The organism is Streptococcus sp. HMSC073A12 (assembly GCF_001812815.1).
GTDB lineage: Bacteria > Bacillota > Bacilli > Lactobacillales > Streptococcaceae > Streptococcus > Streptococcus vaginalis.
Genome location: NZ_KV810569.1, coordinates 57,672 through 115,342, shown reverse-complemented (window position 1 = coordinate 115,342; position 57,671 = coordinate 57,672). Strand labels below are relative to the sequence as shown.

59 protein-coding genes and 1 pseudogene (2 of these 60 cut by a window edge) are annotated in these 57,671 nt (G+C 37.6%); 7 read left to right on the top strand and 53 right to left on the bottom strand.

Features of this window, described 5'->3' with window-relative positions:
* The 29 genes from HMPREF2876_RS09760 to HMPREF2876_RS11025 all read right to left on the bottom strand — a co-directional run.
* A protein-coding gene (locus tag HMPREF2876_RS09760) for a phage portal protein (protein ID WP_070584843.1) crosses the window boundary here: on the bottom strand, nucleotides 1-345 show its start. 984 nt of this gene lie to the left of the window's left edge; 345 of the gene's 1,329 nt are visible here — the first part of the coding sequence; the start codon lies at nucleotides 343-345; its stop codon lies off the left edge, out of view.
* Nucleotides 346-411: 66 nt separating this feature from the next.
* On the bottom strand, nucleotides 412-621 hold the full coding sequence (locus HMPREF2876_RS09755; RefSeq protein ID WP_032461578.1) for a hypothetical protein: 210 nt from the start codon (nucleotides 619-621) through the stop codon (nucleotides 412-414).
* 125 nt (nucleotides 622-746) lie between these two features.
* Nucleotides 747-2,339 (bottom strand): terminase large subunit, encoded by a 1,593-nt coding sequence (locus HMPREF2876_RS09750; protein WP_070584841.1) that lies wholly within the window; start codon nucleotides 2,337-2,339, stop codon nucleotides 747-749.
* A gap of 87 nt (nucleotides 2,340-2,426) precedes the next feature.
* Complete coding sequence (locus tag HMPREF2876_RS09745; RefSeq protein WP_070584839.1) at nucleotides 2,427-2,705, bottom strand: Nmad4 family putative nucleotide modification protein; 279 nt, start codon at nucleotides 2,703-2,705, stop codon at nucleotides 2,427-2,429.
* A 1-nt stretch (nucleotide 2,706) separates the two neighbouring features.
* Complete coding sequence (locus tag HMPREF2876_RS09740) at nucleotides 2,707-2,952, bottom strand: hypothetical protein (protein ID WP_070584837.1); 246 nt, start codon at nucleotides 2,950-2,952, stop codon at nucleotides 2,707-2,709.
* 106 nt (nucleotides 2,953-3,058) lie between these two features.
* Entirely contained in the window at nucleotides 3,059-3,232 is a 174-nt protein-coding gene (locus HMPREF2876_RS09735) for a DUF5049 domain-containing protein (RefSeq protein WP_019116082.1), read from the bottom strand.
* Nucleotides 3,222-3,452, bottom strand: coding sequence for a DUF4314 domain-containing protein (locus tag HMPREF2876_RS09730; protein WP_019116083.1), 231 nt, complete (start codon nucleotides 3,450-3,452; stop codon nucleotides 3,222-3,224). Before HMPREF2876_RS09730 ends, HMPREF2876_RS09735 begins: the two co-directional genes overlap by 11 nt.
* Nucleotides 3,436-4,092, bottom strand: a complete 657-nt coding sequence (locus HMPREF2876_RS09725) for a virulence protein (RefSeq protein ID WP_070584835.1) — start codon at nucleotides 4,090-4,092, stop codon at nucleotides 3,436-3,438. Before HMPREF2876_RS09725 ends, HMPREF2876_RS09730 begins: the two co-directional genes overlap by 17 nt.
* Before the next feature lie 73 nt (nucleotides 4,093-4,165).
* Nucleotides 4,166-5,758 carry a DNA cytosine methyltransferase gene (locus HMPREF2876_RS09720; protein ID WP_070584833.1) on the bottom strand — a complete coding sequence of 531 codons (1,593 nt, stop codon included), beginning with the start codon at nucleotides 5,756-5,758 and terminating at the stop codon, nucleotides 4,166-4,168.
* On the bottom strand, nucleotides 5,739-7,001 hold the full coding sequence (locus HMPREF2876_RS09715) for a site-specific DNA-methyltransferase (RefSeq protein WP_070584831.1): 1,263 nt from the start codon (nucleotides 6,999-7,001) through the stop codon (nucleotides 5,739-5,741). Before HMPREF2876_RS09715 ends, HMPREF2876_RS09720 begins: the two co-directional genes overlap by 20 nt.
* A 12-nt stretch (nucleotides 7,002-7,013) precedes the next feature.
* Entirely contained in the window at nucleotides 7,014-7,796 is a 783-nt protein-coding gene (locus tag HMPREF2876_RS09710) for an S-adenosylmethionine synthetase N-terminal domain-containing protein (protein ID WP_070584830.1), read from the bottom strand.
* 5 nt (nucleotides 7,797-7,801) lie between these two features.
* On the bottom strand, nucleotides 7,802-8,374 hold the full coding sequence (locus HMPREF2876_RS09705) for a P27 family phage terminase small subunit (RefSeq protein ID WP_186822506.1): 573 nt from the start codon (nucleotides 8,372-8,374) through the stop codon (nucleotides 7,802-7,804).
* Between the two features lie 134 nt (nucleotides 8,375-8,508).
* On the bottom strand, nucleotides 8,509-8,868 hold the full coding sequence (locus HMPREF2876_RS09700) for an HNH endonuclease (protein WP_070584827.1): 360 nt from the start codon (nucleotides 8,866-8,868) through the stop codon (nucleotides 8,509-8,511).
* 168 nt (nucleotides 8,869-9,036) lie between these two features.
* The gene (locus HMPREF2876_RS09695) at nucleotides 9,037-9,471 is read right to left on the bottom strand and encodes a DUF1492 domain-containing protein (RefSeq protein WP_063633212.1); all 435 of its coding nucleotides are present in this window, start codon (nucleotides 9,469-9,471) and stop codon (nucleotides 9,037-9,039) included.
* A 48-nt stretch (nucleotides 9,472-9,519) separates the two neighbouring features.
* Nucleotides 9,520-10,851 carry a DEAD/DEAH box helicase gene (locus tag HMPREF2876_RS09690; protein ID WP_070584920.1) on the bottom strand — a complete coding sequence of 444 codons (1,332 nt, stop codon included), beginning with the start codon at nucleotides 10,849-10,851 and terminating at the stop codon, nucleotides 9,520-9,522.
* A complete protein-coding gene (locus HMPREF2876_RS09685; RefSeq protein ID WP_070584825.1) occupies nucleotides 10,844-11,320 on the bottom strand; it encodes an HNH endonuclease in 477 nt (158 codons plus the stop codon). The genes HMPREF2876_RS09690 and HMPREF2876_RS09685 overlap by 8 nt, the downstream gene beginning before the upstream one ends.
* Nucleotides 11,298-11,591 carry a VRR-NUC domain-containing protein gene (locus HMPREF2876_RS09680; protein WP_070584823.1) on the bottom strand — a complete coding sequence of 98 codons (294 nt, stop codon included), beginning with the start codon at nucleotides 11,589-11,591 and terminating at the stop codon, nucleotides 11,298-11,300. Before HMPREF2876_RS09680 ends, HMPREF2876_RS09685 begins: the two co-directional genes overlap by 23 nt.
* Nucleotides 11,569-11,898, bottom strand: a complete 330-nt coding sequence (locus tag HMPREF2876_RS09675) for a hypothetical protein (RefSeq protein WP_070584820.1) — start codon at nucleotides 11,896-11,898, stop codon at nucleotides 11,569-11,571. The genes HMPREF2876_RS09680 and HMPREF2876_RS09675 overlap by 23 nt, the downstream gene beginning before the upstream one ends.
* Nucleotides 11,899-12,082: 184 nt before the next feature.
* On the bottom strand, nucleotides 12,083-14,356 hold the full coding sequence (locus tag HMPREF2876_RS09670) for a DUF3987 domain-containing protein (protein ID WP_070584819.1): 2,274 nt from the start codon (nucleotides 14,354-14,356) through the stop codon (nucleotides 12,083-12,085).
* Nucleotides 14,343-14,720 carry a DUF7768 domain-containing protein gene (locus tag HMPREF2876_RS09665; RefSeq protein WP_070584817.1) on the bottom strand — a complete coding sequence of 126 codons (378 nt, stop codon included), beginning with the start codon at nucleotides 14,718-14,720 and terminating at the stop codon, nucleotides 14,343-14,345. The genes HMPREF2876_RS09670 and HMPREF2876_RS09665 overlap by 14 nt, the downstream gene beginning before the upstream one ends.
* On the bottom strand, nucleotides 14,713-15,387 hold the full coding sequence (locus tag HMPREF2876_RS09660; protein ID WP_063633218.1) for a Rha family transcriptional regulator: 675 nt from the start codon (nucleotides 15,385-15,387) through the stop codon (nucleotides 14,713-14,715). Before HMPREF2876_RS09660 ends, HMPREF2876_RS09665 begins: the two co-directional genes overlap by 8 nt.
* Nucleotides 15,362-15,508 carry a hypothetical protein gene (locus HMPREF2876_RS10700; RefSeq protein ID WP_172450326.1) on the bottom strand — a complete coding sequence of 49 codons (147 nt, stop codon included), beginning with the start codon at nucleotides 15,506-15,508 and terminating at the stop codon, nucleotides 15,362-15,364. The genes HMPREF2876_RS09660 and HMPREF2876_RS10700 overlap by 26 nt, the downstream gene beginning before the upstream one ends.
* 95 nt (nucleotides 15,509-15,603) lie before the next feature.
* A complete protein-coding gene (locus tag HMPREF2876_RS09655; protein WP_070584815.1) occupies nucleotides 15,604-17,592 on the bottom strand; it encodes a DNA polymerase in 1,989 nt (662 codons plus the stop codon).
* A gap of 178 nt (nucleotides 17,593-17,770) precedes the next feature.
* On the bottom strand, nucleotides 17,771-18,319 hold the full coding sequence (locus tag HMPREF2876_RS09650) for a DUF2815 family protein (protein ID WP_070584813.1): 549 nt from the start codon (nucleotides 18,317-18,319) through the stop codon (nucleotides 17,771-17,773).
* A 1-nt stretch (nucleotide 18,320) separates the two neighbouring features.
* The gene (locus HMPREF2876_RS09645; RefSeq protein WP_261674205.1) at nucleotides 18,321-19,505 is read right to left on the bottom strand and encodes a DUF2800 domain-containing protein; all 1,185 of its coding nucleotides are present in this window, start codon (nucleotides 19,503-19,505) and stop codon (nucleotides 18,321-18,323) included.
* Nucleotides 19,498-19,776, bottom strand: coding sequence for a hypothetical protein (locus tag HMPREF2876_RS09640; protein ID WP_070584811.1), 279 nt, complete (start codon nucleotides 19,774-19,776; stop codon nucleotides 19,498-19,500). The genes HMPREF2876_RS09645 and HMPREF2876_RS09640 overlap by 8 nt, the downstream gene beginning before the upstream one ends.
* A gap of 2 nt (nucleotides 19,777-19,778) precedes the next feature.
* Nucleotides 19,779-19,973, bottom strand: a complete 195-nt coding sequence (locus tag HMPREF2876_RS09635) for a hypothetical protein (RefSeq protein ID WP_063633222.1) — start codon at nucleotides 19,971-19,973, stop codon at nucleotides 19,779-19,781.
* Nucleotides 19,974-20,065: 92 nt separating this feature from the next.
* Nucleotides 20,066-20,683, bottom strand: a complete 618-nt coding sequence (locus tag HMPREF2876_RS09630; protein ID WP_070584915.1) for an RNA polymerase sigma factor — start codon at nucleotides 20,681-20,683, stop codon at nucleotides 20,066-20,068.
* Between the two features lie 313 nt (nucleotides 20,684-20,996).
* Nucleotides 20,997-21,131, bottom strand: coding sequence for a hypothetical protein (locus tag HMPREF2876_RS11025; protein ID WP_261674204.1), 135 nt, complete (start codon nucleotides 21,129-21,131; stop codon nucleotides 20,997-20,999).
* 182 nt (nucleotides 21,132-21,313) lie between these two features.
* Between HMPREF2876_RS11025 and HMPREF2876_RS09625 the strand changes: the two genes are divergently transcribed.
* From HMPREF2876_RS09625 to HMPREF2876_RS09605, 5 genes are all read left to right on the top strand, one after another.
* On the top strand, nucleotides 21,314-22,231 hold the full coding sequence (locus HMPREF2876_RS09625; RefSeq protein WP_070584809.1) for an ABC-three component system protein: 918 nt from the start codon (nucleotides 21,314-21,316) through the stop codon (nucleotides 22,229-22,231).
* Between the two features lies 1 nt (nucleotide 22,232).
* Nucleotides 22,233-22,685, top strand: a complete 453-nt coding sequence (locus HMPREF2876_RS09620) for an ABC-three component system middle component 2 (RefSeq protein ID WP_070584807.1) — start codon at nucleotides 22,233-22,235, stop codon at nucleotides 22,683-22,685.
* A gap of 1 nt (nucleotide 22,686) precedes the next feature.
* Nucleotides 22,687-24,525, top strand: a complete 1,839-nt coding sequence (locus HMPREF2876_RS09615; RefSeq protein WP_070584804.1) for an AAA family ATPase — start codon at nucleotides 22,687-22,689, stop codon at nucleotides 24,523-24,525.
* A 13-nt stretch (nucleotides 24,526-24,538) separates the two neighbouring features.
* Nucleotides 24,539-24,760 carry a helix-turn-helix domain-containing protein gene (locus tag HMPREF2876_RS09610; protein WP_070584801.1) on the top strand — a complete coding sequence of 74 codons (222 nt, stop codon included), beginning with the start codon at nucleotides 24,539-24,541 and terminating at the stop codon, nucleotides 24,758-24,760.
* Nucleotides 24,761-24,867: 107 nt separating this feature from the next.
* A complete protein-coding gene (locus tag HMPREF2876_RS09605) occupies nucleotides 24,868-25,959 on the top strand; it encodes a hypothetical protein (RefSeq protein WP_070584799.1) in 1,092 nt (363 codons plus the stop codon).
* 57 nt (nucleotides 25,960-26,016) lie between these two features.
* On the opposite strand, the gene HMPREF2876_RS09600 is transcribed toward HMPREF2876_RS09605, so the two are convergent.
* From HMPREF2876_RS09600 to HMPREF2876_RS09560, 9 genes are all read right to left on the bottom strand, one after another.
* Entirely contained in the window at nucleotides 26,017-27,081 is a 1,065-nt protein-coding gene (locus tag HMPREF2876_RS09600; RefSeq protein WP_083307009.1) for a DNA cytosine methyltransferase, read from the bottom strand.
* On the bottom strand, nucleotides 27,081-27,263 hold the full coding sequence (locus tag HMPREF2876_RS09595; protein ID WP_070584797.1) for a sucrose-6-phosphate hydrolase: 183 nt from the start codon (nucleotides 27,261-27,263) through the stop codon (nucleotides 27,081-27,083). Before HMPREF2876_RS09595 ends, HMPREF2876_RS09600 begins: the two co-directional genes overlap by 1 nt.
* Before the next feature lie 285 nt (nucleotides 27,264-27,548).
* Nucleotides 27,549-29,315, bottom strand: coding sequence for a recombinase family protein (locus tag HMPREF2876_RS09590; protein ID WP_019213945.1), 1,767 nt, complete (start codon nucleotides 29,313-29,315; stop codon nucleotides 27,549-27,551).
* Between the two features lie 660 nt (nucleotides 29,316-29,975).
* A complete protein-coding gene (locus HMPREF2876_RS09585) occupies nucleotides 29,976-30,392 on the bottom strand; it encodes a sigma factor-like helix-turn-helix DNA-binding protein (protein WP_070584795.1) in 417 nt (138 codons plus the stop codon).
* A 319-nt stretch (nucleotides 30,393-30,711) separates the two neighbouring features.
* Nucleotides 30,712-32,058: an MATE family efflux transporter gene (locus tag HMPREF2876_RS09580; RefSeq protein WP_070584794.1), complete on the bottom strand. Its 1,347-nt coding sequence runs from the start codon at nucleotides 32,056-32,058 to the stop codon at nucleotides 30,712-30,714.
* 24 nt (nucleotides 32,059-32,082) lie between these two features.
* Entirely contained in the window at nucleotides 32,083-33,477 is a 1,395-nt protein-coding gene (locus HMPREF2876_RS09575; RefSeq protein WP_070584793.1) for an ATP-binding cassette domain-containing protein, read from the bottom strand.
* Entirely contained in the window at nucleotides 33,470-34,171 is a 702-nt protein-coding gene (locus tag HMPREF2876_RS09570; RefSeq protein ID WP_009529547.1) for an energy-coupling factor transporter transmembrane component T, read from the bottom strand. The genes HMPREF2876_RS09575 and HMPREF2876_RS09570 overlap by 8 nt, the downstream gene beginning before the upstream one ends.
* Before the next feature lie 19 nt (nucleotides 34,172-34,190).
* Entirely contained in the window at nucleotides 34,191-34,778 is a 588-nt protein-coding gene (locus tag HMPREF2876_RS09565; protein ID WP_070584791.1) for an MptD family putative ECF transporter S component, read from the bottom strand.
* A 19-nt stretch (nucleotides 34,779-34,797) separates the two neighbouring features.
* Complete coding sequence (locus tag HMPREF2876_RS09560) at nucleotides 34,798-35,391, bottom strand: TetR/AcrR family transcriptional regulator (RefSeq protein WP_070584789.1); 594 nt, start codon at nucleotides 35,389-35,391, stop codon at nucleotides 34,798-34,800.
* A 332-nt stretch (nucleotides 35,392-35,723) separates the two neighbouring features.
* Between HMPREF2876_RS09560 and HMPREF2876_RS09555 the strand changes: the two genes are divergently transcribed.
* Entirely contained in the window at nucleotides 35,724-36,080 is a 357-nt protein-coding gene (locus HMPREF2876_RS09555; protein WP_070584786.1) for a plasmid mobilization protein, read from the top strand.
* Nucleotides 36,081-36,082: 2 nt separating this feature from the next.
* Nucleotides 36,083-37,414 (top strand): relaxase/mobilization nuclease domain-containing protein, encoded by a 1,332-nt coding sequence (locus HMPREF2876_RS09550; RefSeq protein WP_070584784.1) that lies wholly within the window; start codon nucleotides 36,083-36,085, stop codon nucleotides 37,412-37,414.
* Nucleotides 37,415-37,483: 69 nt separating this feature from the next.
* Here the strand turns inward: HMPREF2876_RS09550 and HMPREF2876_RS09545 are convergent, their stop codons facing one another.
* The 15 genes and pseudogenes from HMPREF2876_RS09545 to HMPREF2876_RS09480 all read right to left on the bottom strand — a co-directional run.
* A complete protein-coding gene (locus HMPREF2876_RS09545) occupies nucleotides 37,484-38,143 on the bottom strand; it encodes a single-stranded DNA-binding protein (protein WP_070584783.1) in 660 nt (219 codons plus the stop codon).
* Between the two features lie 42 nt (nucleotides 38,144-38,185).
* Nucleotides 38,186-39,685 (bottom strand): annotated as a pseudogene (locus HMPREF2876_RS09540) (helicase); the annotation flags it as partial.
* The gene (locus HMPREF2876_RS09535) at nucleotides 39,649-41,535 is read right to left on the bottom strand and encodes a recombinase family protein (protein ID WP_070584778.1); all 1,887 of its coding nucleotides are present in this window, start codon (nucleotides 41,533-41,535) and stop codon (nucleotides 39,649-39,651) included. The pseudogene HMPREF2876_RS09540 and the gene HMPREF2876_RS09535, both read right to left, overlap by 37 nt.
* A gap of 53 nt (nucleotides 41,536-41,588) precedes the next feature.
* Entirely contained in the window at nucleotides 41,589-41,780 is a 192-nt protein-coding gene (locus HMPREF2876_RS09530; RefSeq protein WP_000503424.1) for a hypothetical protein, read from the bottom strand.
* A gap of 70 nt (nucleotides 41,781-41,850) precedes the next feature.
* Nucleotides 41,851-42,081 (bottom strand): YdbC family protein, encoded by a 231-nt coding sequence (locus HMPREF2876_RS09525; RefSeq protein WP_000659121.1) that lies wholly within the window; start codon nucleotides 42,079-42,081, stop codon nucleotides 41,851-41,853.
* A gap of 76 nt (nucleotides 42,082-42,157) precedes the next feature.
* Nucleotides 42,158-43,012 carry a ParB/RepB/Spo0J family partition protein gene (locus HMPREF2876_RS09520; protein ID WP_000743701.1) on the bottom strand — a complete coding sequence of 285 codons (855 nt, stop codon included), beginning with the start codon at nucleotides 43,010-43,012 and terminating at the stop codon, nucleotides 42,158-42,160.
* Between the two features lie 7 nt (nucleotides 43,013-43,019).
* A complete protein-coding gene (mobV, locus tag HMPREF2876_RS09515; protein WP_001145977.1) occupies nucleotides 43,020-43,985 on the bottom strand; it encodes a MobV family relaxase in 966 nt (321 codons plus the stop codon).
* 518 nt (nucleotides 43,986-44,503) lie between these two features.
* Nucleotides 44,504-45,535 carry an AAA family ATPase gene (locus tag HMPREF2876_RS09510; RefSeq protein WP_001170965.1) on the bottom strand — a complete coding sequence of 344 codons (1,032 nt, stop codon included), beginning with the start codon at nucleotides 45,533-45,535 and terminating at the stop codon, nucleotides 44,504-44,506.
* Nucleotides 45,536-45,688: 153 nt separating this feature from the next.
* Complete coding sequence (locus HMPREF2876_RS09505; RefSeq protein ID WP_000323521.1) at nucleotides 45,689-46,162, bottom strand: sigma factor-like helix-turn-helix DNA-binding protein; 474 nt, start codon at nucleotides 46,160-46,162, stop codon at nucleotides 45,689-45,691.
* Nucleotides 46,163-46,245: 83 nt separating this feature from the next.
* Nucleotides 46,246-46,671 carry an RNA polymerase sigma factor gene (locus HMPREF2876_RS09500; RefSeq protein WP_000323896.1) on the bottom strand — a complete coding sequence of 142 codons (426 nt, stop codon included), beginning with the start codon at nucleotides 46,669-46,671 and terminating at the stop codon, nucleotides 46,246-46,248.
* A 94-nt stretch (nucleotides 46,672-46,765) separates the two neighbouring features.
* The gene (locus tag HMPREF2876_RS09495; protein ID WP_000872511.1) at nucleotides 46,766-47,275 is read right to left on the bottom strand and encodes a sigma-70 family RNA polymerase sigma factor; all 510 of its coding nucleotides are present in this window, start codon (nucleotides 47,273-47,275) and stop codon (nucleotides 46,766-46,768) included.
* Between the two features lie 489 nt (nucleotides 47,276-47,764).
* Nucleotides 47,765-47,938 (bottom strand): cysteine-rich KTR domain-containing protein, encoded by a 174-nt coding sequence (locus HMPREF2876_RS10380; protein ID WP_011528024.1) that lies wholly within the window; start codon nucleotides 47,936-47,938, stop codon nucleotides 47,765-47,767.
* Between the two features lie 51 nt (nucleotides 47,939-47,989).
* Complete coding sequence (gene tet(O), locus HMPREF2876_RS09490; protein ID WP_000691759.1) at nucleotides 47,990-49,909, bottom strand: tetracycline resistance ribosomal protection protein Tet(O); 1,920 nt, start codon at nucleotides 49,907-49,909, stop codon at nucleotides 47,990-47,992.
* Between the two features lie 366 nt (nucleotides 49,910-50,275).
* The gene (locus tag HMPREF2876_RS09485) at nucleotides 50,276-50,650 is read right to left on the bottom strand and encodes a TnpV protein (protein ID WP_001140406.1); all 375 of its coding nucleotides are present in this window, start codon (nucleotides 50,648-50,650) and stop codon (nucleotides 50,276-50,278) included.
* Nucleotides 50,631-57,671, bottom strand: the 3' portion of a protein-coding gene (locus tag HMPREF2876_RS09480; RefSeq protein WP_070584775.1) for an Eco57I restriction-modification methylase domain-containing protein. 261 nt of this gene lie beyond the right edge of the window; 7,041 of the gene's 7,302 nt are visible here — the last part of the coding sequence; its start codon lies off the right edge, out of view; its stop codon occupies nucleotides 50,631-50,633. The genes HMPREF2876_RS09485 and HMPREF2876_RS09480 overlap by 20 nt, the downstream gene beginning before the upstream one ends.

The following is a 57,671-nucleotide window of genomic DNA, read 5'->3' as shown; positions in this document are numbered from 1 at the left end:
CTGAGCATAGGCATTACCCCAAAGAAGTAAATGCGTCATCATGCTTTCCCTAAAGACAAAGCTTGTCATCTCTGGATTTGGTTCATCATGTAGCACCTTGTATAAAGGATGTTCTATAGCCTTAGCTGTGCCAATCTCTGTTCTTTCATAAACATGAAGTGGTAAGCTTGCCACTGCCTCAGATAGAATTCTTACGCAGCTATATACCGCTGTCATCTGCATAGCAGACCTTTCATTTACTCTTCTTCCTGATGATGAACCACCCATCAAAAAGCTATATGAAGATCCATTTGTTCTATTTATAGGCTTATCTCTACTTTTGAATAAACCACTTATTATTCCCATACATTTTCCTCCTAAATTTCTGTACTAAAAAAGCATCTCCTTAGAGATGCTCCTAATAACAAATTATTAACTAAATACTGGTTCTACTTTTTCTTCCAAAAGACAAATATCTAGTCCAATCTTCATGGCCTCGTAAACATCTGTCATTGTGCCTCCAAGGTTAAGGATCTCATTTTGAATATCTTCTTTTGTCCATCCTTTTAAACCATCATTTTCTCTTGCAAACTTATCCATGACTTTTTTAACTACAAGTTCTAATACCTCTTTTTCCAACATTATATTTCCCTCCTTTAATCCGTTTTACTTGGTTTGTATAGGTTAAACGAAGTTGAATATGAGTACAACCCACTTGTAAGAAATAGGGATTTAAATGTAAGAATTAAGTATTTTATTGTCGTTTTTTAAATGAATAGAATTCCCCTGCCATCATAAACACTTTCTGTATTTTGATTGCCACATCGGATTGCTCTATCAAGTCCCATGATGGTAGCAATTGCGCCATCAATCTTTTCTGTTGACTTTTCTTTATCTGCTTTTATGTTTCCAGCAGGATCTGTTCTTATAAATATATTATCCATCATCCATCTTAGCACTGGATTTCCACCATGAGCAAGTTTTTGCTCTAGTGTTAGTTTCATTAGTTCCTTAGTAGGTGGACTCATATCCTTAAATCCTTGTCCAAATGGAACTACTGTAAATCCCATGTTCTCAAGGTTTTGTACCATCTGAACAGCACCCCATCTATCAAAGGCAATTTCTCTAATGTTATATTTTTCTCCAAGTTCCTCTATGAATTTTTCTATAAAACCATAGTGAACTACATTACCTTCTGTTGTATGAATATAGCCTTGTCTTTGCCAAACATCATAGGGTACATGGTCACGTTTTACTCTTAAATCCAGCGTATCTTCCGGTATCCAAAAGTAAGGCATTACCACATACTTGTCATCTTCATCCGTTGGTGGAAAGACTAAAACAAAGGCTGTAATATCCGTTGTAGATGAAAGGTCAAGTCCTCCATAGCAAACTCTACCTTCAAGGTCATTTTCATTCACAGCAAATGAGCAAGCATCCCACTTTTCCATAGGCATCCAGCGTATTGCTTGTTTCACCCATTGATTAAGTCTAAGCTGTCTGAAGGAATTTTCTTCTCCCGGATTTTGCTTTGCCGACTCACAGGCTGCCTTTACTTTATCTATTCCAACTGTCACGCCAAGCGATGGATTTGCTTTCTTCCATACTTTTGGATCTGTCCAGTCATCTTCTTCGTCAGCACCATAAATCACTGGATAAAAAGTAGGATCAATTTTTCTTCCTTCTAAAATATCCTTAGCCTTTTGATGAGTTTCATAACAGATAGAATGCGTGTCCGTTCCTGCTGTTGTAATAAGAAAATATAAAGGCTGAGTTCTTGCATCTCCAGAGCCTTTGGTCATAACATCAAAGAGTTTTCTATTTGGCTGTGTATGAAGTTCATCAAATACTACTCCATGAATATTAAAACCGTGTTTGGAGTAGGCTTCTGCTGATAAGACTTGATAGAAAGAATTTGTTGGCTGAAAAATAATTCTTTTTTGCGATGCTAATATCTTAACTCTTCTATTCAATGCAGGGCACATCCTTACCATATCAGCTGCAACATCAAAGACAATAGTAGCCTGCTGTCTATCAGCAGCACAGCCATAAACTTCAGCTCTTTCTTCATTATCACCACAACAAAGAAGTAAGGCAACAGCTGCTGCAAGCTCGCTCTTTCCCATTTTCTTTGGAATCTCAATATATGCAGTATTAAACTGTCTATATCCATTTGGCTTAATCACACCAAATAAATCTCGTATAATTTGTTCTTGCCAAGGAAGTAACTTAAATGGCTTACCAGCCCATGTACCTTTGGTGTGGCTTAGGCATTCAATGAAATTTACAGCATAATCTGCATGGTCTTTGCTATAAATAGAATCTTTTAATTTAAATTTTGTAGTCTTGTATTTTGCCATCAACTCACCCCCTTTATGCATAAAAAATACAGCCCTTTGGCTGCTACTACGAGAAACAGAGCCTAGGCTCTGAAACTCCTTTGTTTTTTAATTTTGTTTTAATGCCCACTCAATTGCGTGACCATCATCTTCAAATCTTTCTTCGCTTACTTCCTTTAGTCCAATAAAACCTTCGCATGAATGGTCATCATCTAGAAATTCATAAACTGCTGCAAAGTAGCAGTTTCCATCTGGGTGATAGTAGTGTCCTACAAGAATCACCCTGTCTCCAAAGGTTATGACCTTACCCCATCTAGTTTCTAAATCTTCCGGTGTTGCCTGTGTTGGTATCTTGTACTTGTTAGCTAAATCTATCATTTTGCTCATCTTATTTCCCCTCCAATTCTAAGAATTCATCGTAGGTGATAAGGCCTGCATCGTAGAGTTCAAAGTTTTCGTTTCCTTTATAGAATTCTCTTTCTTTTTCTTCCCTTGCTTTGGCTCTTTTTAGGTATTCGTTCCAGCCAATCTTGCCTTCGTCATAAAGTTTTCTTTCAGGCTCTCTTTTATAAAATGCTGCTTTCTTCTCGTTTAGTTTTTTTGTCGCTTCCTTAAAAATTTCTTGCTTTGTCATGTGCGTTTCTCCTTTGTTTTTGGTATGTGTATATTCCCGTAATTTGAAGGATATATCAAGTCATTTTTAAAGAAATATGTGCTTTATTTTCATAATAATAGTAGTTTTATTTGCCGTATAGAATGAAATCAACATAGGCTTTTCTATCCGTTTCAAGAAAATCTACAAGTTCATAAAAATCCATTTCATAAGCGATTCTTTGTACTACTCTTATATCAAACATATTAGTAATCCCTGTTTTTCTAATAGCAAGTATCTGTTCCTTTATCTTATCGTTCATCTGAAACCCTCCTGCAGAAATCTTCACCATAAGCTACACTTAGGCTACTTCCGTTATCCCAAGAAACCATAATAGAGCCAATATCATCAACACCTCTTACTGTTCCTGCTGTACCAATAGGCGGTGCCTGAATATCCTCCATAAAGACAAGCTCTACTCTAGTTCCAACTGGATACTTTTTTCTTAATTCTTCAACAACCTCTTTATTTGGAAATCTCATCTTCATGACCTCCATTTCTAAATGCTGATGATCCTGAAAGCTTTTCAAGAAGTATTTTTCTATCTTTCTTAAATTCATCTCCGATAAATCCAAGCCTTAAAAGAAAACATCTAAAGGCATACTTTTCGTTGATCACTTCTTTGGAAGATTCGTTGATGCGTTTGGCATCCATACTCATCTTACAAAGTGCAGCAATAAATTTTGTATATGTCATTATATGTTCGTTATCGATATTTTCAAACCAAGGAAAACTTATTTTTTCTTCATCTTCCTCTATCTCAAGGCTTGTAATTCCTAGTGCCTTTTTGATTAAATCGCCCTTATTTTCAAGAATTTTATTGAGTTTGGCTAAATCTACCTTATCCCTTGGTATCGCCACTGTAAGGCTTTGTGTGGCGTCGTGTTCGCTTTTACTTTCTTCCTCGGGTATAAAGCCGTCTCCGATAAGATTATGCATCAATCTTTCTAATGCAAAATCATCTTCACATAAAACCGTCCCCCTCTTATCAATTGTAAAGATTCCAATTTCATACGCCATGCTTGGCATTCCTAAATACTTGGATTTTTCATTTGTGATTCTTTCAATCCCTTTGACAAGCTCTTTTCTCTCTTTACCTGTAACATTAAATTTTACTTGCATTGTTTTACCTCCTTTAATTTGGTATGTACATATATCACTCTAAAGGCTGTAAATAGCAAGTCATATCTGTGCTTTATTCAAAATAAAAGTGCTTAATTCCTGCAAGTACAAAGCATACATTAGGAAGTGCCACGCCATTCCCCCACATTTTGTATTCTGCTGAATCTGTATGAGGGCTAGCAAGCCATTTTCTTATCTGTTTTTCACTTCTAGGCTTAGTAGCTTTAGTTACAACTTTCCTATAGGTTTCAAAGACTTCAGTCCAAAATATCAATTCTCCTTCAGTTGGATTTTCTGTTTCAAGTCCATCACACCAACCATCTGGGAAACCTTGAAGCCTCCCGCACTCCTTTGGAGTTAGTCTTCTAACAATATATCTTTGATCCGCCACGTCATTTACAACTGGAGGATCTTTGTAGTCACTTGCAACTAAGGTATTAGCTAGATTTTCCATCGCCTCAGTATGATGGGAGTTTTTGCTGGTTGAAAAAATTTCCTTTTCTACGATAAGTTTACCTTGACCTGCCATCTCACTATGAACACCCTTTGGACCATCCATCGCACATAATGTACCTGCTGTTTTATCACAGTAGACAATGGCAAGTCCGCCTTGATTAGCTTCCGGTGAGTTTTGACCTGTATTGATGGTTCTTGCCACATTGGTTTCATAGATATTGGCTCTGTGATTTTTGGTATTTTCTGAGGTAATACGGACATCAAATGTTCTGGTACTATCTTCTACTACAAAAGGCTGATTGTTTCCTCCCGTTCCAAGACTTGCTCCTATAGTATTACTCACAGCAAGAGGTCCTTTAAATCTGGAATCTTGTCCATGATTTTCAAATACCAGTGGCGGGTGATTTCCTACACTTGCAGTGATTGTTCCACTCTTTTCTTCATGAACATCCATCCTCTGACCACCTTGGTCATTTAAGCACAGATTTGTGACTGCATCTCTAGTGCTTTCTTTAAGACCTCCGGCAGTTCTTTTCCACGGGCATTTGCTCTTTTCAAGATGCCAAGGCATGCCTTCGGACTCAAATAATATTTTTCCGGCACTTTCTCCATTAAAATCTGCGACAAGGTAGATACGTCTTCTTCTTTGGGGCACTCCCCAGTACTGAGCATCAAATACCCTCCATGCGAGTGAGAAATCTCCTGCCATGATAAAACCTGCGTTTTGCCATTTCTTAGGTCTAGCCTCATCAATTTTATGTCCTTTGATCCCACAGATTTCTTTGAGGACTGAAAAGAAGTCCTCTCCTTTGTTTGAGGAGAATGCACCTGGCACATTTTCCCAAACGATATATCTTGGTTTTTCTCCATGCGTTTCCTCCCTCATTTCTTTAATAATTCTTATTGCCTCATAAAATAAATTAGAGCGAGAACCATTAAGCCCCGCTCTTTTTCCTGCTATAGACATATCTTGGCATGGGCTGCCAAAAGTGATAATGTCCACAGGTTCTATTTCATTTCCTTTAATACCAGATATATCTCCTAAATGTTTTACATCCGGCATTCTTTTTGTAGTTACTCTGATTGGAAAAGGCTCAATTTCTGAACAACTAATAGGCTTTATACCTACAAGTTTTGCTCCTAAACAAAATCCTCCTGAACCATCAAATAGAGAACAAAGTGTTAGAGGTTTATTCTGTTTTTTCTCCATCTATTTCCACCTCTTTCACCAAATCTTTATATGATAATTTCTTACCACTACGAATCACATAGACATTTTCACTATCTCCGGTATCTTCCACATATCGTCTTAAAATAACTGATGCATATTTTTCATCAAGTTCCATCGTAAAACAGATTCGATTTGTCTTTTCGCAAGCCATTAAGGTTGAACCACTACCTCCAAAGGTATCAATGACGATGGCATTTTCTTGACTTGAGTTTTGAATCGGATAGGAAAGTAAATCTAGTGGCTTTGATGTCGGATGATTTTCATTTCTCTTTGGTTTATCAAAGTTCCAAATAGTTGTTTGTTTTCTATCAGAATACCATGAATGCTTGCCATTTTTAAGAAAGCCATAAAGCACAGGTTCATGTTGCCACTGATAGTCACTTCTACCAAGAACAAGTGAGTTCTTTACCCATATACAACAGCCTGCAAGATGAAATCCTGCATCAATAAAAGCTTTTCTAAAATTAAGTCCTTCCGTATCAGCGTGAAATATATAGGCTGCTCCACCACTTTCCAAATGCTCTGCCATATTTTGAAAGGATAGAAGAAGGAAATTATAAAACTCATCGTTTTGCAATTTATCATTCTTGATAGATAATCCTTTGGAGCTTTCAAAGGCTACGTTGTAAGGGGGATCGGTAATAATGAGATTTGCTTTTTTACCATTTATTAATTTATCTACATCTTCCTTACTTGTTGCATCACCACACATCAGAGTGTGTTTGCCAACATTCCAGACATCGCCTTTTTCTACAAAGGCGGCTTTTTCAAGTGCTGATGTCAAGTCAAATTTATCATCTTCCACCGTTTCCTTTTCAGAGTTTTCAAATAGCTCATCCAGTTCTGCTCCATCAAAGCCCGTTAGGGCTAAATCAAAATCCATGCCTTCCAGTTCTTCAATCTCAACTCTAAGTAGCTCTTCATCCCAGCCGGCATCCAGTGCCATTTTGTTGTCAGCTATGATATATGCTTTCTTCTGTGCCTCAGATAGATAGTCAACCAGTACACATGGCACTTCTTCCATCTTTTCTTCTTTGGCTGCCATAACTCTTCCGTGACCTGCGATGATATTAAACTTGGAATCAATGATGACCGGATTGATAAAACCAAATTCTCGTAAAGAGGATCTAAGTTTCATAATCTGCTCTGGGGAGTGAGTTCTTGCATTATTCACATAAGGGACTAGTTTACTAATTTCCACCATTTCCATTTTTGTTTTCATAAGCTCACCCCATTAAAAAAGACCCCATTCAGCGAATTTCTCAAATCCACCAATAGAGTCTATATACTTTCTTGCGATATTTACGATTTCGCTATACGGCTTACCATTAACTACTTCATCACCAATGGCACAGCTAAGTTCAATCGGTCTTTGTTCCATCTGTGCTTTAAGAAAAGCGTAGATATTTACTGATACATCTGCTTTGGATAAGTCTTTACCATGAAGTCCACCACCGGTTACAGCCCCTGCCATATCTGATCCAAGTTTTCTGTTGGTAGCTCCTGTATCGACATTTATTCCACCAGTCCAATCTCCTAAGGGATTGATGATTGCATTTGGATAAAGATTTTCAAGTTCATTTTTTCTTGCATTACTTTGACAAATAATAAGCTTTGCATCATCTAGGATATATTTGCCATCATATGGATATTTAGAATAAATTTTTCTTGCTATCTTAGATAGCTGTTTTTGTTCAAGTGTAAGAGGTACTCCTTTAAAGATGCCATTATCTCCACATCTAATATTCCTTTTTTGATTACTAGATAGATGCTTATCTTGAGGAACGATTACTATATCCTTTTTTACATTTCCTGCAATACGAGCTATTGCCTCTTTAATGTCCTTATACTTAAAATTGACCGTGCTTTCTATAATCACATGACAAACACCATGACCGATTAATACTTCTACGGCAACTTTAGGACTATCACAATTTTTATATGCGATATCTACGATAGCACCTGCGATTCTATCTGCAATTTTATCTGGGTGTTTTGGATTTACTTTTTCTATCATTTTTCTTATCTCCTTCTTCTTAATAGCTGCTCCATAAGGTCATCGCTATCTTCTTCATAAATTTCTGTACAGTTCTGTCTGACGATGTCGTATATCTCATACCAAATCAGATTTGCTGTTTTTTGAAACTGTGATGACATCTGAATAAATGGCGAAGCAATTACTCCACCTGTTGTTGGATGCTTTCCAAGCATTCCATATCTGCTAATAGCATCCTCGCATTGAATATATCTGGCAAAGGCCTGTGAATATGACTCAAGCAATCTTTTATTTACTAACTTTTCGCATTTTCTCTCCTTTAGCCACAGCCATGTTTCTTTATATATTTCATCTGCGCCTAGTGGAATACCATCCTTTTGTTTTGCAGATAGATACTCACCAGGTTTTGGCATATCTATTCCATCAAGTTCTACACCATCAGGTAAATCTACAGAATCAAGTTCTGCATAGTACATATCCGGTATATCATTGGCAAGCAGTTTTACTTTTTCTCCATTTTGTATTTTTTCAGCTATCGGTCTTGGTTTATCTCCTGCTTTTACTCTTCTGCCACCTCTGTATGTTCCGTCTTTGGCCACATTCATCACTTCCTTTCCATTCATATTTTTTGGTTTTCTTTAATACCCTCTTTGAACCTGCGTTTTTGTGCGTGAGACCCCACGCCCGTTCCCCAAGGGATAGATTCGTAGAGATTTTGACCGCCCCTCCCCATTTATTTTTTATTCCAACGGTCTCCTCTTTGGGCATGAATTCTCGCATGACAGGATTTGCATAAAGATATCAAATTACTTTTATTATGATTTCCACCTTCAGAAAGAGGTTTGATGTGATGCACTTCTTCTACAGGTACTAAAATTTTCTTCTTAAAGCACTCCTCACAAAATGGATGCTCCTTAACATAAGCATCTCTTACTCTTTTCCATACTCTGCCATACCTACGGCGTACAGCAGGATTCCTGTCGTACTTCTCGTAGCGTTTGTTTTCTTCCCTTTGATGCATTTCACAGAACCTACCATCGGTTAAATTAGGACATCCTGGATAAGAACATGGACGCTTTGGCTTTCTTGGCAAGTCTTCCACCTCCTTTTGGGCATAAGAAAAGCCCTGAAAGATTTCTCTCTCAAGGCTTGTATTCTTATAATTTTTGCTAAGTATATCATACCACAAAGGCAAAACTATTAAAAGATAGTCAAACAGTATTATTTAGTCTCAAAGTGTCTCAAAGCGTCTCATTTTGTATCAACTTTTTATATCTATAGGATTTTCAGGCATTTTTAACTTAACTAGTGCATTCCCATGCCACCTTAAAACTGTAGCTCTTGAAGCATGAAGTTCCTTTGCTATTTCATCCCATGTCATATTGTTTAAATAACGATAGGTAAGTAGCAGTTGTTCATCCACACTTTCAAGTTTTGAAATCATGTCAAGAATTTGCTCTTTAAGACTAATAAACAATATAAGTTTCTCATTTATCTTTGCCTCCAAGTCCATTATTTTATTTAAACTTTTCACAAAAGGTGCTTCAGTATTTTTACTAGTTTGAACTCTGTCTATATCATATCTTGGAGAGGATACACTTGTTGCCATTAACCTAAGTCTTTTTATATCTTCTAGGTAATGCTGTATTCTTTTATCAAGCAGATATGCTTGCTTTAAATATTCTTTTATTTCCATTCTTACCTCCAACTTGAGGTAAGTTCTCCATAGAACCTCTTTTCCTCGTTACTTTAATCTTGCTTTCACTGAATTAATCAGTGCATCTTGAATTCTCTCTTTGGCTTTTAATGCTTTCATGACATCTTCATCAATCGTTCCTTTAGAAACAATGTGATGAATAACTACTGTGTCTTTTTGTCCTTGTCTATAAAGCCTTGCATTGGTCTGCTGATAAAGTTCCAAACTCCAAGTAAGTGAAAACCATATAAGTGTTGATCCACCTAATTGCAAGTTAAGTCCATGACCAGCACTTGCAGGATGAATGATAGCTATAGGAATTTTCCCTTCATTCCAGTCCGTTATATCCTTACCTGTCTTAATCTCTCTAACATCAAATCTTTTCTTTATTCTTTCCATATCATGTTTAAACCAGTAAGCTACAAGAACAGGTTTACCATTAGCACCTTCAATTAAATCTTCAAGCGCATCTAGCTTTCTATCATGAATTACAATGCTTTCCTTTTTATCGTTATATACAGCACCATTTGCCATTTGAAGAAGTTTACTAGATAGGGCGGCTGCATTTATGGCATCAATTTCATCATCTCCAACGGATAGCACCATATCCTTTTTTAAGGAATCATATAGCTTTTGCTCCTTTTCCGATAATGAAACCACCACCTCATTCATAATGCATTCTGGCATTTTCAGAAAATCTTTTGATTTCATGGAAATCGTGATATCAGATATTAAACTATATATCTGTTTCTCTGCACCATCTTTAGGTTTATATGAAAATATCATCTGCTGATTCCTTTTATCTGGTACAAAGAAGTTTTGTCTGTAGTGAGTGATATATCTTCCTAGCCTTTCTCCCATATCTAGGAGTCTAAACTCTGCCCACAAATCCATAAGACCGTTACTTGATGGAGTTCCTGTAAGTCCAACAATTCTCTGTACCTTTGGTCTTGCTTTAAGAAGTGATTTGAACCTTTTTGCTTGATAACTTTTGAAAGATGAAAGTTCATCAATTACCACCATATCAAATGTCCACTTGAATCCACTTTTTGTAATAAGCCAGTCTACATTTTCACGGTTAATAATGTAAATATCAGCTGAATTGGATAAGGCTTTTTTTCTTTCTTCTTCTGTTCCAATCGCAATAGAACATCTAAGATTTTTAGTGTGTTCCCATCTTTCACACTCTTGTTTCCATACATTCAATCCAATGCGAAGTGGACATATCACTAAAACTTTACACACATCAAAATAGTCATACATTAAATCATTTATAGCTGTAAGAGTTATTATTGTTTTTCCTAAGCCACATTCAAGCAATACCGCTGAAACAGGATGAGTTACTATATGATTGCTTGCAAAGTTTTGGTAATTATGCATCTGACTTTGCTTTAACAAATCTCCCAAATCTATCTCTCTCCTTTCCTGTTGCATGAATTTTTGCATGCTCCGATTTTGATAAAATAACTATATTTTCAATTCGGTTATTATCATGATTTCCATCAATATGATGCACTTCCTCATAGTGATGTAATTGTCTTCCCATTTTCTCAGCTGCAATAACTCTATGAACAGGAATTCCATCAATTATAGGGGCTTTACCAGACAATCCTGTCCATCGTTTATAATCATCAGTGCATTTATGCGAACAATAATTATGCTTAGTTCTTGCTATATCACTTCTCTTTTTCATAAATTCTTTGCTACACCAGTCACATTTCACCTTAATTTTTTTAGTCTTAAACGCTAAGTAGCATTCATATGAACAGAAAAAATTTTTATTTCTATTACCATGCCTGCCTTTATATTCAAATCTGGTGCCACAGTTACTGCAATTTTTTAATTTCATCAATAACACCACCGATCATTTCTTTATCATCAATCACAAAACATTTAAATCCTAACTTCCTAAAATCAGCCATTCTTTTTAGCTGAAGAGGTCTTGGTTTTTTACCTTTTGCCTTAAGTTCTACAAAAGCAAACTTTCCTTCTGGGAGAAGAAGTAAACGATCTGGAACACCAGATAGACTAGGACTTACAAATTTTATTGCAAAACCACCTTTTTCTTTCACCTTACGAACTAAGCATTTTTCAATATCACTTTCTCTTAAACAGCTCATCTGCTCTCTCCTTTGCCATAGCTTTTATTTTTTCATCAATATCATTTCTTGTCTCACTAGCTAAATTGCCGTAAAACACATCAACATATTTATTTCCAAGATTAGGATAGTCAGAAAACATATTACTATCAGCCTTTGAACAGATTTCATCAATAGTATTTAATGCCTTTAATAACCTACCTGTATCCTTGGCATGAACTACAGGACTAATTGCAACTACCGCTTTTGTCCCTACTGTCTTAAGGAGTCTCATATACGCTCCTGCATTTTCATAAACTTCAATTTTTCTTTCATTCCTTGTAATCATCGCATTTCTATTCCTTTCATCAAATTGTTAAAAATAGTTTTGTCCTATTTTGTCACACTGTCGCTATATAGATAGCTTTTTTAAATTAATTTATTTATATATAAAGTATTACTACATATAGAACTGTGTATGGGACGTGGGAACAGCGTGACAAAACCCTTATATGTGTGACAAAAAAAGTCTTTTACTCCGATAAAACGCTAGGATTGATGGAATACACCACATTCTTAGGTCTTCCATTTCTCATTTTTTCTGCCGGATCTATTTCTGAAAGACGGATATATCCATAGTCTTCAAGATTGTCCAGTATGCTCTGTGCCTCTTCTGCACTTCCAACCCACCTGCAAAGTCTCATGACTTCCCTTCTTGTAATGTTTACAAGTTCTTTTTCTTTTAATTTTTCAAGAACCATAAGAGCTGCCTTAAAGTCTGAACGAACTCCCATATCTCCATAGGCATTAACGGCATGGACTAAAAAATATTTTCCAATTTTAACAGCATTAGAAAAAACTTCTTCATCAATTACAATCGGTGAATCTTCTTCTAAAAGAGCATCTCCCACATCTTTTTTTATCACACTACTTCTTGCGAGTATCCCTGCAATGCGAAGCGTATTTCCCACTAGTTTTCCGAGCCAATCGCTGTACATAGTAAATTCACCTACAAGCTTTTGTTCCACCCAGTCAAAATACTCTTTTAAGAGTTCCTTTGCCTTTTCACTCAGCTTTATAATTTGTGTATTTCCCGTCTTTTCTTCCATCAGAATATTATCGATTAACTCCTTATATTCCCTATATACATTTTTGGAAATGCATTCTGATTCTAAGGTTCTTTTTCCAACAAAAGATTGTGGTGTAGTGTATAGAAATCTTGCGGTTAGCCCTCTATGGCGAAACTTCTTATTTCTCATTAGCTCACCAATCACTACAGGTTGAACAGACAAAAGAATGCTAAGACACGCATTCTCAACATAGATAGAATTTCTCATAATTCTATCTACGGATATGTTTTCTCCGGAGTAGGCTTTAAGAAAAACATCAATATTTACCTTGCTGGAATAAGTGCCTGATATGACATCAAAAATTCCACCTTCAGATGAAATAATAGAAATAGCATTATTATTTTCTGCCAAACTTTCTGTGAGTTTTTCAGTAGTCGTATCATCCACATAAACCTTTAAAGGCTTACTTTCTGTAAAATTTACAAGTTCTTCTACCACACTTCTGATTTCATCATTAAATTCACTAGCAGTTTTGTCCTCTCCCTTTTTCTTACTTTGGCTCAGAAGACTGTTTTTCTTGTTTTCTAATCTCTGTTTGATGACTTTAGACATTTCAAACTCCACTTTATGAATTTGGTTATATTTTTTGATATATTCATCCACAGGTTTTATGACAAGCGAAATAACTGCAGACTTTCTTTCCGAAGGCTCTGCTATAATTACGCTGTAAATATTAGTTGGTTCATGCCAATCCGCTTTTCCCTCAACTTTATATAAATTTTTCATACAAGCTGATACAGTAGCAAGAACTCCAACTGCTGCCATATCCACAGGAGTCTGTGTTGATTTTCCTACAGCAATTGCATAGTTTCGTAAAGCCTTAGGAAGGGCTTCAATAGGAAAATCTGGCATCTTTTCTCCCGTAAACGGTAATGGCTCCTCCCAAGAAACTTTTTTATATTCGTCTGGAGGTATATATCCTTTTTGTTTAGATATATTTTCATAAAAGCTGATTGCACTCTTCCAAATGAGTGAAAGTTCTTCCCTATCCAAAGGAGGGTTACACTTTTCAGATTCCTCTAAAAATGCTTTTTTTGCCTTTTCGCTTTTCCCGTATCGTTTTAAGATAATTCCTGCAAAATGGCTTAATGTAGAATTGCGACTTCCTTCTTGTATTTGGCTACCTAATATAGGTAGATCTTCAAATTTTCTTCTTCCTAAATAGTCAGTAACTGTTAAATCCCCTTCATAAAGTTCCACCTCTGCTGGATTAACGCCATATAAAAATCTTGCAGCATCTAGTGCGTTACTATCAAAATATGGAAACTCTGCCTGTATCCTAGCCTTATATTCAGCATACTCATCTACATTACTTACTTCTTCAATTGGAAAATAGACATGAAACCTCGGTCTTGCAGATTTACCTGCTTTGTCTTTCATGTGGTTTCTGCTATACGATGCAAAAAAGCATACTCCTGGAAAGGCTAATGCCACATCAAAAGGTGTGACCCAATCATCTGGGTCATCAGAATGGTCATTATCACAATCCATCGGTATGCAATTAGAAGTTATGAACTTATCTTTACTTCTGTAATTTCCTTGAAACTCTGCTGTAACATGGTCAAAAGAGATAGCTTTTATAAAGCTATCCCTATCAGATACCAAGACCTCATTTGGATATATACAATTGCTACTATTTCCGATGCAAGTAGCAGTATGAATTTTAAAATTTAGCATTTGTCTTAACCTCCAAACCCTCACTTGTAAAATACTTAATAACCTGTTTTCTTTTTTCAGCGATTTCAATTTCTCTTTTCATGCCTTCAGTCATTTGACTGCCAAACACCCACACCTCCTGGCATTTACCAAGAAGTATGATGTCCATAAAAAGTGCATCTTTTCTTTGTTCTAAATCTCTATCATCCATGAAAGGAAATAAGAGATGTGGTGTGACAGGAATTGCACCATTCTTATAGGCAAGTTCCGCATAATGAATAGCTTTCTTAATGTTTAAATCTTTATCACCACTATATGGAGAGCAGATATATGCAAGTGGTCTGAAGTTTGGATTTTCAAGGTGCTTCTTGTATGTCTTACTCATAATCTGCCTCCCTTCCAATCTTTCCTAAATACCATTCGAGTTGTCTTTTTCTTGATTGATAGTCCGGTGTTGAAATAAGTAACCCTGCATCAATTTTTTGCAATCTATCTATTAGATACATTTGACCAGAGTTTAGATAAGGACGAATACTTTGTCCTTTATCTAGCCCATACAATTCCCTGAACTGTTTTGCTGACATCCCAAGAACAAGTCGATTTATCATGTCGCATTCGTTACTGTAGTGGTAAGCCTTTGGATGGTCATGAATTAAAGTAATATTTTCAGTTAAGATAGGAAACATCTCTCTTGCTGAAATAAGCGTTGTTATGAAATCTTCCATCTCATTAAACTTTTTGATATATAGTTCTTTAAACTTCATAGCCTTTGGTCCGGTATAGCCCATTGCCAAAATGGTAAAACCGTCTCTTGTTAACAGATAGCATGGTAGTTTTCTTCCAGTAGTATCTCTATATTCACTGAGCGCAAAATTGAGCTCAGTGAATTCTTCACTTAAGCCAGAGTCAGTTGATACTACTTTTCTGATATCCCTTAGCACTTCTTTATGATTCTTCTCAAAGAACTGTGCAACAAATCTGCTGTCTACTCTGGCGGTGTTGTGCTTGTCAGCCATAATGCCATAATCATTCATTGGAATCATTGCTTTCATGATTAACACCTCCATTCACACATCCGCTTAATTCTTCTACTGCCACTTGGAGCTCTTTTATTTGCTGGTCTCTTACCTTATCCATTGTTTCCAAGTAGGCTATTCTTTCTTCTATAGTCATCTATTTGACCTCCTGTAATTTTTTTGAAGGCACTATTACCTTCTAAATCACAGGCAAAGAAAAAGAGCGGATAGTAAACCCCGCTCAAAATTTTTCTAATCTTTTTTATAAAATTCGCATTCGTAACCATCTGCACGAAGAAGTAATCCCTTCGCCCAAGGTGGTGTTCTTCCCATTTGCTCACATACTGCAGTAAGACTCATTCTTTTATCAGCCTCTATAATTATTTCATCATGGACATGTGCTACTATCTGGCAGTTCCTTAATGTCTTCATTGCAAAAATTAAAATATCTCTCGCAGTCCCTTGAATAATGTTTTCTACAAATTTAGGACCATAACTTTCCAGTCTTTCCCACTTTTTAGCATTACCGACTCCTTCATAAGTAACTGACTCACCACCGAATTTATTCTCGCCAATTCTAGGTTTTACATAGGCAAGTTTTCTTCCTGAAGGAAGTTCTATAAAAAGGAATCCACTTTTCCATGAGAACTTTATGCCATGAGTTTCCGTTTCTATTCTTTGCTTAATACAGATTTTGACTGCTCTATCTACATCCCACCAAAGGCTAGTAATCATAGAATTTGAGTTTCTCCAAGCATCAACCAGTGGCTGAAGTTCTTCTTCAGTAAGTCCCATATCAAGTGCTCCCATAGCTTTTAAGGCACCTACCGAACCGCCATATCCAAGTGCAAGTTCTGCGATTTTTCCTTTCTGTCTTAGATGGCTATTTACACCATGCTTTTCAACCGGAACTCCAAACATCTGACTAGCCGATGAACAGTAGATATCTTTACCTTCTTCAAAGACTTTCATTCTCCATTTTTCGCTTGCAAGCCATGCAAGGACTCTTGCTTCAATGGCAGAAAAGTCAGCCACAATAAATTTGTTATTGTTTTGAGGTACAAAGGCAGTTCTAATAAGCTGTGATAAGGTATCTGGGATATCTTCATATAGCATTTCAAGTGCATCCACATTTCTCTCTCTTACAAGTGCTCTTGCTTCAGCTAGGTCTGGTAGATGATTTTGTGGTAGGTTTTGTAACTGAACAAGTCTTCCTGCAAATCTTCCGGTTCTATTCGCACCATAATATCTAAACATTCCTCTTTCCCTATTATCTGTGCAGGCAGCATTTTTCATGGCTGTATATTTTTTTACAGATGACTTGGATAACTGCTGTCTTAAAGTAAGAACCTCTACTAGTTCGTCTGATGCAGTCTTTAGTTCTTTTGCCACTTCCTTTTTGCCTAAAGACTCCATCTCAAGTCCATGTTCTGATAGCCAAGTTCTCATCTGAAGAACTGAGTTAGGATTTTCAAGTCCTGTAATTTCTGTTAACTTTTGCATAAGACTAGCCTTTACACCAGTATCTAATTTGATTGCCGAATCAACAAGAACAGGATCAATAGCTATTCCTCTATCATTGATTTCCTGGTCTAAATAAAACTCATCCCAAGTGTCTCTTGACACAGGAAATCTCGATAATTTCTCTTGAATTCCCATCTCTACTTCCACATCACGCTTGTTATATGCTTTGAATTGTTCCCATTTTACTTCATCATGAAAGTACAGATTCCTTGCTCTTCCTCCGTTAGTTTTTGTCGGAGTGCAGGGGACACAAAAATACTTGATTAGGTTTTTACCTTCGCTTAATTTCTGCTTATCAAGTCCTAGCACAGCACCCACTCCTTCAAGAGATAGTGGCAATCCCAGTGTTGCTGACCAAATCATAGTGCATTTCCAAGAAGTAGGATTTAAAAACATCGCCTTTGATGTACTAAGTTCATGATTATCATAAAAAGGATCTAGACTGATACCTTTATCCCTTAAATACCTTGATAAACAAACTCTCTCAAACTGTGTATTAAATGCCCATTTACTTATACTTTCATCCGTAAGAGCAGATAAAACTTCAGAAGGGATTTCCTCTCCTTTTGCTAAATCTATGACTTTAACATCGCTACCATCAACGCTGTAAGCAAATAAGAGAATTTCAAAATCATCAGATTCGGCATATTTATATACACCACACTTTTTAAGGTCTACACTACTATAGGTTTCAATATCTATAGAGATGTTATCCATCTTCTTCACCTCCAATAAAAATAAGGGTGGCAGATTAGTGCCACCCACCTTACTACTTTCTATTTATCTTTTCTCTGATATCTAAATATAGGCTAACCATAGTTTTTATAACAAAATCCAAAAGCCATGTGCCGATGAAAATAGCGATAAACCAATCAATTAATGTCATAATGACCTCCTAAGCTAAGAAGTCATCATCTTCTAGGCTTGTGAAATCATCAGAAGCATTACTTCTTCCACCAAGTGGCTCACCATCTCTAATCTTCTGAATATTTCCAAGTCCGCAGGCGATACCTTTATTTCCATTTGAGTTAAAGGCATAAAAGCTAATGGATACACGGGCATAACAGCCTGAATATACTTCACTTCTATCAATGATAGGTTTTACAGCTTTATCTACAATTTGAGGTGCTGTTACGCTATTTGCGTTGATGAAATAATGACCTTTATAGGCCTCATCATCACGCTCAATATCCCCATCTCGAAGAGGAAGTTTAATTGTAGCTTTGTTTGGTTTCTTTCCTCCAAATTTACCGATTCCTTCTTCGATTGCAGCATCAATCGCCTTTTCAATTGCCGTAATTGTTTCTTTATCATCCTTTGGAATAAGAAGAGATACACTATACCTCTCAGGTCCTCCATTGATTGATTTTGGCTCCCAACCATTAAAATATGAAAGTCTTGTGTCTTTTCCTGTGATTACCTTTGTTCTACTAATATTTGCCATTTTAATTCTCCTCCATTATTTCATTAAATTCATTTTTAGCATTTGTTACATTTACTTTCTGACGCTTATCTGAGTTTGGTACAAGCGTCAATTTTCCAGGTGGTTTAAATATGAGATCACCTAGAATTTCCTCAAATTTCTTCTTTCCCATTAGTTTTTGCATTTCAGTAAGGGTAATAAGACTGGTTTTAAAGATATCGGTATATCCGTTTTCTTTTGCTTTTTCTATTACGGATTCTTCATCCTTATACTTTCTTACAGACCTACCCTCTACAACCTTAAAGCCTTCCCACTCTTTACCATGATTAACTGCCATATCTGTTGCATATGCCAAGATGCTATTTGCCCATGAAGTCAAATCCGGAATAACCACTAGAATTTCTTCTACTTCGGCATCTGTTAATAGTGGTGGTAGTTTAAACTCATCTTTTGCAAGTTTTAGCTTTTCTTCAGCTCTTGCTCTACACCTAACTGCAGCCTTACAAAATTTGCACCAATCACCTGAGCAATATTCTCCCTCGCCTTTAATAGCAAGCTCTGCTTTAGGCTTTAGGACTTCCTCTGCCCACTTCTTTAGTTCTTCTGTAGCAATTGTCCAAGTAGACACATTTTCCCTTCTAGGCTGAAAGATTGACATACTGACTTCCTTTATGTCATAAAGACTTTCATAAATTGCTAGTGCTCCAAGTGCATAGCATTTCATCTGTGAATTATCATATGCATCCACAAGAACTCCCTGCCCATACTTAAAGTCAATAATGGAAAGCGTATCATCTGAAACTATCAAGCAATCTGCCGTTCCAAATCCATCTGGAACATACTCTGAAAAATCCACTTTTTGTTCAATCAAAATAGCTGGATCCTTACACTTCTGTTTGGCTAACTCATATTGCTCCAAAACAAAATCCACATAGGCATCGGTGCATTCCTGCATTTCGTCTGAGTCATAATCAGATACAGGTCTTTTACTTCGCATCTTTAATGCCTTTTTTAGTTTGTGCTCGCAAAAGGCGTGTGCCGCTGTTCCTTCTTCTGTTGCTGCTGAACTGGTATTTTCAAACTCTAGTTCAAGCACAGCACTTGGTGTACAGTTAAGCCACCTATGGGAGCTTGATGGAGATAAAATTGCGTGGCCCAGGCCAGCCTCTCTTGCACCTTTGGTACAATTCACCTTCTGTTTAGTCAATTTTGATTTCCTCCGCTTCCTTTAGTAGCTGACTGTAGTTTTCCTTTGGTACATCAGATAACTTCGTTCTGCCAAACTTTACAATCAGCTCTTTAACCTCTGCGGTTTTCCCATGTTGACTTAAGGTAGCAAGCACCGCCCTTAAGTCTTCCAGTTTTACCTCTTTTGACTTCGGTACTTTTTCTTCCTCTTCATCTTTTATCAGCTCCTTTAGATTTTTCATGAGCGATTCTAAGTCTGTGATGATTTTTTTAATTACTTCTTTTTTCATGATTACATTTCTCCTTTTAATACTTCTTTGACATCTACAGATTCAACGGTTTCTCCGGGCTTAAGAAGATAGACCTGTGTATAATCTCCAAACAGCCACTTAATAATTTTTGATGGAAGTTTTCTGATTGCACCTTTAAGCACAGGTGTCTTTTTTCCATCTTCATTTGTTACATTAATTACGACTTTGTGTTTCATAGCTTTGCCTCCTTTCTGTAGGGCTCGTATTCTCCCTTACAAATCACAGGCAAAGAAAAAGGCAAGGTAGTAAACCCTGCCTAAAAAATTTTTTATCTTTTCATGTTTTTTCTTATTACATCATACGCAGATGCCAGTCTCTTTGTTATTGCCATCTTGGTAACGCCAAGCATATCTGCAATTTCCTTTTGTGTGTATCCGTAAATAAATTTAAGGTCAAGAACCTCCCGCTGTCTATCTGATAGAAGTTCCCTTATATCTTCCATCTCCTCTGACCATTCAAACTTGTCATCAAATGGAACTGCTGTTGCTTCAATAACGCTGGACTTGTCTTCATCAATCTCATTTTCAAAAGCAAAATCTAAAGATAGATTATAATTTGATGGAAAAGCCTCGCTGACAGCATCTTTGATAGCGTCCTTATTTGGTTCATAGCCATGTTGAAGTTTGAATTTTTGAACATACTCTTTTTCGAATGCCTTAATTCTTTCTTTTTCTTCAATACTTCTTTCCGGTCTAAGATTCTTACAATTGTAATAAACCTCACTATCATCCAGTGCATGGAGTCTTTTAATGTCCATCTCAGTTACACCATTTTCTCCTGGTCTAAGTACTACAGTTTCTGTTACATACTCACCATTTTCTGCTCTTACTTGATATGAGTATTTGTATACTCCACGTTCTGCTTGTTTCGTCTTACGAATTTTCATTTGAAATCCCTGCCTTTCTGCCGATTGCAGTAGGACGAAGGGATACAAAAAGAGCCGATGCTATATGAAGCACCGACTCTCTTGCCTAAAAATAGCCATAGAAAAATAGAGGTACCTCACATAGCACCTCACGAATAAATCCGTGAGTGCCGTATGATGTATCCCATCGCCCTATAGCTAATCAGGCTCTGTGATAATTTAGTTGTGCAGGCCGATTATTAATCAGTCACTGCTTAGTAAGTGAGTTTTCTAAAACCCACCCCCTAATTTGCAAAGTACTATTTATAAAAGAGTTACTAGTACTTTTAGGCACCTACCTGCCTTTTTTGGTTTGTGCTAGTGCACTACCAGCTACAGACTTTGCTTTACTTCCATAACGACCATCTCTAAGAATTGAACTTGCTTTAGAAGCAACTCGTTTAGAAGTCTGTTTTGAATTCTTTGCCATATATGTCACCTCCCTCTTTGCACAGAGTTTCTTGTTTATTGCCAAGAATTCTGATATAATATTTTTAATAGAAAATATGAGAATTTCTATACCTATATCCTACCAATTCGACCTATTTGAATTCAGGAACTTACGGAAGCATTCGGAAGCTTGCGGAAGAAATAATGAAAGGAGGTTATTTCGTGGAATTCAAAGATTATGCACAAGGACTAAAACCATATTTTTCCTTCGGAAAAAACGATGCAGATTTTTTTGTAGACATGATTGGAAATTTTATAAAAGACTCTGTTATGGATAATTGTAAAATTTTAGACAATATGCCTGATACTCAGGCAAGATATATAAATGGAAACTCTATCAGTAAAAAGGATGCCTTGTTTCTCTTTGAAAATAAAGATATTGACAAATATATTCAGTGGGTTCATGAATGCATTGAAAAATCTGATTCTTATACAGACATATGTGAATGGTTACAAAATAACGGTTTAACTGGTTCTGCTCCCGACATCGAATGTTATGAGCTTTTAGCATCGATTTTTCTGTCTATTACTAAGAAATCCAAAGCGAAAAAAAAGACCTCCTCCCCCTTCGAAGAAAGTCTTAATTTAATAAAGGATATTAATACAAAAGTTGCCTCTTTACCCCGCCCAATATTTGTTCAAGTACCAGATATTGCCTCTCCCATCGAATCACCATATATTCAGGAACTTTATGCAGCATATGGTGATGCAGAAGCAGTTAAAAATTTTTCTAATAAGGATCTTCCGCATTATCCTGACTACGAAGACGATTTAAATGATCGCAGGATTGATTTCTATGCCGCAGTTTCTATTGAACGCAGTTTATTAGAATTGGATGCTGATAATCTGTCCAATCAATTTGACGTTCTAAAGGAAGAAACGCTTGATGGAGTTAAAGATACAAATAGGAAAAAGTATGCTAACGGATATGAAAAAATGCTATCTGTCATGGAGCAAGCCTCAACTCTACAATATAGAAATTATTTACTAAGCCAGTCACCTTATTGGATAAGTAATAAAATACAGAAAGGCGTTTGTCATCATTTAGTAAATGACGGCAAGCTTAGGTGGGTGAAATAAAATGGCTAAAAAAGAACTATTTGGATCTGTTTTTGAATCTTCTCTTCGTATACTGTTATTACTGGATGTACTCAATGATATTCCATTGAATGAATCACAAATTACATCTATTGATTTCATGGCCATATATGGTAATGATTATGGAATTTCTGATGAAAATTTACATGGGTATGGAATATTTAGACATAGCGAGTTTTCTGCAAAATCAAGGTCCATTTCTCTAGCATTAAAAAAATTAGTTTTAGAATCATCCGTAGATTTTATTTCTAATAATAACGGATACAGCTATTCCATCTCACCCCAAGGGAAAAGAATAGCAGATGCCATCAACGATAGATACAGTAATGAATATAGAAATGCAATAAAATCTATAATGAGTGAGTATCCTAATCTGAATTTTATAGAACTACATTCTACTATTCTTTATAACTCTATTGATTCATTGGAGGATTAACATGAATGGATTCATAATAAAACGATTAACAGTATCTGGAGGAGGCCATTCTCCTTCTACTATTGATTTTTCAGACAGAGTTAATTTAATCATAGGCCCATCTAATACAGGTAAAAGTTTAATCATGGACTGTATTGATTATGTTTTTGGATTTACACCTAAGTCAGATAAACCATCAAAAATTGTAGATAACAATAACGGATATACTCATATTGAATTGTTACTGGATTCGGATAATGGTAGTCTAACACTTAAAAGAGAAATTGGTTCTACCAAAATTGAAGTTATCAGTGGTATATCAAATATTGATTGTGGATTTTATAGCGCTGATCACAAAGCAAAGAAAAATATTAGTGATATTTTACTTTATTTAATAGGTATTGATACAACTCATAAAGTATTAGCATCTCAAGCAGGTAAAACTCAAAAATTAACTTGGAGAACTATATTACATCTATTCCTTATGAAACAAAAGGATATTGATAGAGAGACTTCTGCTCTTTTAATGCCCGATCAAAGAGGTAGAACTCCATCAGCTTCTGCCCTTCTATTTCTATTAACAGGATTAGATGCCAATGATGTAAAAAAACAAGAAGACCCTACTATAAGCAAGGCCAAACGTGAAGCAATAATTATGTATATTCGTTCCAAAAAGGATCAACTAATTGCTAAAAAGGAATCTATAGAAAAGAAACTACCCAATCATGATGTACAAGATTCAAAACGACTAGTTGATTCTCTGCAAGCAGAGATAAGTATTCTTCAAGAACAATTAAATGAAGCAAATGATAAAGGTAAAGAATTACTAAATGACTTGTACAATAATAACTCATTACTTTCTGAAACTAATACCTTACTCAGAAACTTTGAGTCATTAAATAACCAGTATAAATCAGATATACGAAGGTTGGAGTTTATTATAGATGGTCAAACTGCATCTATAGACATAATACCTCATAAAAACTGTCCTTTCTGCAATAATGAATTAAAAAATCCTCCTAAAAAGGATTACATTGAATCTGCTGTTTCAGAATTAAACAATCTAAAATCGCACCTTGTTAATCTGGAAAATGCACAGAGCAGTGCTTTAAAGAAAAAAGAAATTGTTGAAAAGAAAATTATTGAATTAGAAAAATCAAAAGCTGATTTGGATGATTATATTAACTCTTCTTTAAAACCGAAATTAGATACCTTTAATGAAGAACTAAATAAACATCTAAAAATAATGCAAATGCATTTTGAATTAGCTTCATTAAAGGAGATTGAAACTGAATTTGGTACAGATTTATTTATTCAAGAAACTAAAGAAGATGAAGCAATCAACAAGTACAACATATTTAGTCAATTCGACCTTCAGTTAATACAAGCATTTGAAGAAAAATTAAAATACGCTTTAGAAAAATCAAAAATTGGAGGCGCTTCTTCAGCTAGACTTAACATGAAATCATTCGACATTGAAATTGATAATATAAACAAAGCGTCTAGTATGGGTGGTGGATACTGTGCAATACTAAATGCTTTAGTATCCTATTCAATGCATAGCTTCATATTAGAAAGAAATGGGTACTCCCCTAACTTCTTTGCAATTGACTCTGCCTTAACTCAATTATCTGAATCAGAATACGTGGAAGCAATTAACTCAGTTAAGCAAGGTTTCCTAGAATTTATTCTCAAACAGAATCATAATAGACAAATAATTATGATTGAACAGAAGGATGAGTTACCTTTCGTACCAGAGCATTGTCCTGATAAAGGCATCAATGTAATAGAATTTACAAGAAATCCAAACTCTGGGAGATATGGTTTTCTTAATGACGTTGTAAACGCTGAACATAAATAGATTGGGAGACAATATGAAAATAACTTACGAAAAACTATGGCACATACTACTAACTAAAAACATGACACGTGAAGATTTAAGAATACAAAGTGGCGTTAGTTCTAACACAATTGCAAAACTAGGTCGTGGAGATAATCTAACAACAGATGTTTTACTAAAAATATGTAAAGTTCTTAAATGTGGCATTGAAGATATTTTAGAAACAAAGTTTATAGATGAGGAAGATGAACAGTAACATCCAATCAATGGCTATTATGCATCTGCATTAAATAAGGTCATCACTTTAAGGTAATTATCAAACACTAACCTAATACACAAAAAATCGTTAAGGAGTTAAATAAAATGAGCGCGACAAATGAAAGAAATAAAAAAGTATCATCTATTTTAGATAGTATTTATGCAAATGCAATCAATGATGATTATTTAGTTGATGAATCGAAATATAGCAATTCATTAAACAAGCTATTTACCACAAGTGCATGGGGATTCAGAGAAATTTTACTCGTAGTAATTGTAGGAATGAAATTAGATTCATCATTCAAAGCCTCTGTGGGCTTATATGATTGTAATCCCAGAGCAATATATGAAGGACCTATAAAAGAATTTTTAATCAATAAAGAAATTCCACATAGAAAGTCTGGTCCTTTGAATGTCGCTAAAGCAACTGTAGGCTTAGACATGACTTGGGCTACTCAGCGCAGACCTTCTAATGTCGCTGAAGAAGTTGTTAACTTGGTAAATTTACTCGAATCAGATAAAACAATAATTGATGATGTTTCTGTTTCATTGATTCGTAAATTAATTGGAGAATCCAAACGCATAGAAGCCCTTAGTGTTAATGTGGAACCTTCTTCTGATCCTCTATTTCTATATAAGCTTTGTTATGAATTAACTACAAAAGTCCCTGATTCGGGAAATACTCCACAAAAGATAGCAGCTTATCTTCTAAAAAACTTTCATCTTGCTATGAATACTGGAGTAATAGTTACTGGAGAAGAAGATAGAGCTTCTGTTACAAGTACCACTAGCAAAAAACCTGGTGATGTTAATGAAGAATCTATTGACGGCATAATTTATAAAGTCTATGAAATCACCGTTAAACCTTTTGACATAGCTAGAATCCGTGATTCATATGACTGCATCCATATATATAATGATAATAATGGAAATAATGTAAATGAGGTAATTGTGATCTGCCGTGAAGAAGATTGTCCTAAAGAAATGACAAAAAGTAATCTATCTTTATATATGGGAAACTATAATTATCAAGACATAGTATACTATTATTGGAATATTTTTGAGTGGATGTCAGATACTTTACAACGAATGACACCTCTAGCCAGGAAAAATTTCTATTCCGACTTGAACAATTATATATCTGATATAAATACTGCGGAAATTGTAAAAATAAAATGGCAAGAATTACATCAGTAAATTTTTTACAGCCTCTTTATATCAATAGAGGAGCATTTTTTATGCTCCTCTATAACACTAGCAATATTTTTTTAAATACTCCATTATCGCTTTGGCGACAGCTTCAGCTAATTTACAAGGAACCGCATTACCAATTTGAGTATAAATCTTACCTTTGTTTCCACAAAAAATATAATCATCTGGGAATGTTTGTATTCTAGCAGCTTCTTTGATCGTAATTCTTCTCAATCTTTTGGGAGCTTCCACAAATTCAGGTTCTATAGTTCCTTCCATAAGCCCTTTATGATAATTTACTACCCAATCACTTTCCGAGTTTCCATATAAATAGTCTTCATCTACAAAAGGGGTTTTGTTTCCTCCCATTGAGGCAGGGAGTGTATTCGAATATTCATCAACATTTATAGGTCTTCCCTGACCATTAAAATACATACCTGCATATGGAGATTTTCTCATAATCGGCTTAGTAGCAAAAGTAATTTTTGCCGTACAAGTATTTGGATTAACCTTAGTTCCTGCTTTACCAAGATCCTTTAGAGTTTCCCTTATGAAAGGAGCTTGATTTTTTTGTTTCTGTAAAAGATTTCGAATATTAAATTCAAAATTATCATCTTTACAATCTTTTATTCCTATGAAGAACACTCTTTCACGTTTTTGAGGCACCCCATATTCAATTGCATTTAAAATATAAAGCTCACATCTATACCCCATTGCTTTGGCTTTATCTAAAAATTTTGTTCTAACCGAACTCCATTTGTCTAACTTACCTAAAGCTTTAACATTCTCCATTACAAACATTTTAGGTTGTACTTTATTTACGGCATCCAAAAAAGTAAAAATTAACTTACTCCTCTCATCAGAAGGATTCATTTTCCCCGCCACTGAAAACCCTTGGCACGGCGGTCCACCAAAAACAAGATCAATCCCATAATACTTATCTAAAGTATTAATTATGTTGTTAATATCATCGTTAATAATCCTTGTATGTGGATGATTGGCACGATATGTTTCACTAGCATCACTTACAATTTCATTAGCCAGTAACACAGACACTCCTGCATTCTCAAATCCTACATCCATTCCTCCTGCACCGCTAAATAACGAAATCGCTTGAATTTTATCCACTAATTTTCACCATCCTCATCATGTATTTTTAGCAATAAACATTCACTTTCTGAATCTAAATATATATCAAACTTTGTTTTTCCTTTTTGAATATTCAAATTGGATAAAACTGCTTTAGGTAACCTTATTCGCATATCCTGCTGTAAGACATATGTATCTAAAAATATACATTTCCCCTTCATAAATACGCCTCCTTTATTTAGTCTTATTTTAACCTATTTTTAGTCTATTATCAACCTACTATTATCTTTTAAAGGTGGGTGCAGGTGGGTGCATTTTTGCAAATATCCATTCTGTCTTGTCGACCTTTTACTGTCGATAAGTTTCCACACACCTATTTTATAGTCCAAAAAACAAGGCTTATTCCAGCCCACCTATACCTTTTAACGATAGCACTGGAAGAAGCCTATAATTTCTACACTTTATTTTACTTAGTGGGTGCAACTCTTGTCATCAATACGACACTCTCAACATGTGTTGTCAATAGGATAGGAATACAAATTATTAACCTCGTCGCTTGAATGAGGATACAATTTGTTGTCAGTTTCCTCATTAACTTCCTTGGCATTTTTTCTTCTGCTCTTGAATAATCTTCCGTCCTGAGAATCTTTTTTTCCAGTCTTATATATGATAGTAATCATTGCAGGATCAATTTCACCTTCATCGTTAGTTCCCCCAATGATGATTTTATCTACTATACTTTCAAATACTGCCCTATCAAATTCCTCAAGATATTTATTGGACTCAAGTAATTTTTTAAACCCCTCGAGCCTTTTCTTCAACGCTTTTTCATCAGTGAGTGTTACTTCTAAAGTCCTTTTTTCTGCAAGTAATTTCTCTTTACTAATAGCTATTTCATTATACTTATCCTGATATATATCCATGCTGATTGACTCATTCAGCCTTAACTCAACAAGATCCTTTTCTTTCTTTAGTATCTTATCAAGTTGATTTGTTATCTTCTTCAGGTCTTTAGCTAAACTGTTGTCTTTCAATTCTTCTTCCACAGTTTTAAGGAATTCATTAGTAATTTCAACATTATTGTGGCATACCTGACGATAACTTTCCATGAATGCTTTTTCTATGGCTTCTTCTTCAATCCCTTTACTATGCGGACAATACTTCTTTCCGTTTTTAGTAGCATTGACACACTGCCATATAACTTTTGTATACTCTGAACTCGAATGCCAATTTCTTCTTGAAAGATTATGACCACAAAATCCACATTCAAGCATACTGCTAAAAGCATATTTTCTTGAATACTTTTCTCTCTTACCGCCATTATTAGCAACGGTATTTCTGTTTTTTGACCTTCTTAATCTAATACCTTGAGCTTTTTCAAAATCTTCTTCCGAAATGATTGGCTCGTGATGGTTCTCTATATAAAACTTATCCTGTTCTCCGAAATTATCCAATCTTCTCTTTGAAATAGGATCAACCGTATAGGTCTTTCCCATCATAAGATCCCCTTTATATTTCTCATTTTTTATGATTCCTAAAACTGTTGTTTCCGTCCATCTTTTATTTCCTCTTGGCGATAAATATCCTTGTTCTTCAAGTTCTCTGGAGATTACCATACCGCCAACACCTTCAATATATCTTCTGAAAATATATCTTACAATCTCAGCTTCTTTTTCATTGATAGAAATGCTTTTAGTTTCCGGATCATAGTCATAGCCTAAACACCCTTGAAAGCCTACCATTTCTCCTCTTTCCATCTTCATTCTCAAACCTTTTTTGACATTGGCTGAAATGTTCTCTACTTCCTGTTGCGCAACTGAACTTAAAATTGTTAAAAGCAACTCTCCATCCATTGTTAAGGTGTTTATGTTTTCCTCTTCAAAAAAGACCGCAACATTAAACTCTTTCAACTTTCTTACATACTTTAAGGTGTCTAATGTATTTCTTGCAAATCTTGATATAGACTTTGTAATTATCATATCTATATCGCCGTTCATACAGTCATTTATTAATCTTTGAAAGTCAATTCTTCGATCAACCTGTGTTCCTGTTATCGCCTCGTCAGCATATATTCCGGCAAGAGTCCACTCTTTATTTTTCTGTATAAATTCTGTGTAATGTTCTACCTGAGAATTATAGCTATTAATCTGATCTTCAGTATCCGTACTAACTCTGCAATAAGCTGCCACTCTCTTTATTGAGCGTTGAACACACCCTGATGCAGTTCTTTTCAGTGTGGTATCACCTTTAATAACTTTAACATCCTTTTTCACTGCACCGCCTCCTTTTTGTATCTTTCTATGCAGTTCTATTATACCACACTTGCAAAACATTATAAATATAATTCTGTAGAGATATTATACTTTTTCATCAGCTTTAGTTTTATCTTTTTATATTCAATATCACTGAGCAAGTGCTTAGAAAGTAACATAGACAGCATAGATAATTGGAGGCTATATCTTAATAGTTCATTATTCATTCTAAATCCTCCTCATATAATTTTATCTAAAGTTTTATGACATTAACGGGTGCTTAGGATAAGCAACATTGGAATCTCACCACCGCCCCTGTTAAGATGAGCCGGCTTTCACTAAAGAAGTATCATTATCATTACTTAGGTCATCGCTCGCAAAGTTATCCTCGTTCTTTGCTTTAAGAAAATTTATTTATCGCTCGTTTCCTTCTATCCTTGTCTTTGACAGTATTCATTTAAACCGAATTTCTTCAGCAGGAAAGTCATGGCGTAAATTCCTTACGCTCACTAAGTAATTAAAAGTCCCGTCATGGTCTATTCAGTTTTCAAGGAACAATAGCCTAATGGCTTTAAGAGAGATTCTCTTCAACTTTATGGTTTTCATCACTTCCTTAAAAAAATATAAGGACAGATCTCCCTTCAATTTATAAAGGAAAATCTGCCCCCATCTACAAGGCGTTTACTTTATAAATTCTTTCAAAAGCACCTTTAGCTTTTTAAGAATATTGTTTTTTCGCCATTGTATAGCTTGATAGCTTACTTTCTTACTTCTTGCTACACTCGATAATGTTTCATCATTAAAATACAAACGCTCTATGATGTCCCTTTCCTCATCGTTTAGTTTTGATATAGCATTTCTGACTGCCTCAATCATCATCTGTGTTTCAACAATCTTTTCTACATCAACGCTTTCATCAGCGATGTTATCTATAAAATGTCCATCATGATCCAAAGAGGAAAAGAAAAGCAGGTGGTTTTTTCTGTCCACCTGCTCTAAATACTTCTCGTGTTCTCGTTCTCGCCAGTAGACTTTATAAATATCTTCACTGACTTTTACCTTTTGCCCTCTGACATAAAGGTAATACTCTTTTGCCATAAAGTTTCCTCCATTTCTTTTTTTGTCTATTTGTTTTCAGACAAAAAAGGAGGACTCCTGCATCTTGGCATAAGAAGTCCTCTGAAATGAAAGAAACCTGTTCTTTCTTTTACTATATTTAATTGTTTAGACAAGAATATGGAAAGACAGACAACTACAAGGATTATAGAAAAAAGGAGTATTTTTATTCCATTTCAATTCTACAAGGTAACTTATACACTTGTTCACCTCCCTTTCCCTCCGTTCATTATAGATAAATAGCATCCATACCTACAGCCTCTTTTGATTATTTTCGCTTTTATATCAAATGTCCTTGTATTTACGCTTTGTCTTTTCCCATTTTCCTAAGTCCATTAAGCATTAAAAACAGTCCCAACATAATCATACTAAAATCTACGATAGGTTCTGTCCACCAAACTGCTGACGCTCCAAATGCCTTTGGAAATAGTAATATTGCAGGAATAAATAAAACTAACTGTCTAAGCATTACAATCATGCCTGCTTTTTTCCCATCTCCTATGGATTGGAAAAATGTAAGTGTCATAATCATAATTCCATATAAGATGAATGTAGAATAAAACATCTTAAAATTTACAACACCAACTTCAATAATCTCCCTTCTCACACTGAATAATGATAGTAATTTTTCTGAACAAAACATTGATGGTATCCATGAAGCTGCTGCAAGAATTGTTGCACCATACATAAAAATCTTCATCGTATCTTTTACTCTTCCGTATTGTTTTGCTCCGAAATTAGCTCCAATAACAGGTTGTAAGCCTTGACTCATACCCCACAGTGGAATAAAGGAAAACATATATAATCGCATTGTAGCAGACATCAAAATTCCCCAATCATCTCCTCCATACGCAAAGGCTTGCTTAAACAAAAATGTTTGCTGTACTGCAAATAAAATTTGCATCATCATTGCTGAACTTCCTATACTGAACATTTCGCTATAAATTGCCTTGTATTTTTGAATTTTATGGATCCCTACAAAAGCACTTTTCTTTGAAAAATAGTGGAATGTCAATATTGCTTGTACAATTTGAGATATTACAGTTGCAATAGCTGCACCTTCAATCGCATATTCACCCATCAACTTCATAAAAATAGGATCTAAAATAATGTTTAATATAGCTCCCGCTCCCATAATCATCATTGATTGCTTTAATGCACCTTCGCCACGCATTGTCATATTTCCCGCTTGAGCAAAATTCACAAATATAGAGCCAAAGAAAACTATTCTTAAATATCTCACACCAAGTTCTTTAATATTTCCTTTAGCTCCTACCAAATCTAAAAAATGAGGTGCAAAAACCAAACCCAATATCGTGATAATTACAGAAAAAAATATTACCCAGTAACAAAAATTCCCGAATATTTTATCTGTCGTTTCTTTATCGCCCTTTCCGATTGCTCTTGATAGTATTGAGGCACTTCCAACGCCAATCAATGCCGATATTCCTCCATTTATAATCGTTAAGGATATAGATACACTAATGGCTGACATAGCATAATCACCAATGAGCCATCCTGCAAACACACCATCCATAAATGGATACAATCCTATGACAATCATCCCGATTATTCCGGGAATTGCCAACTTAAATAACAGTTCTTTAGGACTTTTGGTTAATAGTTGTGTTTTCATATCTTCTTTCATCGTATCATTCTCCTTTACCTATATTTATTTCACAAACTCATATACTTTTCCGTTACATCTATCTATAAATTCATAATCGTGTGTGATTATGATAATTATCTTTCCTTGTTCGGTCATTTTATTAAGAAATCCAATCAAAATATCCATCTGCCTTTTACATAATCCGCTTGTCGGTTCATCGAAAATTATGATGGGCTTCCTGCTCAGCATTGACATAGCAAGTAATAATCGTTGCTTTTCACCTCCCGATAATGAGTTTGGGTGCATTTCTTTTTTATCAAATAAGTTTACTGTTCTCAAAATTTCATTTTTTAATTCATTCTCCTTAGTAATAGTTGAAATTTCTTGCCATACAGATTCTGTAAAAAGTTGATAATTAACATCTTGCATAATCGCAAAAATATTTTCACATCGTTTTTTTACTTTTACTCCGTTATAAAACACCTCTCCTGTTCCTCTTGTCAGCCCCATCAGCAAATTGATAAAAGTGCTTTTCCCAACACCATTTTGACCAATGATGAAATTGATACCGGATTCAAAGGCAATACTGAAGTCAAAGATTTCCTTTCTTTCATATTTTTTTTCGAAATTCAAACAAGACAATGCTTTACAATCAAGATCTGAAGAATTTTTCTTTAACACTTCTACTTGCTTATATTTCCTGCTTAAAAAATTGTTTTTAGAAATCGCATTAAAACTCCTTAGATTGTGTTTTTCAGAAACCTGTTCAAAGAAATCATCACAAAACTGCTCTTTTGTGTATTCTTTATAAGTTCCATTTTCTATCACACACAATTTATCAAGCATATCTTTCAGATAAAACAATCTATGCTCCACAATGATGATAATTTTCTTTCTTTTTTTCAGTTCCATAATGGCATTCTGTAAATGCTCTATTGCAACCTGATCTAAGGAAGATGAGGGTTCATCCAACAAGATAATTTCATTTTCAGAAATCCCACAAGCTGTTACTGCAATCAACTGCTTTTCGCCTCCAGATAGTTCAAAGATATTCCTATCTAATAATTCCTTTGTACCTAAAACCGCTGAATAATACTGAATTTTATCTAAAATCAAATCTTTGTCTATGTTTCTATTTTCCAACTGAAAAGCCAGTTCATCGGTTGAATTGATACAATAAAATTGTGTTTTAGGATTTTGAAACACTGTAGATATAAATTTAGATCGTTCCAATATTGTCAAGCCAAACAATGATTTTCCGTTAAATACAATATCTCCTTCTAATTCTGCATTATTGTATTCCGGAATGATTCCATTGATAACTTTTAGCAAGCTACTTTTTCCTGTTCCTGAATGTCCTGTAATGACGGTTACTTCACCGGGTTTGAAAATCATATTTATATTTTTCAATATGCTTTCACCGTCAAAACCCACTGTTAAATTTTGTAATTCAAGCATATTTTCCCCTTATATATAGATAGATTATCCATGCCATTATTAAGAAAAACATAAAGTCAACAAGTCCCATATATGTTTCACTAATACTTGTTCTCTTTTGATTTACAGCCAACCCTTTCGTCATAGCTGATACCGTCAAATCATCTGCTGCCTTTGATAAGCACATCAATAATGGCACTAATCTATATTCAAATAATAAAATTGGACTCTTTATTAACCTTTTAAGCGTCAATCCTCTCAAACGCATAGCTTTTTTTATATTACTATAATCAATCCTTGCAGCATAAAAGAAACGTACCATTACCGTCAAGGGAATGGCTATTTCATCTGGACATTTCATTTTTTTTAATGAGTAAATGCTTTCTCCAACATTTGATGTAAGTATGGTATATCTCCCCATCAAAAATGCGGGGAGAATTTTTTTAATAACCATCACTATTATCAATAAAATTGCAACCACAGGATTGTAATTAAGCCCTATCAGAAATTTATCAGCAGCATAAACAAACAAAAGAGTAGCCACTCCAATAATAGCTACTCTTATATATTTTGCGTTAATTAAAAGTATTATCGGAATTGTGGATATTAAAATGGCTTGCACGAAATACTTTGTTTGAATATTGCCTAATACCATCACATATGAAAGAACTATCGTCATAAAAAGTTTTGTACGAAAATCAAGTTTGATTATCATCCTAACTCTCCATGAAATCTTATTTCTCCATACCGGCTTTTTTGAAGTGTTTTTTTAGAAATGCCATTCCAATGCTGCAACCTATATATGCACCGATAATTCCTACTATTGCCATTACAACAATAATCCAATTCGGCATAACACTAAGCATCTTATCAATGAACTCTTGCTTGTATCCTTTTTCTAACAATTGCTTAATATATTCATTTCTCGATATAAAAATTGGAAGCCAATTTCCTAACGTGCAAAGAGGCGCAATTGAAAATGCTAATCTTGCTTTCTTTACATTGGTATATTCTCCTGATTTCAAAATTATTTCAGCAATAATACCGGCAATAACAGCAGTTAATAATGCCCAAGGTCCATGTCCCATAGCAACATATACCAATGCAATCAATAATGATTGAATAAAAATCATTCCTCTTTTTTTAATCTTGGTAGAATACAGCATATTTACAGGTCCTACCAAAACTCCCTGTGCAAATGGGACAAGTGGCATTAAAACTGGAACCATTCCTAAAAATGACCCAATCATCATAAATATAAATCCTAATACGGAAAATAATCCTATATTGATTAAATCCTTTACCTCTAATCGTTTGCTCATTTGAAACCTCCTAATTGTTTTAATTTTTCTTTTCTACATCAACAATATAATTTATCATTGTTTCTTTTATATATCGTTTATGCTCGCTATAAGACTTTCTCGCACCTAAAATTTCTGAACTTAATATCAATCCATTGATATAATTCACTAAAAAACCGTCACCAAATATATCTGCTTTAATTCCAAGCTGCTTGGCGATTAAACTCAGCTCATTAGTCGTATTAAGTCTCAATTCTTGATACAACTTTTCCAAATCCTCATTATATTTTTTTGCCTGTAAAAGGAGCGTATATAATCTCATCAAATCTGTATCAGCCAGTGACTTATCAACCAAAATATCACCCATTTCCTGATATTTATCTTTGCCTCGATTATTTTCCAAATACTCATTTATCAAGCTATTTCTATAATCATTACCATCAAGCATTAAGTCTTTAAGCATTTCATTTGTACTTGCATAATGATGATAAACACCACCTCTACTCATACCTATCTCTGTAATAACATCTTCCATCGTTGTGCTTTGAAAGCCTTTTGTTAAAAAACATTTTTTTGCAGCTTCTCTAATTTTCTTCTTTTTGATTTGTCCTACTTTTTGTTTTTCTTCTTTCAAGCTAAAGACCTCATTTCCATATAACAAAAACCGACAATGCTGTCGATTTTTATTATATGACAGTTGATAGTTAATGTCAACTAACTTTTTTAAAACAATCTAAATGATTCTTTTGACTTTTTAGCATCTATATTGTAGAATCAGATAATATAATTATAAACGCTTAATGCTTACTCCATGACTCACACTTTTTGAGCAAGCACAGTAAGTGTACGGACACTTACGGAAAATTGACGAAGCAGCCCTTGGGGATCTGCTTCTTTTTTTATCAATTTTTAGCTTGTTAGGGAGAACCCTAAGACCCAGAAATACATTCAAAGGAGGAACTAACTATGGCAAATAGAATAAGAAACGAAAGACTTGAAATTAAACTAACTGAAGAAGAAAAGGCTCTTTTTGAAGAAAAAAAAAGACTTGCGAAGTGTAGAAACATGAGCCATTTCATCCGCAAATGCGTTTTGGAAAAGGAAATTTATCAAGTGGATTTAGAGCCTTTCAGAGATTTACAAGGCTTACTTTCTAATGCAACAAACAACATCAATCAGATTGCAAAGCGAGTAAATTCGACAGGTGTAATCTACAAAGAGGACATCGATGATATAAAAAAAGAGATTGAACATTTCTCAAAAGAGCTGTGGCTAATTCATTCACTACTTCTGAAAAGAACATCTGAAACGGAAGGTGAATAATAATGGCTATTACAAAAATACACCCAATAAAATCGACTCTTAATCTTGCTATCGACTACATTGTAAATGGAGATAAAACAGACGAGCAGCTTTTAGTAAGCACTCATAAATGCCACGAAGCAACTGCTCACACTCAGTTTTTAAGGACACGAAATGACGCAGGAACAAAAGGAACCGTTCTTGCAAGACATCTCATTCAATCATTTTTACCGGGAGAAGCAAGCCCTGAATTGGCTCACCAAATAGGTATGGAGCTGTGTAAAAAGATACTCAAAGATGAGTATGAATTTGTCTTATCTACCCACATAGATAAGGGGCATATCCACAATCACATCATCTTCAATAATGTAAATATGGTAACAGGCAGGTGCTACCAGTCTAACAAGAAAAGCTATCACCAAATCCGTTACCAGAGCGATAAGTTATGCAAAGAAAATAACCTATCCGTTATTGACGAGTTTTACGAAAGCTATAAGAAAAAATACAAGACTAGCGGTAAATCTTGGTATGAAAATGAACAGGCAAAACATGGCACTTCTTGGAAAAGCAGGCTTCAATTTGACATTGATAGAATAATAAAACAGTCAAAGGACTGGGACGAATTTTTAAAGAAGATGGCTGATCTTGGCTATGAAATCAAATACGGTAAGCACATTGCTTTTAAGCCAAAAGATAAGGCGAGATTTACAAGGGCTAAAACAATCGGAGAAGATTATACCGAGGAAAGATTAAAAGAACGCATTGCGGAAAGAGAGTTCATCAAGACTCCCGCCGTCAAAAAACGCATCGGCAATGTTATTGACATGAACACCAATGCAAAGGTAAAGGAAAGCAAAGGCTACGAATATTGGGCAACCAAACATAACCTTCATACAATGGCTGACTCTGTTATTTATATCAGAGAACATGGCATTAAATCCGTTAAACAGCTTGACGAGTATATTCAAAAAGCAGCCGATGAAAGGCAAAATATACAAGAGAAAATCAAGGCTATTGATAAGGAAATGCAGAAGCTTTCCACCACTATGGAGCAAGTTCATACCGTTAAAAAGTACAGAGCGTGCTACAAGGAATATACTGCTAATCCGTCTGACAAGGCATTTTTTGAAGAGTACAAAGCTCAGATTACCCTATATGAAAATGCTCTCTCAGAGCTTAAAAAATCCTATTCCAAGCTCCCAAATTCAAAGGATATTTTAGCTGAGCTTGATAAATTACAAGAAAAAAAGAACACCCTTATGCAAGAGTATTCTTCCTCAAAATCCACTATGGACGAGCTTTATAAGATACGAAAAAATTACGGAATATATATGGGTAAGGAGATGGAGAGATAATCTTTATCTCCTTTTTTCGCAAATAAAAAAAAGAGTCGGTGCAGTCCCAAGACCACACCGACCATAAGTTTATCTCTCAGCTTCTTTTGATGTTTCTTTCTTTTCTTTAGGCTTTTCCTTATCTTCAGCCTGATATTTTTTGATAGCTCCAAGCACAGACTCTTTCTTTTCATCTCGACCTTTCATCTGTTCTTTTGCTTTTAAGAGCTTTGAAGAAAGTATCCTGATGTTAGTATGTTCCTTGCCGTTATCGTCAACGGAAGTTCTGATCTGTCCAAAGAGTTTTACAAAATCTCCCTGCTTAAAGTCTTTTGGAATATCACCCTTTTCTCCGTATGCGGAGCAATTATGATATACCTTATTGCCCTCATCATCTTTAGATGCCACAGAGAAGTTTACTACTTGAAAGGCTTCGCCGTTCTTATTTTCTCTTTCAACTACATCGATCTTTCCTACAATATTTCCAACGATATTGACAAGATTATCTTTCTCCTCTTGAACATAAGGAAGATCTTTAATCTGCCCCTGTTCTCTTAAATCTTCAATCATGTAATCAAATTCCTCATGCAGTAAATTAATGGTGTCATTGTCCATATAAGCCTCATAGAGCTTATCCAAAGCACTTTCATCGTTGATACCTTTTTCCATGCTGATAACCGCCTTAACAAAGTCCTTGTGATTATCACTTACCATATCTTCTATCTGATTTCTCATTGTTTTGTAATCCATGTTTTTTATCTCCTTTCATGGTAAAAGGGAGGTTTCCCTCCCTTATCGTACATATTCCTGTTCTTTTGCTGTTTGTTTTTCTTCTGTTTTACTTTCTTCCTGATAGGCTCTTATCTGTCCTAAGATAGATGGTTTATCACCCGTTTTCTGTGTGGCTTCCTCTTTGGTATGCAAATTATCTTCAACATCATAGGTTGACTCAAAATAATCGCTGTCCTTAAAGTCATTGTCATATCTGTCAGCAATTCCATCATTATCAAGGTCTTTAGAAAGTGGATCATAGAAGTTACCTTCATCATCAATTTCAAGTCCCATTGCTTGCTTTAATTCTTCTTCATCTACCGAAACAAAGGTATTAAACTCTCCATTTTCCATTTCAAATTTTATGACATCAAGAGCCTTTTCAACACTTCCATTTTCCTTTACATAATCATAATGACTTACTACAACATCATTTACATATTGAGTTGCTGTATAATTCTCAAGGTCTAACTCAAACTGTATGCCATGTCTTTCATCCGGTGTATCAGTATAAGCAATTCCTATGTGCTTTAAATCAGGATATAGAGCGTCAAACTCATCATAACTATGATTTTCTTCATACTCTCTGTTGCAGAAGTCAATGATGGCTCGTTTTACATCTTCTACAAGGGGATTATCATTTTTCTTTTCTTCCACTTCTCCCATATCAAGGAGCTTATTCAGTTCTGCCAAGCGGAGCACCTTATTCTTTAGTTCATCAGCTTTTTCAAAAGGCTTTTGTAATTCCTCTTTTGCATTTTCAAGCTGTTCTTTTGTGCTGAAGAGCTTTTCTTCAAGCCTCTTTAGTTTCTCAGGCATTTTCTCAAGAGCATTATCAAGCCTTGTAATATTACCGTCCGTACTCGTTCCAAGCTCTCCTGAATGCTTTGCAGCACCGTTTAAACTGAAGTTATGCTCATTGGTGAAGAAGTTGTAACTTACCTCTAAATCCATGTTTCTATACTTACCGATAACTTTGCTTTCATTGATCTTTACTTTAGAAATAGCTTCAAGCAGCTTTTCTCCGGCTAATTTCTTATCCGTAATTTTCTCACCTAAAATGATAATAGAAGTGAACTTTTCATCGCCTTCAGCTTTAGGTTCTACATCTTTAATATCTTTCTTGACAGCTTCTATGAGTTTTTCCGTTCTTGCTATTTCTTCCGGGTAGTTTTTAGCAACCTTATCCTCTAATCTGTAACGGTTGGACTTGTAGTTTGCTTCAAGCATTTTAAGTTTTGTAACCTCATTATCCAAATCCATCTTTTCCTTAATCTTCGGATCACCTGTAGCAAGGGCTTTAATCTCTGCATAGTTTAAGCTGCTTTCGTCCACATCTTCCGCCACTCTTACAGGTGTTTTACTTGTCATAATCTGAGAAATGAACTTCTGTTTATTCTCGATGGTCTGCCAAAGGTACGCATCAAAGGTATTCTCCGTTACATATCTGAATATGCTGACTTCTTTGTTTTCATTTCCCTGTCTTACAATTCTACCCGCTCTCTGCTCAAGGTCAGTCGGTCATTTTTTGCGGACAGTTCAATACATGCCCTTCGGTTCCTCTCCCTACTCCTGCGTTTGCTCTCGTTTGATTTCTCCCTCTGTATCCTCTTAGCACAAGCGGGACAATACTTTGATATTCCAGAGCTGGGGACGTATTCAACACCGCACACCGTACAATTTTTAGGCTTTAACGCCGTCCACCGCTTTGTGGGTGTGATATGTAATTCACCGACAAAGCCGATGAATTTATAGTAAATCTTGATTTCCTGCCTTACTGTCCCGTCCGCAAGTTTCTCACGTTCCGAAACAAGTATCTTGTCTATGAGTGCGTTTATGATGGTTGCGTCCAACTCTTTCAGCCCCTGATAGTTGCGGATTAGGGATAGAAAGTCCCTCACGCCCTGCGATTTCTCATAGCTGTCATTGAGCGTTTCCGTTACCTCTTTCAGCCGTGCTTCAATTTCAAGCTGCTCTTTCTGGTATTTCCCCGACATCATCTCAAAATTCCGCTCCGTGATACGCTCCATTACCTTGTCCTCATAGAGAGAGGAAAACAGCCTGTCAAGCTCCGCAAGGCGTTTGTTCAGCTTCTTCTTTTCTTTCTCTAATGATTTCGCCCTGCTCTGGTCTGTTTCCGTGAGCCGCCTTTCTATGGCTCTGACCGCCTTTTCATCATTGACCGCCATATCCGCAAAGCGGTTGATGTCGGCAAGGACGGCATTGAATAAGTCCCTCGCTTCAATGCTGTGTGCGGTACACATAACATTGCCATATCTGCCATAATTATTGCAGGTGTATTGTACGCAGTCGATGATGTCGGGGCGTTTCCTCCTGTTGGCACTCGCCGCCCGCATCGCATAGCCGCAGTCCGCACACTTGATAACGCCCGAAAAGATATTCTCAAATCCCCCTGCGTTCTGCTCCCGCCTGCGGCTCGTCATAAGCTGCTGTACGGTGTCAAATTCCTCCTGCGTGACTATCCCCTCATGGGTGTCTGGTATCACTTCCCATTCTTCGGGCAGCTTAGAGGGGCGTTTCTTGCTTTTCATGTTGGCTGCAATCCGCTTGTAGCCTGCAAGGTTGCCCGCATATATCGGGCTTCTTAAAATGCCCCTCACGCTGTTCTCGCTCCAAATATAACGGTTTTCCTCGTTATCCTCAAAGTACCGCTCATAGCCTGTTGCCCCTTGCTCCACCGCATAAGCGGCAGGGCGTAGGATATGCTGTTTGTTGATGTGCTTGCGGATTTTGGCGATGCCGTTGCCCGCTAACGCAAGGTCGAATATCTCCCTTACCACATGGGCAACTTTGTCATCTATCAGCAGATGGTTGTGGTCGGCAGGGTCTTTGACATAGCCATAAGGGGCTGTTGTTCCCATGAATTTCCCCTGCTGAAACCTCGCACGGTACGCCGATTTTATCTTGACTGACACATCGGCAGAATACATTTCGTTTAGGATGTTGCGGAAAGGCGTGATGTCCATAGCGGATTTGTTTAAGGTGTCCACGCCGTCATTGACCGCTATATACCTCACGTTATGCTCTGGGAAAAAGACTTCCAGATATAACCCACAATCAAGATAGTTCCTCCCCAGACGGGATAAATCTTTTGTAATCACGCAGTTTATCAGCCCGTTTTCAATGTCCTTAATCATATTCTGGAAACTTGGTCTTTGGAAATTTGTTCCAGAGTAGCCATCGTCAACATACGTTTTTGCTAAATGCCATCCCTGCCTTTTCACATAATCCGTGAGGATGGATTTTTGTGTCGCAATGCTCGCACTCTCGTTATCCGTGCCATCGTCCTTTGATAAGCGGCAGTAAATGCCGACTTCATAAATCTTGTTCTCCGTTCTTATTCCTGCCATACTGTAAAACCTCCATATCTGTCCTAACGTTTTCATGTTCCATTGCGTACATTCTAAGCGGACAGCCCCTCATTGTCGAAGGTGTCGCCCTCGGCAATCTTCTTCCGAATATCCTCGGAGATAATCGGGACAAACGCTTCTGCAACGGTCTGTGTGCCGATATATTCTCGACTGATAATCATTTGTACTTGCCCTTTTGGCACAATACGCTTTCTTCTTCCAGTTGTTTTCCTATCCTCGCCCATACTTAAATCTTCCTTTCCAGACAGGGCAGGAGAACGTCTGGAAACGCCCCGCCCTGTCAATCAGATACCATCAATCCCCGCTGTTTACTTCTTTCTGTAATGCTTCAAGGAGTGCCGCTGCTTCATCAGCGTTCAACGTGATACCCTTTCCGCACTTCTCACGGTTCGGGGAAAAGCTGCGGATGTCATATTTCGGCTCTCTCCCGTTCCATGAAATAAGATTGATTTCCTTTGTGTAGCCGCTGTCACTCGCAGACAATACGGCGATTTCCTTTACAATCTCATACTGGATTTCTTTCATTCCTTACCTCATTCTCCTTAAAATTCTGTCTTTCTTCTGTTCCAAATTCCTGCATTTACTTCCCGAAAAAAGAAGGTTAGCGGCTGTCCCTGCTCCGTTTTCTCTGCAACTCACGTTCCAGAAGTCGGATGATGGTTTCCTCCATCTGCTTCGGCGTTGTGTCCTTCGGAAAGTATTTTTTCAGTTTGCTTGTGTTGATTTTCAAGGTTTCTTTCTGGTTTCCCTTTTCCTCCGTCATAATGGAAAATATCATATCCATGTCAAGCTGCCCGCTCTGGCTCATGCTTTTCATCCGCTGTGCCTGTGAGAGTGAGGGCGTTGCTTCTTCGCTCTCCATCGTGGCAAAGAGATTTTCCTGCTCGTCTTTCTTCAAAAAGGACAGTTCCACCGCAGGTGTGAGGGCGATTTTCCCCTCGTCCACCATCTGCAAAATCGGCGGTATCAGTTCCGTCAGGCGGATAAAACGCTGGACGGTCATCCTGCCCACGCCGAAGCCCTGTGCCACTTTGTCGTCCGTCCGCAACTTCGTCACAACTTGTGACGAGGTTAAGTCTGTGCGGAAACCCTGCCGCTTCATGGCTTCGGATTTCATCCTGTAGGCAAACGCCCGCTCCGATGGCAGGATATTTTCACGCTGTAAATTACTGTCTACAAGGGTGATGATGGCTCGGTCACGGTCTAAGGGCAGGACAAATGCAGGCACGGTATTTATACCTGCAAGTTCGGACGCACGGACACGCCGCTGCCCCGCAATCACTTCATAACCGTTCCCGTCCTCTTTCGGGCGTGTGATTATCGGCGTGACAATGCCAAATTCCTTGATGCTTTCCGCTAACTCTGACAGCGTTTCATCCTCCACAACATGAAACGGATTGTCGGGAAACGGGTATAAATCTTTGGTCTTTAACACCTTAAAATCCTGTTTCTTCATTCACTTTTTACCTTTCTCTTGATTTGTTTCTGCCTGTTCTCTGTAATTCTTCCAACACTTCTGGCGGTATCTTTGAGAGCAGCCGCCCCATCTGCTCGTTGGTTCTCTGCAATTCAAATATCCTCTGGTTGGCTTTCTGCACCTTTAATTCCTGCTCGTACTTTTCATCACGCATACGCCCTGCATAGTCGGCTTCCTGCCCGATTTGCTCCTTTAAGCTGTCGATATACGCCTGCTGTCTGCCGATTTCCTTAGAGAATTTCTCCACTTCGGGCAGCCATGCGGCAACCAGTTCCAGAGCCTTGTCACGCTTTTTCCCTGCGTTAAAGGCGTTGATGTCGGACAGGGCAGACACGATTTCCCCATACTGCTTATCAAGCCTGCCGCCCAACTTATAGAGCCATGTGGGGACGTGTTTCCGCTTGGTTTCCATCGAAGATTGACCTCTCTCAAGCTGATTCCAACGTGAGGACATCCGCTCATGGTAGGCGGTCTGCCACTCCGACAGGCTCTTTTGATTGCCTAAAATTGTTTTGGCGGACAGCTTATTGTCTGGTGTAATCGGCACAAAGCAGAGGTGCATATGGGGCGTTCTCTCGTCCATGTGGACGACTGCGGAGAGGATATTCTGCTCCCCGACACGCTCCGAAATGAAATCCAGAGCCATCGTAAAATACGCTTTCTGTTCTTCGGGCGGTAACTGGTTCATAAATTCTGGTGAAGCCGTGATGAGCGTTTCCACCATCATCACGCTGTCTTTCCTTGTCCTGCACCCTGCTTCGGCTACCTTTCGGTTAATCTCTTTCTTATAGGTGTACTTTGGCGGTGCGACAAGATGATAGTTATTTTTAGAGCGTTCCATGTCGATATCTGGGTTGCTTTTGTAGGCTTCTTTCTTCCGCTCGTTGTGGCGTTCGCAAGCCGCAACGCCGCCCGCTTTGCGTTTCTGGAAACGCAGGATTGCATAGGGCATAATCCATCATCTTCCTTTCTTCGGCGGGTAACTGCCCTTTGGGTGACAGCGGTGACGGTGGTGACGGCAGTTTTGGGATGCCCCCTGCCGATTGCCGTAACTGTCACCCTTATCCCCTGCATGACGGTCATGACGATGGTGACGGTGTTTTTGGGATACTCCCTCGCAAGAGCTGTAACCGTCATGCCGCCGTTCTTTTATCCGAAGCCGCAAGGCGTAGGATAGCAGGGCGTAAGACCTGCCATAAGGGAGTCCAGAGGGAACGTCTGGCACACGGCTCTTTGCAGGGCAAAGTGTAGTGTGTTACACCCTGTAAACGCAGTCGGAAAAATCGGAGAGATTTTTCTGACCGCAGGGGTGATTTTACACGCCCGAAAAGGGCGGGTGAATCCCACGCCTGCATTTTGCGTTTGCGGGGTGTTCTCCCGTAGGGATGACAGCGGCAGGGTATCCTAAAATCACTGTCACTGCCGTCACCGCTGTCACCCGCAGGGCAGAGCCGCCAACTTTACATGGCTTTAAGCGTCAATGACAGTAACAGGGGGTATCCCAATATCGCTGTCACCGCCGTCACCGCTGTCACCCGCCCTCCTTGCAAGGGCAATCTGCCTGCCGTCTTTCCTGCGGCTGTACTGGTAGCAGATACGGTTCTCGCTTAAAAATGTGGTGTGATATTCATTCAGCCATTTCGTAATCACCGTGGGTATGGTTTCCGTTTCCCCCATAGCGGCTAACAGCTCCGTTGCCGTGCCTGCCCATTCTTCCTTATCCCTCATAAAATCCACCAACCGAAAAAGGACATCTGGTATCGTTTCTTTCGCAAGCTGCTCCTGCGTTTTCCTCTCCACAAGTTCCCAACTGCAATCACGGAAACGGAGCGTGTATTCCTGATAGGGCGTGTCCCTGCCCGTTACATACAGCTTGGCGGTGTCAGATGCCCGTTTCTCCTTTTCCAGAACAAAGGTAGCGTCCGCACTCCCCGTTAAGCCTGTCGTCCCAGACACCTTGTTGAACACATCGCTGTCATTCTGCTTTCGGATGTGGTGTACGACAATGACCGCCAGAGAGTGCCTGTCGGCAAAATCTTTGATTAGGGAGATGTCCCCATAGTCGCTTGCATAGGCGTTGTCTTTTGAAGCTGTACGGACTTTCTGCAAGGTATCAATGACAATGAGCCTGCTGTCTGGATAGTCTTTCAGATAATCCTCAAGCTGCACGATAAGACCGTCTGACAGCTTGCAGCTTGCCACGGCAAAATGAAGCCGCCCGCTCGCTTCGTCCGTCAAACGGAACAGCCTGTCCTGTATGCGGCAGAACGTGTCCTCAAGGCAGAGGTAAAGCACATCGCCCTCCATTGTCGTCATGTCCCATAAGGGGATTCCCTGCGACACGCATAAGCACAGCTTCAGCATGAGCCAGCTCTTGCCTATCTTCTGTGAGCCGCAGAACAGCGACAAGCCTGTGGGGATAAGGCTGTCCACCACAAAGGACGGCTTCTCAAGCGGCTCATAAAGGAGCGTTTCGGCGTTGACTGTCTGTAACTTCTGCATGGGTTTCCTCCTTTCGGGCAGTTATCTTGTTTTTGTTGCACATAGGCGTTGACCTCCTTAAAAATAGATTTACTCCCACGAAAAAAGTGAGAGTATGTAATACCGCCAATCCCACACAAATAAAAAACAGATTTCTTTTTCGGGCGGTGTCGGTCATGGTTGGAGATATTTCCTCATTTCCGCTTTTACTTTCTTCTTTGCAACAGCAACGGATTTCTGTATTGCAGAAGCGGTGCAATGCTCCATAGCGGCGATTTGGTAAAAATTGAACTCATACTCGTAGTAGAGCAGGAAACGTCGCCTTTGTATCTCTGGCAGTCTGTCAACCGCCTTACAGAGCAGTTCCGCCCGTTCTGCTTCAATCATTTGTTCCTCAATGCTCTTAGGCAGCTTTAACGCCCGCCTGTTCAGCGTTTCGTCCCATACTTCCGAAAACTCCCTGTGCCGCTCGTCCCATTGGAGAAGATTCCTGTTCCTGCGTTCCATCTGCCGAAATTCAAAGAATAACTGCTCGGATACTTCCAGTTCGTGGTGTTCCCCCTGCCCGTCCTTAAAACTGATAAAATACCTTATACCGCTTTCCGTGGATTCCTCCCGAAGCGTGTACGCCTTAGCTTTATATGCCATCCCGTTTTCCTCCTGCCAAAAATAAGCGGGGAGATTCCACTCCCCACCCAGTAGCCCGCAGAATAATGGGATGTATTAGACGCTTACAAAATTTTCCGAAGCTTCTTCCGCAGATGGTCTAACCTCGCATAGATGGCACCAGTCGTCAAATGCACAAGTGGGGCAATCTCCTTTGTGGAATACCCCTGCATTTTCAGCAGGACGATTTTCAAGGTACGCCCGTCCACCGTGACTAATACTTGATAGAGATTTTCGCTCTCAATCTCGTCCAGTAACTCCGCAACTGTATTCACCTCCGCTTGCCGCTCCCTGTCTGCCATGTCCTCAAGGTATTCCGCAACGTCATTCGTCCATCGGTAAAACCGCCTGTTGGAATTGAAGTCTGCCCTGTCCGCTATGCGTATCTGCTCAATGGTCACTTCATCAACGCCGCACTCACGCAGCAGCTTTTCCTCCGCTTCTTTCCAGATACGCCATTTCCTGTCCTCCCGTCCGTGGTTGTATGCCATTCTTTCTTCCTCCAATCAGAATTGATTGAGAGGGCAGAGAAAAGCCCCCTCATTTTCCCAAAGGAAAAAACAAGGGGGCTGAACGCCTTAAATTTTAATTTTCTATTATCTTTCTTAGTTTTCTTAGGATTCTGGCTTTGCGTTTGTTCACAACGCTCTGGGTTATGCCTAACCTCGCCCCGACTTCACGCTCGGAAAGTCCGTCAAAAAAGATTGCCTGTATCAACTCCTGCTCACTATCCGACAACAAAGGCAGGGCGGCTTTCAGCCTGTCCACCATAACAGCATTGACAACGGTTTCCGCAATGTCCGCCGCTTCATCAGCGATAAAGTCCAGAGGATTCCCCTCGCTGTCCGTAAATCCGTCCAGAGATAGCAGGCTGTTCCTCGCATCTAATTTTTGCAGGTAACGCCACCGCTCCCTGTCACGGTAGAAGTCCGCATATTGCTCCCTTACGACTTCAAGCAGACAACCTTGGACGGGGATAAACAGCTTGTCCATATATCCCTTGTCGGCTTGCCTGCGGCGGCAGAAATCCGTATAGGACAGTTCCACATAGCCGCCGCTTTCTTTGATATATACTTTTCTTGGTGCGTATTTCACCGCTAATACCTCCAATCTGAATTTTTGAAATGTAAAAATCCAGATGGAGAGGCGGGGAGCGGCAACGCACACCAGAAACAGCCCTGCGGCACTTTCCAACAAAAAACGACAAAAGAAAAACCGCAAAGGCTCTGTGACCTTCACGGTTATGGGAAATACAAATTCTGTTGTATGGAGATTGTACTTCCACTTTCAAGGTGAGAAGTACCGCTGCACTGGCAGAAATTTTTTTAACTGGTTTCCTGCCATTCTCTGATATGCTATGTATTGATAAATTTTACTTCGTATGAGCAGATGAATAACCGCCCGAAAAAAGAACATAAAAAAATCCCTCCAAATTTAAAAACAAATTCAGAGGGTAATTTAGGGTATAACAAAATAACCCACCCGAATATCGTTTTTTTTATTTGGTGAGTTTGTTCTTTCAAATACGAAACAAAAAGAGCCGATGATTCGTGAATTGTTCCACAATTTCATCGGCTCTGCGTCTTAAGCGTCTGGCTCTTTGATGACAGTTATCTTCAAGTTGTCAACTTTAATCAAGCTTTCTTGTCTGCATTTTGGACAATAAAGGGGATAATTCTCCAAAACAGTGTCCTTCCTAATTTTATTACGGGTTTTGCTCCCACAAACAGGACACAATATCCATTCGCATTTCATCATAATTAGTCTCTAATCCTTTCAAATCTCATTTTATATGACTTTTGCAAGCTGTTAAGCTAACTTGTGGAACATATGCCGAACCTTATCTATACGGCTATTCGGGCGGCGGGGTTGGCAAATAAATTTACCAATAGCTGGCTGGTATCCTTTTAACTCTGTCAAGCAGACTCCCTGCCCATTTGTGAAATAAGTTAAATCGTTCCTGTATTCTTGAATACATCTGGCAGGGATTTCTCCTTTCAGAATGACCTCGTCATTCTTTACCTGAGTACTTACAATATCTGCACAATACCTTGGGGCATCATGATACGCCCGTGAGAGATATTCCTGCGGTGCATAAATTTCAAAGTGGAGATATGGCTCTAATAGTTCTGTCCCTGCTTTTTTTAAAGCCTGCTCCAATACGATAGGGGAAAGCAGCCGAAAGTCTGCGGGGGTACTTACAGGACTATAATACAATCCATATTCAAAACAGATTTTACAGTCTGTCACTTTCCATCCATACAGCCCCTGCTCGCAGCCATAAAGAACCCCCTCCATAACCGCATTTTGGAACGATTGGTTTAAATATCCAAGTGAAACTCTGCTTTCATACTGCACTCCGCTTCCAATAGGGAGCGGCTCTATGGACAACCCGACAGAAGCCCAGAAAGGATTTGGCGGGACTTCTATGTGGATGGTATATTCTGCTTTTCTAAGCGGTCTTTCCATATATATAACAGTAGGCTCTTTTATTTCTGCCTCCACATGGTATTTTTCCTCAAGGATGGCACAAATGACTTCCATCTGCACATTCCCCAAAAAAGAAAGTATAATCTCATGCGTTGTAGTATCCACATAATATTTTAAAAGAGGGTCGCCATCTGAAATTTCTGTAAGTGCCCCAAGCAATATTTCCCGCTGTTCAGATTTCTTTACTGCAATCGTTGTTTGGAGCATAGGGAGAGGATTTTCAATAAATTTTCTCTGCGGCAACAGCATTTCGTTCCCCAAAATACTGTTTAGCTGCAAAACATCATTTGGTAAAATTACAATATCACCAGAGCAGGCTGTATCGGATGAATATAATTCACCGTTTGTCGGAACACACATCTCTGTGATTTTTATTTTCTCTTTTTCAGATATTTTAATAACATCCCTCAAATGCAATGTTCCGCTATATATACGCACATAAACAAAACGCCGCCTTTTCTCTGAATATTCAATCTTAAAAACCTGCCCGCATAGTTCAGATTGACCTTCAGGCGTTGATGAATAAAACTTACTGGCAATCACTTCTATAAGCTGCCGAATCCCCAGATTGTTTTTAGCACTTCCGTGATAAACGGGAAATAACGTTCCGTTTTGGAATCTCCTGTTTTCTTCCTGTTCCAGTTCTGACATTTTAAACGGTTTCCCTGACATATATTTCTCTAATAGTTCATCGTTTCCCATAATTACCGCATCCCACTGTTCCATATCGTCATTGTCCGTTACATTTATATGGGGATGCTGCCCAACCTTTTGCTTCACTATAATTTCCGAAGAAAGCTTTGCTTTCATTTCTTGATATACCATTGGCAAATCAATCCCCTCTTGGTCAATTTTATTGATGAAAAAAATTGTCGGAATCTTCATTGTCTGTAGTGCATGAAACAGTATACGGGTCTGTGCCTGTATGCCATCCTTTGCAGAAACTAATAATACTGCTCCGTCTAATACGGATAAAGAACGGTATACTTCCGCCAAAAAATCCATATGGCCTGGCGTATCTATAATGTTGACTTTTACATCCTCCCACTGAAAAGATGTCACTGCTGTCTGGATAGTGATTCCCCTTTGACGCTCCAAATTCATTGTATCTGTCCTTGTTGTGCCTTTATCTACGCTCCCTGGTTCTGCAATTGCACCACTGGTATACAATAAACTCTCCGTTAATGTTGTCTTTCCTGCGTCAACGTGAGCCAGAATGCCTAAGTTAATTATTTTCATGTGATTTTCCTCCTATCAACACCCAAAAAAGGGCATAAAAATACCCAGTGATAAATACTCCTATCACTGGGTAAATAACTCCAATAGCCCCAAAACACTTATATGTTTTCGGGCATATAAAATTACATGATAAAAGTATTCTTAAACTGGGTACAAAAAACTAAGCCCCATATTAAAAGTGAAACGGGACTGCTACTTTTTGTTCCCACTATCAAATTGACAGTTTATTTAAGAATACCTTGCCGCATATTTATTAACTCCTTGTATAATACTGAATCTAATTATATTCCTTAACCCTTTATTTGTCAAGCTGACAAACTAAAGCAGAAAAAGCGGCAGGATTTCCCCCTGCCACTAATCATCTGTTTATGCAAAAATAATTTCCTTTTCCACAATCTCCCTCGCACAAGCCCTTATGTTATTGAGGCATCCTGTCCATTCTAAGGCGTTTTCTGCCTTTAGCTGTTCCGTTATGCCCTGTGCCTGTTTCATACCCTCTATGAGCCTTTCAAAGCGTTCCTGTGCCTGTCTGTCAATGTCGGCAAGGTAAGCGTTAAGTCTGCCGCTTGTAAGAAGATTGGTGTATGTAACTTTGCAGTGATGCTTCAGATAATCCAAATGCCGCTGTCCCCAGATGCCTATCGGCTGTTCTTCTTCGGCGGGTACAGTTAAGCACGGTATTAAATAATCGCCTTGCCTTTCGTATTTGCCGCCCATTTCCTCAAAAATTGTCTTTGCCATTGTCTGTTACCTCCACATTCTTTTTTATTTTGAATGTCCGCAAAATCCGTCCTACATCGGCAGGACGCCATGGGACATCTAAATCATGAAGTGCAATCAGCTTGTTTTGCACATTCGTTCCGGCTCCCATTTTCTGAGTCGAACCCATCAAAATACGAATTTCGCCTTTTCTTACCTTTGCAAAGAGTTCATCCTTTTGCTTATCAGAATTTGCTTCATGGATAAAGGCTATTTCTTGTTTCGGTATTCCCATTGCCACAAGTTTTTCTCTAATATCATCGTAAATATTAAACTCTCCATCTCCTTTTGGAGTTGACATATCGGAGAAAAGAAGCTGTGTGGACTTATTTTCTCTTGTCTTATCCCAAATGGAAAAGACATTTTTCACGCACACATTGACCTTGCTGTCAGGATTGTCAGGAAGTAAAGGATTGATTAAACGCTGATCTAAGGCGAGTTTCTTACCGTCATTGGTAATTTTAAGCATATTATCTTCGTCAGGCTCTACTACCCTGTTTCTCACATCATCAGCTCTTTCCGATAAGCTCTTTAGAATTTCCTTTTGCTCCTCACTTGGCAAAGTTTTAATAACTTCATAGTGTGCTTCAGGCGTTGGAAGATTTAGCATATCTGCTGTCTGAATATCCGCAACTTCTTTAAACATAGACATTAGTTCAGGAAGGTTATAGAACTTGGAAAATCTTGTCTTTACTCTATACCCTGTACCTTCAGGAGATAATTCAAAAGCTGACTGCGTTTCACCAAAGGTAGAAGCCCAGCTATCAAAATGCTCCAAATTATTCTTTTTAAGGCTTTCATACTGAAGATAACGCTGCATAGTATAAAGCTCTGTCATCGAGTTACTGACAGGCGTTCCTGTGGCAAAGACAATACCTTTTCCACCTGTCATTTCATCCATGTATCTGCACTTCATAAACATATCGGAGGACTTAAAGGCTTCAGACTGTCCAATACCTGCTACATTTCTCATTTTGGTGTAAAGATAGAGATTTTTGTAATTATGTGCCTCGTCAATAAAGAGCTTATCTACACCTAATTCTTCAAAGGTAATGACATCGTCTTTTTTAAAATCATCGTTTAACTTTTCAAGCCTTGTTTCCAGCTTCTTTTTCGTTTTTTCAAGCTGCTTTACCGTAAAGTTCTGATTTCTGTCATGCTTATATTCCTCCACATAGTTTATAATTTCATCAATCTGATCCTGAATGTGTTTCTCCTGATATTCCTTTGACATAGGGATTTTTTCAAACTGCGTATGCCCGATTACAACCGCATCATATTCTCCTGTGGCAATTCTTCCGATAAACCTTTTTCTATTTTTCGGCTCAAAATCTTTCTTATCTGCAACCATAATGTTAGCTGAAGGATATAGCTGCATAAACTCACGACCGATTTGACCTGTTAAGTGATTGGGGACAACAAACAAGGACTTACTGCACATTCCAAGCCTTTTACTTTCCATCGCAGACGCCACCATTTCAAAGGTCTTACCACTACCTACCACATGGGCAAGCAAGGTATTTCCTCCATAAAGGCTTCTTGCTATGGCATTTCTTTGATGAGGTCTTAAATCAATTTCTGTGGTCATTCCCTCAAAAGAAAGGTTGCTGCCGTCATATTCTCTGTTACGGATAGAGTTAAAACGCTCGTTATATAACTTTACAAGACGGTTTCTTCTTTCCTGATCGTTAAATATCCAGTTCTTAAATTCTTCTTTTAGAAGCTCCTGCTTTTGTCCTGCAAGAAGCGTTTCCTTTTTATTTAATACAGAAGTTTTCGAGCCGTCCGGATTTACAATCTGGTCAAATACCTTTGTTTCTTTTAAGTTCAGTGCATCTTCAATCAGCTTATAGGCATTTACCCTTGAGGTACCGTAGGTCATCTCTGCAAGGTCATTTCCTCTGTCCCTGCTCTTTCCTTCAACATTCCATTCACTTGTCAGATTTGAAAATTTAACCTTAATATCCCATTTGGCATATCCCGGAGTTTTCAGCGTTTCAAAGATGAATTTTTCAATATCCTTATTCGGTATCCAAGTAGCTCCGAGTCTTACATTGATTTCACTTGCTTCAAGTTCCTTTGGAAGAACTTTTGTAAGCTCTGCCTTTTGATATTCCAAACGGCTTATCTCATAGCTTATCAGCTCTTTTTCTTTGCCATCTTCCGCATAGCCAAGATGAGGTAACTCTCTTTCGGTTTGTCTTAACTTTGCAAAGTAACTGTCTACTATGGCAATTTTGTCCCTGATATTTCCGCTTAGATACTCATCCTTTGTTACATAGCCGTACTTATATGAATTACTGCCGTTTGCACAGGCAAAAGGTAGATCTCCATCTTCAAGATTAAAAGATAATGGTCTATAAAAGTTTTGTTCTTCTCTGATATTTAGATAGATTTCCCCTCTAAGTTCTTCTATCAAAGTCGGTCTGTCTTTATCTGTAAGGCTTCCCATATACTCAAAATCCACATATCCTTTTTCTGATACCGATAAAACAAGAGCTTCAAGGGAAGTGTCTACATGGTCGATAACCTTCGCCTTTGTGATTGTTCGCTTGGAGAAAATATCTCCCTTTGCTTTGAAGTTTTCTTCTTCATCAAGGATTTCAATGGAAGAAACAAGCGGGAAGTTGCTATCCTCTTTTAAGGCTCTGGTATTAGAAAGGTTATTGACATATCCATGCTTCTTAGAAAAGCTGTCATAAATTTCGTTTAGTTTTTCCTGAGCTTTCTTTACTTCATCATCTGAAAAATCTTCTTTCTGTTTGGAAATAACATCCTTTAAGGCAGCGTTTAACTCAAGATAGTCCTTAATCTTTTCCTTGTTTTTATCCGTTACTTCTTTCTTTATAAACAGGGAATTTTCTCTGTAATAAACATCATCATCAATAATGGTATATGAAAAGTTTTTAACATCATCTGTGGCAGGAATTGAGGTAATTTCATCATCAAGTAGCTCTATTTCTTCATAATTAGCATTTTTAGAGATTTCTTCGCTTGCTTTTGTCAGTAGCTCCTTTAAGTCTGTGTTTTCTTTTGGCAGGCAAGCTATTGTATTCCCAAATCTTCCGGATATTTCTTCCATATAACCAAGCACCTGTTCAGGATGATCAACAAAGTATTTGTTATATAAAAGCCCGTTTTCATCTTCAGCAAGGTGAATCCAGTCCTCATCCCTTTCTCTGATACTGTCCCTTTTCTTTAGGAAGATAATATCTGAGGTTACTTCTGTTCCTGCTACGCCCTTAAAGGTATCGTTCGGAAGTCTTATCGCTCCTAAAAACTCTGCTCTTGCAGCAAGGTAGCGTCTTACACTTTCGTCCTTTTTATCCATCGTTCCACTTGATGTAATAAAGGCGATAATACCGCCGTTTCTTACTTTATCAATGGACTTGGCAAAGAAATAATCATGGATAAGGAAGTTATTTTTGTTATACTCCCTGTCATTTACCTTATATTCTCCAAAGGGTACATTGCCGATAATCGCATCAAAGAAGTTATTGGAGAAGGAAGTTTCTTCAAGCCCCTTAATCTGTATATCACTTTCAGGATATAAGAGTTTTCCAATTCGACCGCTTACAGAGTCAAGCTCTACACCATAAAACTTAGACTTATTCATTTCATCAGGGATATTGCCTATAAAGTTCCCTATTCCCATTGATGGCTCTAAAATGTTTCCCTGTTTAAATCCCATATCCAAAAGCGTCTTATACACTCCGTCAATCACTGTTTTCGGTGTGTAAAAGCTCGTTAAAGTAGATTCTCTTGCAGCTTCATATTCTGCCTGAGATAAGTTCTCTTTTAGAAAGCTCCTCGCTTCTTTCCACTGTCCGCCTTTTTCTTCATCGAATACATCAGCAAGTCCTCCCCAGCCTACATACCTTGCTAAAACTTCCTGAGCGGTAATATCTAAATCTCTCTCACCTCTTTCAATTCGATTTAACATCGAGATTGCTTCAAGGTTATTGTTTAATCTCTCACTTGGAGATAACTTGTCAGGTAGCGTTTCTTCTTTAATTTGGAAGTTATGAGCCTCAGCTTTCTTTATTTCAATTTCTTCAGTTGTCTTTTCAGGACTCTGATATGTCAGATTTTCAAATATCCTCTCAAGGTCGCTTTCAAGACGATAAGGAATCACATCGGAGCCTGTTATCATACCGCCAAGATATTCTGTATTATCTTTAACTGTTACCGTCTTTAGGTTGTTTCCCATATCATCAAAGCGTGTGATGGTATAGTCTTTATCCTTGTATTTAACTTCATCACCGACAATAAAGTTCGGTCTTTTAAGGCTTATCTGCTTCAGAAGATCCTCATTATCTGTAAAGGCTACAATCGGAATTTGATGATTGCCTTGTCTTACAGGATCAAGCCACAAGTCATTTCTTCCTGTGATTTCATTTTTAGAAATTTCTCTGATCTTGTACTCTTCATGATGAAAGTAGACGGTATCACCTGCTTTAACTGCCAAATCATCTAAAGGGCTTTCCTCTTTTTCATTGAGCTCTACTTCTTCTCTATCCTTTAGGTAATCAAATAAGGTAGCCTGAACTGTGTCAGCCATTCTAACTTCTTCTGTTTCTTCAGGTGCTTCAAGTTCTTCTTCTACAAAGCTAAGTTCTCCGTTAAAGACAGACTGAAGCTCCTGCTCATCCATCTGCTTTTTAAGTTCTGTATCTTTCAGCTCTCTAAAGGTCTTTGGAAAATCCTCTAAAATAAGCCTTTGTGCGTTTAGTTCTTTCAGCTCCTCAAGATTAAAATATCCCCATTCAGGATCAATCCCAAGCACAAGTCCAAAGGCATCGCCGCTTTCCCTGTCATACTCCGTCATATACCAAGTCCAATTTGAATGGAAAGGAATGATATATGCAGCATGAACCTCTTTATCCGCTAAAGCTACATCCTCCTGTGCGTAAAGCTCCGGCACTCTTTCAAGCATTTCATCGGTCATTAAGTTTTCAGGATCATCTTTGGAATAATATTGTGGTTCTTTAATCTCTGACTTGTTTTCTGTTTCCTTTTCTTCAAGATAAAGATTTTTAGAAAACAACTCGTCGATATGCTTTGCAACACTTGTCCAAGTAAGAAACACATCATTACAATCATTTTTCTGTAATTTAAGTCCCTTTGCATCGTGCCATTCATCACTTCCCATTGCTCCGGAAACAGCATGGGAATGTCCTCCAATTCCATATTCGTCTTTTAAGAAATTCGCTTTTTCCTGAAGCGTATGATTCTCTTTAAAAAACTTGGTAATTCGTTCTTTTCCTCTATCAACGCCACTTCCTCTTGAAAGACTTTCAAGGACTTCATCTTCTGTAATAAAGGACTTTACCTTCGGAAGTTCTGTCAAATTGGTGCTATATTCCTTTCGTGGCAGCTCAAGCTCCTGTAATTTCTGATAAAGGCTATCTACCTTGTGATAGTGAAACCTTAGTACATTCCTATTTTCTTTGTATCCTTCTAAAAATCTGTCATATTCTCTGATTGTTTCTTTCAGATACTCAGGATTTTTTAATGCTTCAGATAATCTTTTTGTTTCTTCCGAAAAGCCCCCGCCTCTTTCAAAAAGTTCAAAATATCCTTGCTCTTTTCCTTCTTCACTTAAATCATGAGATAGATACCATAGAGATTCTGAAATCCGATCTCTTTCATAATCAAGAGCTTCAAAAAGCTCTACATTTGTAGCAAATTCCCCACTATTAAGAAGTTCATTTATCCTCTTTGCAGCATTATTCCAGTTTAAGACCTGCGTATCATCTTCTCTTGCCGATGTTCCGTAAGCTAAATGAATGCCTTTATCCGAATACCAGGAAGATACTTCTTTTTCATCAATGTAAAACCCGTTTCCGCCTTTAAAGGTATCTTTGAGGTATTCTCCCAATTCTTCTGCTGTTTTTTCTTTGGAAAACTCAGCAATAACAGGAAGTCTACCGCCATCGTGATTTCCTCCGTTAACAAGAACGGTATCTATATCATTCTCAGTTAGCGGAATCGTAAGGCTTATCTGTCCATAAGAATTTTCAGGTAAAGAAAAAGAAGCTTTATCAGCTTCTCTTATCTCTACTTCAGTATTTTCTTTTAGATTTCCACTACTTCCTTGATGGTCATTTCTTTGAGGGCTGAAATCATCGCCCCATACTGCGGATTGTTCTCGTCCTCTATCTTCCAAGCTGCCATCAGTTTCGGTTTCTCTGTTCTCATAAATTCTATCGCCTGTTTCTGAATGTCCATCAGGTGTCCTGTCAACTTCTTCTCCTTGTATAGATCTACTAACATCTCGAAGTGGCTCTGCTCCTCGCTCTGTGAAAGAAACTCCAGCCTCATCACTGCGTAGGTCGGATTTGGATACTTCCTTATGAAGTCCGTCTCTTCCTCCAAGCTGTTTAGCGTATTCTCCCTGATTTTCTCTATTATCTCGTCTGTACTCTCCATTTCGGAGAACTCGCTCGTTTTTATTTCTTCCCTGATCATCTCGTCGAAGTACATATTCTTCTACCTCCTCTAATTCTTCTTTAATCTTATTATATCCCGCTTCTTTTCCTCTTAAAACTTCTTTTTGAAGCTCAAGTTCTTTGCTTTTTTGAATGGTCGCATCAATAATCTTTCCGCTAATATCCGATACGCTTTCACCAAGACTCATTAGAGATATGCTGTCAAGTCTTTGAAAATTCTCTCTTAAAAGCTCATAATCTATCGAATAATCTAACTTAAATCTTGACGCTACTGCATAGCTTACCGAGTCCCTTACAAACTTTGTAAAGGATATTCTATCTTCATCCGCTACTCTAAGTTCATTCATTAAGGTATCTATTTTTTCATCACCATAGAGTCTGCTTAAAGAAAAGATGTTTTCAAGTGTGCTTTTACTTTCCTCATAGCCCTCGCTTTTAATCATTTCCTTTAACACATCTTGATGATTTTCTTTGTCAAACTTCCAAAGATTTACTTCATTGACATCTCTGTTTCTTGAAACTGTCTGACCTATATCAAAAATATAGTCCAC

Coding starts and splice junctions, on each gene's coding strand:
- HMPREF2876_RS09510 (WP_001170965.1), bottom strand. CDS start 45,535: ATGCAGAAGTTACAGACAGTCAACGCCGAAACGCTCCTTTATGAGCCG.
- HMPREF2876_RS09615 (WP_070584804.1), top strand. CDS start 22,687: ATGAATGGATTCATAATAAAACGATTAACAGTATCTGGAGGAGGCCAT.
- HMPREF2876_RS09750 (WP_070584841.1), bottom strand. CDS start 2,339: ATGGCAAAATACAAGACTACAAAATTTAAATTAAAAGATTCTATTTAT.
- HMPREF2876_RS09650 (WP_070584813.1), bottom strand. CDS start 18,319: ATGGCAAATATTAGTAGAACAAAGGTAATCACAGGAAAAGACACAAGA.
- HMPREF2876_RS09525 (WP_000659121.1), bottom strand. CDS start 42,081: ATGAAAGAAATCCAGTATGAGATTGTAAAGGAAATCGCCGTATTGTCT.
- HMPREF2876_RS09575 (WP_070584793.1), bottom strand. CDS start 33,477: ATGCTTGAATTACAAAATTTAACAGTGGGTTTTGACGGTGAAAGCATA.
- HMPREF2876_RS09640 (WP_070584811.1), bottom strand. CDS start 19,776: ATGAAAAAAGAAGTAATTAAAAAAATCATCACAGACTTAGAATCGCTC.
- HMPREF2876_RS09530 (WP_000503424.1), bottom strand. CDS start 41,780: ATGGGCGAGGATAGGAAAACAACTGGAAGAAGAAAGCGTATTGTGCCA.
- HMPREF2876_RS09555 (WP_070584786.1), top strand. CDS start 35,724: ATGGCAAATAGAATAAGAAACGAAAGACTTGAAATTAAACTAACTGAA.
- HMPREF2876_RS09620 (WP_070584807.1), top strand. CDS start 22,233: ATGGCTAAAAAAGAACTATTTGGATCTGTTTTTGAATCTTCTCTTCGT.
- HMPREF2876_RS11025 (WP_261674204.1), bottom strand. CDS start 21,131: ATGGCAAAGAATTCAAAACAGACTTCTAAACGAGTTGCTTCTAAAGCA.
- HMPREF2876_RS09610 (WP_070584801.1), top strand. CDS start 24,539: ATGAAAATAACTTACGAAAAACTATGGCACATACTACTAACTAAAAAC.
- HMPREF2876_RS09605 (WP_070584799.1), top strand. CDS start 24,868: ATGAGCGCGACAAATGAAAGAAATAAAAAAGTATCATCTATTTTAGAT.
- HMPREF2876_RS09535 (WP_070584778.1), bottom strand. CDS start 41,535: ATGGCAGGAATAAGAACGGAGAACAAGATTTATGAAGTCGGCATTTAC.
- HMPREF2876_RS09565 (WP_070584791.1), bottom strand. CDS start 34,778: ATGAGCAAACGATTAGAGGTAAAGGATTTAATCAATATAGGATTATTT.
- HMPREF2876_RS09675 (WP_070584820.1), bottom strand. CDS start 11,898: ATGATTACAAGGAATGAAAGAAAAATTGAAGTTTATGAAAATGCAGGA.
- HMPREF2876_RS10380 (WP_011528024.1), bottom strand. CDS start 47,938: ATGATGAAATGCGAATGGATATTGTGTCCTGTTTGTGGGAGCAAAACC.
- HMPREF2876_RS09505 (WP_000323521.1), bottom strand. CDS start 46,162: ATGGCATATAAAGCTAAGGCGTACACGCTTCGGGAGGAATCCACGGAA.
- HMPREF2876_RS09545 (WP_070584783.1), bottom strand. CDS start 38,143: ATGGATTACAAAACAATGAGAAATCAGATAGAAGATATGGTAAGTGAT.
- HMPREF2876_RS09670 (WP_070584819.1), bottom strand. CDS start 14,356: ATGCTAAATTTTAAAATTCATACTGCTACTTGCATCGGAAATAGTAGC.
- HMPREF2876_RS09580 (WP_070584794.1), bottom strand. CDS start 32,058: ATGAAAGAAGATATGAAAACACAACTATTAACCAAAAGTCCTAAAGAA.
- HMPREF2876_RS09660 (WP_063633218.1), bottom strand. CDS start 15,387: ATGAAAGCAATGATTCCAATGAATGATTATGGCATTATGGCTGACAAG.
- HMPREF2876_RS09680 (WP_070584823.1), bottom strand. CDS start 11,591: ATGAGCTGTTTAAGAGAAAGTGATATTGAAAAATGCTTAGTTCGTAAG.
- HMPREF2876_RS09755 (WP_032461578.1), bottom strand. CDS start 621: ATGTTGGAAAAAGAGGTATTAGAACTTGTAGTTAAAAAAGTCATGGAT.
- HMPREF2876_RS09690 (WP_070584920.1), bottom strand. CDS start 10,851: ATGCATAATTACCAAAACTTTGCAAGCAATCATATAGTAACTCATCCT.
- HMPREF2876_RS09500 (WP_000323896.1), bottom strand. CDS start 46,671: ATGGCATACAACCACGGACGGGAGGACAGGAAATGGCGTATCTGGAAA.
- HMPREF2876_RS09655 (WP_070584815.1), bottom strand. CDS start 17,592: ATGGATAACATCTCTATAGATATTGAAACCTATAGTAGTGTAGACCTT.
- HMPREF2876_RS09585 (WP_070584795.1), bottom strand. CDS start 30,392: ATGGCAAAAGAGTATTACCTTTATGTCAGAGGGCAAAAGGTAAAAGTC.
- HMPREF2876_RS09695 (WP_063633212.1), bottom strand. CDS start 9,471: ATGGAAATAAAAGAATATTTAAAGCAAGCATATCTGCTTGATAAAAGA.
- HMPREF2876_RS09715 (WP_070584831.1), bottom strand. CDS start 7,001: ATGAAAACAAAAATGGAAATGGTGGAAATTAGTAAACTAGTCCCTTAT.
- HMPREF2876_RS09635 (WP_063633222.1), bottom strand. CDS start 19,973: ATGAAACACAAAGTCGTAATTAATGTAACAAATGAAGATGGAAAAAAG.
- HMPREF2876_RS09595 (WP_070584797.1), bottom strand. CDS start 27,263: ATGAAGGGGAAATGTATATTTTTAGATACATATGTCTTACAGCAGGAT.
- HMPREF2876_RS09730 (WP_019116083.1), bottom strand. CDS start 3,452: ATGAGATTTCCAAATAAAGAGGTTGTTGAAGAATTAAGAAAAAAGTAT.
- mobV (WP_001145977.1), bottom strand. CDS start 43,985: ATGCCCTATGCAATCCTGCGTTTCCAGAAACGCAAAGCGGGCGGCGTT.
- HMPREF2876_RS09570 (WP_009529547.1), bottom strand. CDS start 34,171: ATGATAATCAAACTTGATTTTCGTACAAAACTTTTTATGACGATAGTT.
- HMPREF2876_RS09630 (WP_070584915.1), bottom strand. CDS start 20,683: ATGAAAATTCGTAAGACGAAACAAGCAGAACGTGGAGTATACAAATAC.
- HMPREF2876_RS09485 (WP_001140406.1), bottom strand. CDS start 50,650: ATGGCAAAGACAATTTTTGAGGAAATGGGCGGCAAATACGAAAGGCAA.
- HMPREF2876_RS09735 (WP_019116082.1), bottom strand. CDS start 3,232: ATGAACGATAAGATAAAGGAACAGATACTTGCTATTAGAAAAACAGGG.
- HMPREF2876_RS09740 (WP_070584837.1), bottom strand. CDS start 2,952: ATGACAAAGCAAGAAATTTTTAAGGAAGCGACAAAAAAACTAAACGAG.
- HMPREF2876_RS09720 (WP_070584833.1), bottom strand. CDS start 5,758: ATGGAGAAAAAACAGAATAAACCTCTAACACTTTGTTCTCTATTTGAT.
- HMPREF2876_RS09665 (WP_070584817.1), bottom strand. CDS start 14,720: ATGAGTAAGACATACAAGAAGCACCTTGAAAATCCAAACTTCAGACCA.
- HMPREF2876_RS09520 (WP_000743701.1), bottom strand. CDS start 43,012: ATGAAGAAACAGGATTTTAAGGTGTTAAAGACCAAAGATTTATACCCG.
- HMPREF2876_RS09710 (WP_070584830.1), bottom strand. CDS start 7,796: ATGATAGAAAAAGTAAATCCAAAACACCCAGATAAAATTGCAGATAGA.
- HMPREF2876_RS09745 (WP_070584839.1), bottom strand. CDS start 2,705: ATGAGCAAAATGATAGATTTAGCTAACAAGTACAAGATACCAACACAG.
- HMPREF2876_RS09550 (WP_070584784.1), top strand. CDS start 36,083: ATGGCTATTACAAAAATACACCCAATAAAATCGACTCTTAATCTTGCT.
- HMPREF2876_RS10700 (WP_172450326.1), bottom strand. CDS start 15,508: ATGACTATAGAAGAAAGAATAGCCTACTTGGAAACAATGGATAAGGTA.
- HMPREF2876_RS09725 (WP_070584835.1), bottom strand. CDS start 4,092: ATGCAAGTAAAATTTAATGTTACAGGTAAAGAGAGAAAAGAGCTTGTC.
- HMPREF2876_RS09685 (WP_070584825.1), bottom strand. CDS start 11,320: ATGAAATTAAAAAATTGCAGTAACTGTGGCACCAGATTTGAATATAAA.